Annotated in this window: 64 protein-coding genes, 3 tRNA genes and 2 pseudogenes (2 of these 69 running past the window's edge); 29 read left to right on the top strand and 40 right to left on the bottom strand. The window is 52.6% G+C overall.

Going from position 1 to position 56310, the window contains the following annotated elements:
- The 12 genes from O9K67_RS10040 to O9K67_RS09985 form a co-directional block, all read left to right on the top strand.
- Positions 1-261, top strand: the 3' portion of a protein-coding gene (locus O9K67_RS10040; RefSeq protein ID WP_000084225.1) for a phage tail assembly protein. 54 nt of this gene lie to the left of the window's left edge; only the last 261 of its 315 coding nucleotides appear in the window; its start codon lies off the left edge, out of view; the stop codon is at positions 259-261.
- Positions 227-364 carry a GpE family phage tail protein gene (locus O9K67_RS10035; protein ID WP_097760445.1) on the top strand — a complete coding sequence of 46 codons (138 nt, stop codon included), beginning with the start codon at positions 227-229 and terminating at the stop codon, positions 362-364. The genes O9K67_RS10040 and O9K67_RS10035 overlap by 35 nt, the downstream gene beginning before the upstream one ends.
- 92 nt (positions 365-456) lie before the next feature.
- Positions 457-2922 (top strand): phage tail tape measure protein, encoded by a 2466-nt coding sequence (locus O9K67_RS10030; protein WP_061494371.1) that lies wholly within the window; start codon positions 457-459, stop codon positions 2920-2922.
- Positions 2922-3806, top strand: a complete 885-nt coding sequence (locus tag O9K67_RS10025) for a phage tail protein (RefSeq protein ID WP_061494370.1) — start codon at positions 2922-2924, stop codon at positions 3804-3806. Before O9K67_RS10030 ends, O9K67_RS10025 begins: the two co-directional genes overlap by 1 nt.
- The gene (locus O9K67_RS10020; protein WP_021544461.1) at positions 3806-4018 is read left to right on the top strand and encodes a tail protein X; all 213 of its coding nucleotides are present in this window, start codon (positions 3806-3808) and stop codon (positions 4016-4018) included. Before O9K67_RS10025 ends, O9K67_RS10020 begins: the two co-directional genes overlap by 1 nt.
- Positions 4006-5175 carry a phage late control D family protein gene (locus O9K67_RS10015; RefSeq protein ID WP_061494369.1) on the top strand — a complete coding sequence of 390 codons (1170 nt, stop codon included), beginning with the start codon at positions 4006-4008 and terminating at the stop codon, positions 5173-5175. Before O9K67_RS10020 ends, O9K67_RS10015 begins: the two co-directional genes overlap by 13 nt.
- Positions 5175-5687 (top strand): phage baseplate assembly protein V, encoded by a 513-nt coding sequence (locus O9K67_RS10010; RefSeq protein WP_021544460.1) that lies wholly within the window; start codon positions 5175-5177, stop codon positions 5685-5687. The genes O9K67_RS10015 and O9K67_RS10010 overlap by 1 nt, the downstream gene beginning before the upstream one ends.
- Positions 5688-5741: 54 nt before the next feature.
- Positions 5742-6089 carry a GPW/gp25 family protein gene (locus tag O9K67_RS10005; RefSeq protein ID WP_000859115.1) on the top strand — a complete coding sequence of 116 codons (348 nt, stop codon included), beginning with the start codon at positions 5742-5744 and terminating at the stop codon, positions 6087-6089.
- Positions 6080-7183, top strand: coding sequence for a baseplate assembly protein (locus O9K67_RS10000; protein WP_061494368.1), 1104 nt, complete (start codon positions 6080-6082; stop codon positions 7181-7183). Before O9K67_RS10005 ends, O9K67_RS10000 begins: the two co-directional genes overlap by 10 nt.
- On the top strand, positions 7176-7754 hold the full coding sequence (locus tag O9K67_RS09995) for a phage tail protein I (RefSeq protein ID WP_061494367.1): 579 nt from the start codon (positions 7176-7178) through the stop codon (positions 7752-7754). The genes O9K67_RS10000 and O9K67_RS09995 overlap by 8 nt, the downstream gene beginning before the upstream one ends.
- Positions 7755-7756: 2 nt before the next feature.
- Positions 7757-8713 (top strand): phage tail protein, encoded by a 957-nt coding sequence (locus tag O9K67_RS09990; RefSeq protein ID WP_071889942.1) that lies wholly within the window; start codon positions 7757-7759, stop codon positions 8711-8713.
- On the top strand, positions 8713-9309 hold the full coding sequence (locus tag O9K67_RS09985) for a tail fiber assembly protein (protein WP_061494365.1): 597 nt from the start codon (positions 8713-8715) through the stop codon (positions 9307-9309). The genes O9K67_RS09990 and O9K67_RS09985 overlap by 1 nt, the downstream gene beginning before the upstream one ends.
- On the opposite strand, the gene O9K67_RS09980 is transcribed toward O9K67_RS09985, so the two are convergent.
- A complete protein-coding gene (locus tag O9K67_RS09980; RefSeq protein ID WP_271044611.1) occupies positions 9284-9892 on the bottom strand; it encodes a tail fiber assembly protein in 609 nt (202 codons plus the stop codon). The genes O9K67_RS09985 and O9K67_RS09980 overlap by 26 nt on opposite strands.
- Positions 9892-10347: pseudogene (locus O9K67_RS09975) on the bottom strand (phage tail protein); the annotation flags it as partial. The pseudogene O9K67_RS09975 and the gene O9K67_RS09980, both read right to left, overlap by 1 nt.
- A 67-nt stretch (positions 10348-10414) precedes the next feature.
- On the opposite strand from O9K67_RS09975, the gene O9K67_RS09970 reads away from it, so the two are divergent.
- The gene (locus tag O9K67_RS09970; RefSeq protein ID WP_045285358.1) at positions 10415-10996 is read left to right on the top strand and encodes a recombinase family protein; all 582 of its coding nucleotides are present in this window, start codon (positions 10415-10417) and stop codon (positions 10994-10996) included.
- A 79-nt stretch (positions 10997-11075) separates the two neighbouring features.
- Here O9K67_RS09970 and O9K67_RS09965 read toward each other — a convergent pair.
- Positions 11076-11672 (bottom strand): annotated as a pseudogene (locus O9K67_RS09965) (EscU/YscU/HrcU family type III secretion system export apparatus switch protein); the annotation flags it as partial.
- 313 nt (positions 11673-11985) lie between these two features.
- Between O9K67_RS09965 and O9K67_RS09960 the strand changes: the two are divergent.
- A complete protein-coding gene (locus tag O9K67_RS09960) occupies positions 11986-12597 on the top strand; it encodes a CPBP family intramembrane glutamic endopeptidase (RefSeq protein WP_082794203.1) in 612 nt (203 codons plus the stop codon).
- Between the two features lie 112 nt (positions 12598-12709).
- On the opposite strand, the gene cheZ is transcribed toward O9K67_RS09960, so the two are convergent.
- The 12 genes from cheZ to flhD form a co-directional block, all read right to left on the bottom strand.
- Positions 12710-13354: a protein phosphatase CheZ gene (cheZ, locus tag O9K67_RS09955; RefSeq protein WP_061494357.1), complete on the bottom strand. Its 645-nt coding sequence runs from the start codon at positions 13352-13354 to the stop codon at positions 12710-12712.
- An 11-nt stretch (positions 13355-13365) separates the two neighbouring features.
- On the bottom strand, positions 13366-13755 hold the full coding sequence (cheY, locus tag O9K67_RS09950; protein WP_023480048.1) for a chemotaxis response regulator CheY: 390 nt from the start codon (positions 13753-13755) through the stop codon (positions 13366-13368).
- Between the two features lie 17 nt (positions 13756-13772).
- Entirely contained in the window at positions 13773-14822 is a 1050-nt protein-coding gene (locus O9K67_RS09945; protein WP_061494356.1) for a protein-glutamate methylesterase/protein-glutamine glutaminase, read from the bottom strand.
- Positions 14819-15688, bottom strand: a complete 870-nt coding sequence (gene cheR / locus O9K67_RS09940) for a protein-glutamate O-methyltransferase CheR (RefSeq protein WP_061494354.1) — start codon at positions 15686-15688, stop codon at positions 14819-14821. Before cheR ends, O9K67_RS09945 begins: the two co-directional genes overlap by 4 nt.
- A gap of 241 nt (positions 15689-15929) precedes the next feature.
- Complete coding sequence (gene tar, locus O9K67_RS09935; RefSeq protein ID WP_061494353.1) at positions 15930-17585, bottom strand: methyl-accepting chemotaxis protein II; 1656 nt, start codon at positions 17583-17585, stop codon at positions 15930-15932.
- An 86-nt stretch (positions 17586-17671) separates the two neighbouring features.
- A complete protein-coding gene (locus O9K67_RS09930) occupies positions 17672-17932 on the bottom strand; it encodes a hypothetical protein (protein ID WP_061494352.1) in 261 nt (86 codons plus the stop codon).
- 168 nt (positions 17933-18100) lie between these two features.
- Positions 18101-18604, bottom strand: coding sequence for a chemotaxis protein CheW (cheW, locus tag O9K67_RS09925; RefSeq protein WP_061494351.1), 504 nt, complete (start codon positions 18602-18604; stop codon positions 18101-18103).
- A gap of 22 nt (positions 18605-18626) precedes the next feature.
- Positions 18627-20705, bottom strand: a complete 2079-nt coding sequence (gene cheA / locus O9K67_RS09920) for a chemotaxis protein CheA (protein WP_061494350.1) — start codon at positions 20703-20705, stop codon at positions 18627-18629.
- 4 nt (positions 20706-20709) lie between these two features.
- Entirely contained in the window at positions 20710-21657 is a 948-nt protein-coding gene (motB, locus tag O9K67_RS09915) for a flagellar motor protein MotB (RefSeq protein ID WP_061494349.1), read from the bottom strand.
- The gene (gene motA / locus O9K67_RS09910) at positions 21654-22541 is read right to left on the bottom strand and encodes a flagellar motor stator protein MotA (RefSeq protein WP_061494347.1); all 888 of its coding nucleotides are present in this window, start codon (positions 22539-22541) and stop codon (positions 21654-21656) included. The genes motB and motA overlap by 4 nt, the downstream gene beginning before the upstream one ends.
- Before the next feature lie 123 nt (positions 22542-22664).
- The gene (flhC, locus tag O9K67_RS09905) at positions 22665-23243 is read right to left on the bottom strand and encodes a flagellar transcriptional regulator FlhC (RefSeq protein WP_061494345.1); all 579 of its coding nucleotides are present in this window, start codon (positions 23241-23243) and stop codon (positions 22665-22667) included.
- A gap of 2 nt (positions 23244-23245) precedes the next feature.
- Entirely contained in the window at positions 23246-23596 is a 351-nt protein-coding gene (gene flhD, locus O9K67_RS09900; RefSeq protein ID WP_061494343.1) for a flagellar transcriptional regulator FlhD, read from the bottom strand.
- Positions 23597-24378: 782 nt separating this feature from the next.
- Between flhD and uspC the strand changes: the two genes are divergently transcribed.
- The gene (uspC, locus tag O9K67_RS09895) at positions 24379-24804 is read left to right on the top strand and encodes a universal stress protein UspC (RefSeq protein ID WP_061494342.1); all 426 of its coding nucleotides are present in this window, start codon (positions 24379-24381) and stop codon (positions 24802-24804) included.
- Positions 24805-24835: 31 nt separating this feature from the next.
- Here uspC and otsA read toward each other — a convergent pair whose 3' ends face one another.
- The 9 genes from otsA to O9K67_RS09850 form a co-directional block, all read right to left on the bottom strand.
- On the bottom strand, positions 24836-26260 hold the full coding sequence (gene otsA, locus O9K67_RS09890; RefSeq protein ID WP_061494340.1) for an alpha,alpha-trehalose-phosphate synthase: 1425 nt from the start codon (positions 26258-26260) through the stop codon (positions 24836-24838).
- Positions 26235-27041: a trehalose-phosphatase gene (gene otsB, locus O9K67_RS09885; RefSeq protein ID WP_061499890.1), complete on the bottom strand. Its 807-nt coding sequence runs from the start codon at positions 27039-27041 to the stop codon at positions 26235-26237. Before otsB ends, otsA begins: the two co-directional genes overlap by 26 nt.
- A 185-nt stretch (positions 27042-27226) precedes the next feature.
- Positions 27227-28207 (bottom strand): L-arabinose ABC transporter permease AraH, encoded by a 981-nt coding sequence (araH, locus tag O9K67_RS09880; protein WP_061494338.1) that lies wholly within the window; start codon positions 28205-28207, stop codon positions 27227-27229.
- A gap of 14 nt (positions 28208-28221) precedes the next feature.
- Positions 28222-29736, bottom strand: a complete 1515-nt coding sequence (gene araG, locus O9K67_RS09875) for an L-arabinose ABC transporter ATP-binding protein AraG (protein WP_061494337.1) — start codon at positions 29734-29736, stop codon at positions 28222-28224.
- Positions 29737-29806: 70 nt separating this feature from the next.
- The gene (locus tag O9K67_RS09870; RefSeq protein ID WP_061494336.1) at positions 29807-30787 is read right to left on the bottom strand and encodes an arabinose ABC transporter substrate-binding protein; all 981 of its coding nucleotides are present in this window, start codon (positions 30785-30787) and stop codon (positions 29807-29809) included.
- Between the two features lie 317 nt (positions 30788-31104).
- Positions 31105-31662, bottom strand: coding sequence for a DJ-1 family glyoxalase III (locus O9K67_RS09865; RefSeq protein ID WP_061494335.1), 558 nt, complete (start codon positions 31660-31662; stop codon positions 31105-31107).
- Between the two features lie 132 nt (positions 31663-31794).
- Positions 31795-32046 (bottom strand): DUF2766 family protein, encoded by a 252-nt coding sequence (locus O9K67_RS09860; protein ID WP_061494334.1) that lies wholly within the window; start codon positions 32044-32046, stop codon positions 31795-31797.
- Positions 32047-32166: 120 nt separating this feature from the next.
- Positions 32167-32250, bottom strand: coding sequence for a stress response protein AzuC (gene azuC / locus O9K67_RS09855; RefSeq protein ID WP_017458329.1), 84 nt, complete (start codon positions 32248-32250; stop codon positions 32167-32169).
- A 398-nt stretch (positions 32251-32648) separates the two neighbouring features.
- Complete coding sequence (locus O9K67_RS09850) at positions 32649-33287, bottom strand: RpiB/LacA/LacB family sugar-phosphate isomerase (RefSeq protein ID WP_061494333.1); 639 nt, start codon at positions 33285-33287, stop codon at positions 32649-32651.
- Positions 33288-33547: 260 nt separating this feature from the next.
- Between O9K67_RS09850 and yecR the strand changes: the two genes are divergently transcribed.
- Together yecR and ftnA are read left to right on the top strand one after the other, a co-directional pair.
- Complete coding sequence (gene yecR, locus O9K67_RS09845) at positions 33548-33880, top strand: YecR family lipoprotein (protein WP_061499888.1); 333 nt, start codon at positions 33548-33550, stop codon at positions 33878-33880.
- 203 nt (positions 33881-34083) lie between these two features.
- Positions 34084-34581, top strand: a complete 498-nt coding sequence (gene ftnA, locus O9K67_RS09840; RefSeq protein ID WP_061494332.1) for a non-heme ferritin — start codon at positions 34084-34086, stop codon at positions 34579-34581.
- Positions 34582-34620: 39 nt separating this feature from the next.
- On the opposite strand, the gene O9K67_RS09835 is transcribed toward ftnA, so the two are convergent.
- Both O9K67_RS09835 and O9K67_RS09830 read right to left on the bottom strand, forming a co-directional pair.
- Positions 34621-34860: a YecH family metal-binding protein gene (locus O9K67_RS09835; protein WP_061494331.1), complete on the bottom strand. Its 240-nt coding sequence runs from the start codon at positions 34858-34860 to the stop codon at positions 34621-34623.
- Positions 34861-34925: 65 nt separating this feature from the next.
- Complete coding sequence (locus O9K67_RS09830) at positions 34926-35267, bottom strand: hypothetical protein (RefSeq protein ID WP_061494330.1); 342 nt, start codon at positions 35265-35267, stop codon at positions 34926-34928.
- A 233-nt stretch (positions 35268-35500) separates the two neighbouring features.
- Here O9K67_RS09830 and tyrP point away from each other — a divergent pair, with 233 nt between their 5' ends.
- Complete coding sequence (gene tyrP, locus O9K67_RS09825; RefSeq protein WP_061499885.1) at positions 35501-36712, top strand: tyrosine transporter TyrP; 1212 nt, start codon at positions 35501-35503, stop codon at positions 36710-36712.
- Between the two features lie 140 nt (positions 36713-36852).
- Here the strand turns inward: tyrP and O9K67_RS09820 are convergent.
- The 6 genes from O9K67_RS09820 to uvrY all read right to left on the bottom strand — a co-directional run bounded on the left by O9K67_RS09820 (position 36853) and on the right by uvrY (position 40394).
- Positions 36853-36939: transfer RNA gene (locus O9K67_RS09820), tRNA-Leu, on the bottom strand.
- Positions 36940-36952: 13 nt separating this feature from the next.
- Positions 36953-37026: transfer RNA gene (locus O9K67_RS09815), tRNA-Cys, on the bottom strand.
- 52 nt (positions 37027-37078) lie between these two features.
- Positions 37079-37154 (bottom strand) — tRNA-Gly (locus O9K67_RS09810).
- 149 nt (positions 37155-37303) lie between these two features.
- On the bottom strand, positions 37304-37852 hold the full coding sequence (gene pgsA / locus O9K67_RS09805; RefSeq protein ID WP_061494329.1) for a CDP-diacylglycerol--glycerol-3-phosphate 3-phosphatidyltransferase: 549 nt from the start codon (positions 37850-37852) through the stop codon (positions 37304-37306).
- Between the two features lie 56 nt (positions 37853-37908).
- Positions 37909-39741, bottom strand: a complete 1833-nt coding sequence (gene uvrC, locus O9K67_RS09800) for an excinuclease ABC subunit UvrC (protein WP_061494328.1) — start codon at positions 39739-39741, stop codon at positions 37909-37911.
- Positions 39738-40394 (bottom strand): UvrY/SirA/GacA family response regulator transcription factor, encoded by a 657-nt coding sequence (gene uvrY / locus O9K67_RS09795; protein WP_061494327.1) that lies wholly within the window; start codon positions 40392-40394, stop codon positions 39738-39740. The genes uvrC and uvrY overlap by 4 nt, the downstream gene beginning before the upstream one ends.
- Positions 40395-40719: 325 nt before the next feature.
- Between uvrY and O9K67_RS24820 the strand changes: the two genes are divergently transcribed.
- Both O9K67_RS24820 and O9K67_RS09790 read left to right on the top strand, forming a co-directional pair.
- Positions 40720-40866, top strand: a complete 147-nt coding sequence (locus O9K67_RS24820; RefSeq protein WP_456298816.1) for a hypothetical protein — start codon at positions 40720-40722, stop codon at positions 40864-40866.
- Positions 40863-41087, top strand: coding sequence for a DUF2594 family protein (locus O9K67_RS09790; RefSeq protein WP_061494326.1), 225 nt, complete (start codon positions 40863-40865; stop codon positions 41085-41087). Before O9K67_RS24820 ends, O9K67_RS09790 begins: the two co-directional genes overlap by 4 nt.
- A gap of 53 nt (positions 41088-41140) precedes the next feature.
- On the opposite strand, the gene sdiA is transcribed toward O9K67_RS09790, so the two are convergent.
- The 7 genes from sdiA to O9K67_RS09755 all read right to left on the bottom strand — a co-directional run bounded on the left by sdiA (position 41141) and on the right by O9K67_RS09755 (position 46907).
- Positions 41141-41863, bottom strand: a complete 723-nt coding sequence (gene sdiA, locus O9K67_RS09785; RefSeq protein ID WP_061494325.1) for a transcriptional regulator SdiA — start codon at positions 41861-41863, stop codon at positions 41141-41143.
- 290 nt (positions 41864-42153) lie between these two features.
- Positions 42154-42906 (bottom strand): L-cystine ABC transporter ATP-binding protein TcyN, encoded by a 753-nt coding sequence (gene tcyN, locus O9K67_RS09780; RefSeq protein ID WP_061494324.1) that lies wholly within the window; start codon positions 42904-42906, stop codon positions 42154-42156.
- Positions 42903-43571: a cystine ABC transporter permease gene (tcyL, locus tag O9K67_RS09775; protein WP_061494323.1), complete on the bottom strand. Its 669-nt coding sequence runs from the start codon at positions 43569-43571 to the stop codon at positions 42903-42905. Before tcyL ends, tcyN begins: the two co-directional genes overlap by 4 nt.
- 21 nt (positions 43572-43592) lie before the next feature.
- Positions 43593-44579, bottom strand: a complete 987-nt coding sequence (gene dcyD / locus O9K67_RS09770; protein ID WP_061494322.1) for a D-cysteine desulfhydrase — start codon at positions 44577-44579, stop codon at positions 43593-43595.
- 108 nt (positions 44580-44687) lie between these two features.
- A complete protein-coding gene (gene tcyJ / locus O9K67_RS09765; protein WP_061494321.1) occupies positions 44688-45488 on the bottom strand; it encodes a cystine ABC transporter substrate-binding protein in 801 nt (266 codons plus the stop codon).
- 83 nt (positions 45489-45571) lie between these two features.
- Positions 45572-46123: a flagella biosynthesis regulatory protein FliZ gene (gene fliZ / locus O9K67_RS09760; RefSeq protein ID WP_061494320.1), complete on the bottom strand. Its 552-nt coding sequence runs from the start codon at positions 46121-46123 to the stop codon at positions 45572-45574.
- Positions 46124-46187: 64 nt separating this feature from the next.
- The gene (locus O9K67_RS09755) at positions 46188-46907 is read right to left on the bottom strand and encodes an RNA polymerase sigma factor FliA (protein WP_061494319.1); all 720 of its coding nucleotides are present in this window, start codon (positions 46905-46907) and stop codon (positions 46188-46190) included.
- Positions 46908-47397: 490 nt separating this feature from the next.
- Between O9K67_RS09755 and O9K67_RS09750 the strand changes: the two genes are divergently transcribed.
- The 9 genes from O9K67_RS09750 to O9K67_RS09710 all read left to right on the top strand — a co-directional run bounded on the left by O9K67_RS09750 (position 47398) and on the right by O9K67_RS09710 (position 55269).
- On the top strand, positions 47398-48042 hold the full coding sequence (locus tag O9K67_RS09750; RefSeq protein ID WP_061494318.1) for an acetyltransferase: 645 nt from the start codon (positions 47398-47400) through the stop codon (positions 48040-48042).
- 82 nt (positions 48043-48124) lie between these two features.
- Positions 48125-48367, top strand: a complete 243-nt coding sequence (locus O9K67_RS09745) for a hypothetical protein (protein WP_061494317.1) — start codon at positions 48125-48127, stop codon at positions 48365-48367.
- A gap of 3 nt (positions 48368-48370) precedes the next feature.
- Entirely contained in the window at positions 48371-49114 is a 744-nt protein-coding gene (locus tag O9K67_RS09740; protein WP_061494316.1) for an SDR family NAD(P)-dependent oxidoreductase, read from the top strand.
- Positions 49115-49124: 10 nt separating this feature from the next.
- The gene (locus O9K67_RS09735; RefSeq protein ID WP_061494315.1) at positions 49125-49868 is read left to right on the top strand and encodes an SDR family NAD(P)-dependent oxidoreductase; all 744 of its coding nucleotides are present in this window, start codon (positions 49125-49127) and stop codon (positions 49866-49868) included.
- Positions 49865-50683, top strand: a complete 819-nt coding sequence (locus O9K67_RS09730; RefSeq protein WP_061494314.1) for a transketolase — start codon at positions 49865-49867, stop codon at positions 50681-50683. The genes O9K67_RS09735 and O9K67_RS09730 overlap by 4 nt, the downstream gene beginning before the upstream one ends.
- Positions 50676-51641 (top strand): transketolase family protein, encoded by a 966-nt coding sequence (locus O9K67_RS09725; RefSeq protein ID WP_061499882.1) that lies wholly within the window; start codon positions 50676-50678, stop codon positions 51639-51641. The genes O9K67_RS09730 and O9K67_RS09725 overlap by 8 nt, the downstream gene beginning before the upstream one ends.
- Positions 51638-53020: an AMP-binding protein gene (locus O9K67_RS09720; protein WP_061494313.1), complete on the top strand. Its 1383-nt coding sequence runs from the start codon at positions 51638-51640 to the stop codon at positions 53018-53020. Before O9K67_RS09725 ends, O9K67_RS09720 begins: the two co-directional genes overlap by 4 nt.
- Positions 53004-54089: a LuxE/PaaK family acyltransferase gene (locus O9K67_RS09715; RefSeq protein ID WP_061494312.1), complete on the top strand. Its 1086-nt coding sequence runs from the start codon at positions 53004-53006 to the stop codon at positions 54087-54089. The genes O9K67_RS09720 and O9K67_RS09715 overlap by 17 nt, the downstream gene beginning before the upstream one ends.
- A complete protein-coding gene (locus O9K67_RS09710; RefSeq protein WP_061494311.1) occupies positions 54073-55269 on the top strand; it encodes an acyl-CoA reductase in 1197 nt (398 codons plus the stop codon). The genes O9K67_RS09715 and O9K67_RS09710 overlap by 17 nt, the downstream gene beginning before the upstream one ends.
- Before the next feature lie 42 nt (positions 55270-55311).
- Here O9K67_RS09710 and O9K67_RS09705 read toward each other — a convergent pair whose 3' ends face one another.
- On the bottom strand, positions 55312-56310 hold the 3' portion of the coding sequence (locus tag O9K67_RS09705; RefSeq protein WP_061494310.1) for a DegT/DnrJ/EryC1/StrS family aminotransferase. The gene runs 153 nt beyond the window's last position; only the last 999 of its 1152 coding nucleotides appear in the window; its start codon lies beyond the right edge, outside the window; the stop codon is at positions 55312-55314.

Raw genomic sequence — 56310 nt, 5'->3', positions numbered from 1 at the left:
GCTGGCACCAGAGTTGAGCAGGTTGAACTGAAACGCCTGACGGTCAAAGACCTGAAGCAGGTGCGCAAAATCAGTAAAGACCCGGCTGACTGGGACGAGCCGCTGATTGCCCGTAGCACCGGTATTCTTCCGGAAGACCTCGATAATATGGATCTTGCCGACTACATGGAGCTGCAGAAACGATTTCAGCAAGTCACTGGGCTGGGCAAGAGCGACGAAAACGCTGATGCAGGCGCAGGGGCTGCTGGCGAGGTGGTTTAGATTTCAGCCGGGGGAGATTGATGCCCTCGATACTGACGATCTGGAGATGTGGCTGGAGCAGGCTGAAGAGCAAATCAGAAGCGAGTTCGGCGATAATCATTAACTCCTCATCACTTAACAGCCGCTACTCGCGGCTGTTCTGCATGGCTCTCAGACATTTTCCTTCCGTTTTTCCGCTTTCAGAGGATAACCACCGTGGCCAGTGAATTTTCAGTCGGCGTCATTATTGGCGGCATTGTCGGGAGCAGCTTCCGCTCAGCCGTCAGCGGTACCCGACGCGCCCTTGATTCCCTGGGCGATACATCGCGCCGCCTGCAGGAACGCCAAAACGCCTTAACCCGTGCAACAGAACGCTATGGTCAGTTGGGTTCTTCCCGGATGCAGCGCCTCAACAGCGACCTGCTGCGGGTAAGCCGCACAATGGAGCAAATTGAGCGCCAGCAGCGCCGTTTGTCAGCAGTATCAGCCACCAGTGACGCGCTGAAAGCTAACCGCATGGCGCTCTATGGCCAGGGAGCAGAAACCTATGCCATCGGCAGAACACTGGGTGCACCGGTCATGGCCTCAGTCAAACAATATGCCTCGTTTGAATCGCAGTTGCGGGATATCAGTGTCACTGGTGATCTGGATTCAAGGCAGGAACAGGCCATCGGTACGGCCATTCGTCGGGCATCCCTTCAGGTCAATCAGCTCCAGGAGTCCCTGCTAGGGGGTGTTGGTCAGTTAGTTGCCGATGGTATGAACCCGGAGCAGGCAGCTAAATTTGCCGGGATGCTCGGTAAAGCGGCCACGGCCACCAAAGCGGATATGACTGACCTCGCAAAAATGACCTACGCCTTTAGCGATGCGCTGAAAATTACCGATGCGAAAGAGCTGGAGCAGGCGTTTGGGATTGCGGCAACCGGGGCTAAGCTAGGCTCGTTTGAACTGAAGGATATGGCGAAAGCGTTACCCGGTATGGCCAAAGCCTTCGCTGCACGTGGTATTTACGGCAAAGACGCCATAACCCAGATCGTCGCCAGTCTGGAAGTTGGTAAAGGCAGCGGCTCAGCGGAAGAGGCCGTCACCAATATGTCAAACTGGCTGGCGGCGATGGGGCGCGGAGATACTATCCAGAAATATGCTAAAGCCGGGGTGGATTACCAGGGGTCAATGCAGAATTACGTCGCTCAGGGCTTTTCACAGTACGAAGCCTCGCTGATGATTGCCAACCGTTTCATTGACGGTAAAGGTAAGGCGTTTTTACAGCAATGGAAAGCAGCAGGATCAAGAGGCGATCAGGAAGGCCAGCAGAAACTAATGGAGGCATTTGGTCTGGCAGAAGTCTTCACTGATATCCAGACCGTTAACCATTTACTGTCAATGCGTCAGGGCTGGAATAAATACCTTTCCAGCAAGCAGGAAATGAATACCCCGTCAGCAATGTCTACGCTGGATAAGGATGCTGCAAAACAAAATAATACGCTCGAAGGTCGTTGGCGCAGAACTCAGATTGGTTTTAACGAGGCAGCCATCAGCATTGGTGAGTCACTACGCCCGACCTTGATCCAACTGGGTGAGACTTTTATTCCTTTAATGGACAGTGTCGGCAAATGGATAGCGGCAAACCCGCAAATCGTCAGCGGCACCATAAAGGTTGTAGGAGCATTACTCGCTTTCAAGATGGCCACTATCGGTCTCAAGCTGGGGCTGAATCTCCTTATTTCCCCCTTTGTTAACGTCTGGAAAAATGCCGTTTTACTGCGGGCCAACTGGCTTCGACTGTCGCTTGCACTCGGTGAAGGCGGTAAGCTCCGCTGGCTGGTGACCGGCTTCAGCGCCGTCGCCAGAGGAGCCAGAACACTGGGTGGTGTGCTGTCAGGTGGGCTGGTTCGCGGCATTATGATCGCCGGGCGGGCCGTTCTCTGGATTGGCCGGGCGCTGCTGATGAATCCCATTGGTCTCGCCATCACCGCCGTCGCGGCAGCAGCTTACCTTATTTATCGCAACTGGGGCGCAGTCAGTAGCTGGTTTAAACAGCGCTGGGCTGACATTAAAGAGGCGTTTAATGGCGGTGTCGTGGGGATTGGTAAGCTGCTGATTAACTGGTCGCCGGTTGGTCTGCTCTATAAAGCCTTTGCGGCTGCGCTGAAATATCTCGGCGTTGAGCTGCCAGCGAAGTTCACCGACTTCGGTGGCCATCTTATCGACGGCCTGATTAACGGCATCAAAAACAAATGGGAGTCGCTCAAAACCACCGTCACAGACATGGGCGACAGCGTCGGTGGCTGGTTTAAAGAAAAGCTGGGTATCCATTCGCCAAGCCGGGTATTCATGGGCTTTGGTGACAACATCGCGCAGGGAGCGGCTATCGGCCTGCAACGCACGACACCACAGGCTGCGCTGGCCGGGCAGCGTCTGGCTACCGAAATGACACCGAATGTTCCCCGTATCCCGTCGCCGGAAATCATGGCTGCGGGATATTCAGGTCGTGGCGCAGTTGCAACTGGCGGTGGAACATCTGGCGGTATTCAGGTCAGCTTTAATCCTCAGTTTTTCCTCAATGGCAAAGAAACCGCAGCGCCTGACGGGTTGACCGGCGCACTGAATATGAGCCTGCATGAGCTGGAGAAAATGCTGGAGCGTCTGCTGGCTCAGCAACAACGCAGGAGGTACAGCTGATGTTTGCAGTACTGGGTGATATTGAGTTTGAACTGATTACCTACTGGGACGGCTTCGAGGTCACGTTCGGCGTCGATTATGCGGAGCATCCCCGTATCGAGGGTAAGCCCGGCCTGCAGTTCGTTGGCGATAAGCTGGACGAAATCCAGATAAGCCTGGTCTTCCATCAGCACTATTGTGTGCCCGACGTGGAGCTGGCGAGACTGCGAACGGCCATGAAGGCCCATCAGGCGCTAGCGCTGGTCTTCGGCAACGGTGACTATCGCGGCTGGTTCGTGATTACCGATGTTACTGCGACCAGCGAGCAGACCGACAGCACCGGCAACGTGCTGGCCGTCAATGCCACCGCGTCTCTCCGGGAGTACATCGGCGACCCGAAAAACCCGCTACAGCCACCCGCAATACGCACGCAGGTTCCCGGCGTCGGGGCGGTCTCCGGTGCCGTTCCTTCACCTTCCGGGGTAGCGCAGTACGTCCGCGACGGCGTCAACTACGCCAAACAGGCGCAGTCTGTTCTCCAGACCACCATCAGTGCCGTTCGGGTTGCGCAGAAAATGAAGGATAACCCCGCCGTTGCACTGACCCGCGTACCGGGGCTGATGAGCGGGCTGGGCAACGTGTCCGGGGCGTTGGGTCAAAGCGTTCCGGCATTTAATGCGCTTTCTGAATCCATGCCTGATGCCATCAGTCTGGCCAGAGCCACCAGTGATGCGGCCACGTATGTACAACAGGCACAGTCTTCACTGAGCGGCGTGGACGGCAGCAATATCGCAGCGGCGCTGGATGCCGTTTCCGGGCAGCTTAACTCCGCCAGCACCACCTTCACCCGTATGTCGGCGGGGTTAAGCACCATGGCAGCCAAAATTCTGGCGAGGAGTGTGTGATGTTTCTTGAACATGTCACCCGTGACGGAGAGCGCTGGGACTCTCTCGCATGGCAGTACTACGGCGACCCGCTGGGCTATCCCCGGATAATTGCCGCCAATCCACACGTGGCCATCACGCCGGTGCTGCCCTCCGGGCTGTTGTTACTGATTCCGGTTATCGAGGCTGAAGAAGCCAGTACAGAAGAGGATATTGCTCCATGGCTGAGATAAACAGCACTGCACAAGCCGCATCAGCGTTAACCGGCGTCAGCGATGTTCTGAGTCCGGTGTTCACGCTATGGTATCTGCAGAAGAACATCACCACCGATATCGCCCCCTATGTCACCCGCGTAACCTACAGCGATAACATCAAAAGCGAGTCCGATACCATTGAGGTGGAACTGGACGACACCGATGACCGCTGGCTGGATAAGTGGTATCCGGGCAAGGGTGACACGCTGACGCTGAAAATGGGTTATCAGGGCGAGAAGCTGCTGTCCTGCGGTACGTTCTCTATAGACGAGATCGAGGTGAGTTCGCCCGCGTCCGTTGTCGCTATCCGGGGCGTGGCCACGTCGGTCAACAACGCCCTGCGGACAAAATCCAGTCGTGGTTTCGAGAGCACCACGCTGGCGGCCATCGCCGGACGGATTGCCAAAAAGCATCAGCTGAAGCTGGTTGGCAGTATTGAGTCCATCAAAATTGACCGGGTGACCCAGTATGCTGAAACGGACGTGGGCTTCCTGCGCCGACTGGCCAGCGAGTATGGTTATGCCGTGAAAGTGGTCAGCGACCAGCTGGTTTTTTCTCATCTTGCCACGTTGCGCGGTCAGGAGCCGATCAGGCAGTTAAAGCCGCAGGATGTGGCCAGCTTTTCCCTGCGTGACACCATCAACCGCGTCTACAAATCCGCGAAGGTAAAACACCAGAAGAGCAGCGATAAAAAGCTGATCGTTTATGAAGCTGATGGCGGTACCAGCGAAAGCGACAAACAAACCAAAGGCGGTAAGGTCACCAGTGCCGACTCACTGAAGGTCAACAGCCGCGTCAGTGATCCGGACAGCGCCCGGATTAAAGCAGATTCGGCGCTGGCCAGGCATAACGAATACCAGCAGAACGGCTCGCTGACGCTGATGGGGACGCCTCAGTTGACTGCAGGCAACAAAATTGAACTGGTGGGTTTTGGTCAGTTATCCGGGCCATGGCTGATAACTACTGCCCGCCATGCGTTTGACCGTAACAGCGGCTACATCACCGAACTGGAAGTGGCACGAGGGCCGGTTACGCAGGGCAAAGCGAAGAAAGGTAAAAAGACCGGAAAAAACCAGACGCTGACCGTCTATAAACCGGACGGCAGCACGTCCACGGTAATAAAGGAGAAAAAATAATGACAGGCGTCACTCGTCAGGTCGGTACGGTCAGCGCCGTCGATGCCGACAAGGTTCAGGCCCGCGTTCGTCTGCCGGAATGCGATAACCTGCGCACTAACTGGCTTAACGTGCTGCAGCGCAATACCCAGGATAACAAGGATTACTGGCTCCCTGACGTGGGGGAGCAGGTTGAAGTGCTGCTCGATGCCAACGGCGAGGATGGTGTCATTCTGGGCGCGGTGTACTCAGAAGTCGATAAACCGCCGTTCAGCGACAAAAATGTCCGGGGCACGAAATACGCGGATGGCGCAGAGTTCAGCTATAACCGTGCGACCCATACGCTGACGGTCAAAGGTGGTATCGAGCATGTGGTGATCGAGGTTGCAGTGGGTATCAGCCTGAAGGGGAAAACCATTGATTTGACCGCTGACACCACCACGGTGAACGGCAACCTTGAAATCAACGGCAATGCCCACTCGACAGGCAGCATGCTCTCTGACGGCCCGAACTCTAATCACCATTCCCACTGACCTTCTTAAACGCCTTTAATATCGGCGTTCCCGCACAGGGGCAATACTGCCCCCATGAAAACAACCTCAGTATTCTGGCAACCGGCTCTGCAGGCCCCTGGCGAAATCGTCCGGGGGCTGGATGATATCTGGCAGGCCATTCAAATCATCCTGCGTACTCCTCGCGGCAGCGACCCGCATCGCCCGGAGTTCGGCAGCAATCTGCACCTTTATATCGACTGGCCTATTGACCGGGCCATTCCGCATGTGGTGCGCGAATCCGTCGATGCCATCCGCCGCTGGGAGCCTCGCTGCCAGCTTATGTCGGTTAAACCCGCCGTCGATGGCGAACATCTTACGCTCCGGGTGAGCTGGAAAGGCTCTGACGGACAGCCCCGGACTCAGGAGTTGCTATGGCGCTGACAGAACCCGATTTTATTGAACGTGATGCCGATAAAATCACGGCTGAAATGATTGCACAGTACGAAGCTGCAACCGGCAAAACGCTGTATCCCGCTCAGGCTGAGCGCCTGTTGATTGACCTGTGGGCATACCGCGAAATGCTGGTCAGGGTGGCGGCGCAGGAAGCGGCCAAACAGAATCTGGTCGCCTTTGCCCGTGAGCCGATGATTGATTACCTCGGTGAACTGGTCGGTGTATACCGTCTTGCCGCGCAGCCTGCCACGACCACGCTCCAGTTCTCCGTGGATGAGGAACTGGCCATTGATGTGCTGATTCCGGCAGGCACCCGCGTCAGCGCTTCCGACAGCATTATTTTTGCCACCGATACGGACGTGGTGCTGAAAGCCGGATTGCTGCTGGTCAATGCCACGGCCACCTGTACCGAACCGGGAGCCGCTGGCAACGGCTGGCAACCTGCGCAGGTTAGTCAGTTGCTCGATGAAATTGATAACGTCGACCTGCAGGTGACCAATCTGGCAGCCAGTTCTGGCGGTTCTGAGCAGGAAGACAATGACAGGCTCCGCGAGCGTATCAAACTTGCGCCGGAGTCATTCACTAACGCCGGAAGCCGTATGGCATACCATTTTCATGCCATGCAGGCCCATCCCAACATCGTCGATGTTGCCTTGCTTTCCCCGGTTCCCGGCACCGTAGAGCTGTATCCGCTGCTCAGCACCGGCCTGCCGGACGACAGCATCCTCACGCTGGTAGAGAGTTTCTGCTCGGACGAAAAAGTCAGGCCACTTACTGATACCGTGCGGGCTAAAACACCTGTTCAGGTGGATTACACCATTGAAGCCAATATCACGATCTATCGTGATCAGGATGCCAACTCGGTAAAGGACAACGCTAACAGCGCCATACAGAACTGGGTGGCATCACGTACCGCCACGCTGGGGCGCGATATTGTTCCCAGCCAGATTATCAGCGTGTTGTCCGTCTCCGGGGTGTACCAGATTGAACTGGTGACACCGGCGCTGAAGGTAGTGGCAGAAAACGAATGGGCAAACTGTACGGCGATCACACTTAACATGACCGGAGTGTCTGATGGCTGAGCCGCTGCAACTCCCGCCGCCGCTTGAGGGTGATATCAGCCTCAGAACGCTGGGAAGACTGGCCGGGCGGCTGGATAACCTCGACCTGAGCGTACTGATGGTCTATCTCGTCGATATCGTCGACAGTTCCGCGCTGCCATGGCTGGGCGAGCAGTTCTCACTGTTCGGCGATGGCTGGGAGCTGGCGGAATCGGACGATGTACGCCGCATGCTTATCAAATCCGCTATCGAGCTGCACCGCTATAAAGGGACGCCGTGGTCAATCCGGGAAATTATCCGCCGTTTTGGCTTCGGCGAAGTGGATCTGATTGAAGGCACTGGCCAGATCGGCTACGACGGCAAACACAGTTACAACGGACTTTTCGTGCATGGCGATGCGGAAGCCTGGGCGGTCTATCGCGTCATCCTTCAACAGCCCATTACTAACGACCAGGCGGCACTGCTACGTCAGACGCTCGCTGCCTTTGCTCCGGCCCGCTGCCATCTGGCGAGTCTGGAGTATCAGTCTGTCGCCATTCGCTACAACAACACCGTCAACTATGACGGTAGCTATAACCACGGGAGCAGTTAATTATGGCAAACCTACCTGAAACCCCGCAGTGGGAAGACGGCATCTATCAGATTGAGGTCTCCGACCCCGTTCTGGGCGGGCCTGACGGGATTTCTAACCGTCAGGGTAAACAACTGGCCAGCCGCACGCTGTACCTGAAACAACAGGTTGAAAAAGGTGGTTCTGACCTTGCGAAACACATCGCGGCGGCAGACCCGCATACCCAGTACGCGCCGAAGGCAAGCCCAACATTCACCGGCACGCCAACAGCGCCCACGCCTGAAAATAGCGACAACAGCAAGAAACTGGCGACGACGGAGTTTGTGGCTAAAGCACTTGCGGCGCTTGCAGGCAGCGCCCCTGAGACGCTGGATACACTCAAAGAGCTGGCTGACGCCCTCGGCAACGATCCGAATTTTGCGACCACGGTGCTGAACAAGCTGGCGGAGAAGCTGGCCAAAGACCAGAACGGCGCTGATATTCCTGACCCGGCGCTGTTTGTCAAAAACCTTGGTTTAGGGGAAGGCTCTGCTTTGCCAGTTGGCGTCCCCGTTCCGTGGCCGTCAGCAACGCCGCCAACGGGGTGGCTCAAATGCAATGGTGCCGCGTTCACAGCCTCACAGTACCCTAAGCTGGCACTGGCCTATCCGGCGCTGAAACTTCCAGATTTGCGTGGTGAGTTTATCCGAGGCTGGGATGACGGACGTGGTGTAGACAGTAATCGTGAATTACTGAGTCTTCAGGGGCACTTGTTCGCAAGTCATGCGCACAACGTACCCGCATGGGATGCATGGGACAGTAGTGTGCTGACGCCCAATGACAAGCAGGGGGATAGATTGCTGTCTACCGATAACTCGGTCAGTTCTAGCGTAGGTACGCCCAATGGAATGGCTAACAGTAAGTACGCAACTGTAGTTACAGGCGGCACTGAAACACGTCCGCGTAACGTGGCATTTAATTACATCGTGAGGGCCGAATGATGGCAGAAGCTGAACTGAACAATAATTTGATTGCCATAGCAGATGGAGACATCACCGTTTATAACTACGGCAGCGAAACCCGTGAATACATATCTTCTTCTGTTGAGTATCTTGCCATTGGTGTTGGCATTCCGGCCAATTCCTGTATTGACGTGCCAGGTGAAGCCCGCGCGGGGCACGCCATCTGCCGCACTAAGGATCTAACCGCATGGGAATATATTCCTGACCATCGGGGAAAAACTGTATATAGCATCCACTCCGGCGCGGCTATTGTGGTTTCCGATCTGGGTGATTATACGGCAGATACCACTCTGCTGGCCCCCGGTACACCATACGATATCTGGAATGGCACTGCATGGGTGACGGATGCCGATAAGAAACATTCTGCCGATGTTGACGCCGCTGAACAAAGAAAAGCAGCATTGGTAGAGGACGCCAGGGCAACCATCAGTTTCTGGCAGACAGAGTTACAGCTTGGTGTCATCAGTAATGAAGATAAAGCCAGCCTGATTAACTGGCTGGCCTATATCAGGGAGTTGCAGGCACTGGATACAAATTCGGTACCAGATATCAGCTGGCCTGTGCCCCCGGCTTGACTGGCCATGTGACGTTAGGAGCCGTCGAAATATCGACGGCTTTCACTTCTGATTTATAATCCATCCATGCTGAAAGTTTAGTTTTATCGCTCTCGCTGATATCACCCAGCATCAACGCCACTCTCCAGTCAGATGTTATGTCATCCACCTCAGAAAGCAGCCGCAGCCGTTGTTCCCCTGCGTATTCAATATCGACCTTGCGCTTAGCTACTGAGTCGGTCACCCATTTTTGTCCATCCCATATATCGTAGGGTGTCTCGGGTGCTTCAGGGGTTGAACCCGGAGGGTAATCCCCAAGGTCACTGATGATAAAGGGTTGCCCGGTTTCCTTGTTGTAGGCTGTTTCGCCCCGATGATCGGCAACATACTCCCAGTCGGTAAAATCTGCCGTCCGGCAGATGGCAAAGCCTTCTGTGCTTTCTCTTGGGGAGTCAATGCATGAATGTGCTGGTAGTCCAACCCCAACGGCAACATACTCGACGGATGAGGAACGATATTCACGAGTTGAACCATCAAAGTTATGAACGGTGATTTCACCGGCAACGATAGCGATCATATCGTTGTTAAATTGTGCTTCTGCCATTATGCGGCCCTCACGATGTAGTTAAATGCCACGTTATGCGGTCTGGTTTCACTGCCTCCCGTTTTCTCCATCGTGATGTAAGTCCATGCCCTTGAACCCTCGCGTAGGCCGCCGTCAACGCCTTCGCTGTTTTGGTCGGTGAAAGCAATGAAATTTGTAGAGGGTGTGCCGTATTCATTGATAAAACGGTGATTGTGAGAGCGCAGTTCATCGGCCTGAGCAGTGAGAAGTGTACGACCCGCATCTACACCACGTCCGTCATCCCAGCCTCGGATAAACTCACCACGCAAATCTGGAAGTTTCAGCGCCGGATAGGCCAGTGCCAGCTTAGGGTACTGTGAGGCTGTGAACGCGGCACCATTGCATTTGAGCCACCCCGTTGGCGGCGTTGCTGACGGCCACGGAACGGGGACGCCAACTGGCAAAGCAGAGCCTTCCCCTAAACCAAGGTTTTTGGAAAAGCAGTTACACATAGCGAAATCTGTAAAAATCCTCCCACCGCAACATACAGGAGGAGAATTGATGGCCGTTATTGGTTATATCCGCGTATCAACAATCGACCAGAACAGCGATTTACAGCGTAATGCACTCACAAGCGCAAACTGTGACCGTATTTTTGAAGACCGTATGAGCGGAAAAGTTGCCAGTCGTCCCGGTTTGAAACGTGCTTTAAAGTGCGTTAATAGCGGAGACACCCTGGTCGTGTGGAAACTGGACAGGCTGGGGCGCAGCGTTAAGAACCTGATCGCACTGATATCAGAGTTACATGAACGCGGTGCCCACTTCCGCTCTTTAACAGACAGTATTGATACCAGCACTGCCATGGGGCGCTTCTTTTTCCACGTGATGTCTGCACTGGCGGAGATGGAGCGCGAGCTAATCGTCGAACGAACGCTGGCCGGGCTAGCAGCAGCCAGAGCACAGGGGCGCATAGGTGGAAGGCCCAACGCATTAAAGCTGCATGAGCGGGAACAGATTGGGCGGCTATTGGCTAAGGGGCACACCCGCCAGCAACTTGCCATTATCTACGGTGTAGGGGTATCGACGCTGTACCGGTATTTTCCGGTAGATGGTCAGAGGGAGGATGACGCGGTAGGATTGTAATTCTTTTGCCAATATTGAAACGCCGCAGCGATGCCATTTATCTCACGGAAATGGGCGCATTTATCGCGCGGCGCATCATCAACGCCACCAGTAATGCGCACAATCCGGTCAGGTTAAGAGCGCTGGCCATCGCTTTAAACGGCGACTCGCTCATCAGGCGCATCATGTCCGGCCAGTGTTGCCAGAGAAACATGCCCGCCACGCCGCCCATAAACAGCGCCTTCATCAACGCTTTCACAAGCTCAGCCCCGACCTGCGCAGAGAACAAGCGCTTAATACCGCTTAACGGGTTCAGTTTAGAAAACTGAAACGCCAGTGATTTGGTGCTGAATACCAACCCCCCGAGCATTACCGGCGCAACTAACGCTATGATCACGACGCCGGTCAACAGCGGCAACAAGGCTATCAATGCGTTTTTCAGCATGATGATAATTTGCCCGAGGATCAGATTCTGGTCATTGACGATATGGTGATCAAAACGTAACCCGGTGGAGAGCATGATCGACAACCGACGACCAAATGCTTCCCCGCCAAACCACAGAATGCAGATACCGGCCAACATAATAAGCACGGATGTCAGCTCTTTGGATCGGGGGATCTGCCCTTCTTCGCGCGCCTTCTCTAGTCGGTGCGCTGTGGGGGCTTCTGTTTTGTCGTCGCTGTCTTCAGAGGCCACGGCGTACATCCAGGGGTTACAGGTTTGATGACATAATGCCAGAGTCAATACGGTCTAATGGGCAGAGTAAGGCATAAAAACGGGGGGTTTTCGCCATTTGAGACAAAAATAAGGAACACGCATTCCAAAACGAGGACCAAACCCGAACAGACAGCCTAAGATCCTGACTAAAAAAAATCTCCTCTCTGTATCTTCTGATTATTGCGCTCTTAACAGGAACGCTATCACTATCCTTTATACTGTCCCTCTTTTTATTTATCAGGGATGTACCGTACTTATGCACGGCCAGTTTGACAGAATTACGCACAGTTCCATGTGCATTGCAGCATTTGTTATTTATTACTGCCTGTTCTATTTCGCTATTTTTATTCCTGGCTACCCGGCGCTATATCGTGTGGGCATGGCTGACTCCTTTCTTCACTGCGCTCTGCTACTGCCATGTGCGTTGCTACTCTGGCGTTACTACCACCGTCAATATAAGTTACTGCCATTGGGTTCTGTCACGTTACGAAACGTTGCAGTCCCCCTATTGGGTCTGCTCACGTTATTCTTTCTGGAGACGTTCTTCTCGCAACCGGAACCGTGGCTCGAGTCACTTCACAGCTATTCGGGATTTGTTCGCTGGACATGGGTGGTAACGGCCTGTTTGGCTGCACCTGTGAGTGAAGAGATTATCTTTCGCGGTTTTTTACTCAATGCTTTTTTGGGATGGGGGAAAATACCGCAACAACTGGGTATTGTGTTGGTCTCGGCTCTGTTTGCCGCTATTCATATGCAATATCAGACACCCGTCAATTTTGTCTATCTGTTCAGTTTCTCTGCGGTAATGTGTGTGGTACGCATCGGTACCGGCGGACTGATTGTGCCCGTAATCCTACATGCGCTGGCTAATCTGGGTGCAACATTCGCGTTGTATCTTTCATAAAAAAGTGGGAAGGTTTCACCCTTCCCACCCAATAGAATTGCGCCATTTTCAGCTAATCGACAGAAAATCCTTTGCGCCACAACTCACGCACTCATGAAGGATTATGCGCGAATCAGAATCCGAGGCTGTCCAGCAAATCGTCCACCTGATCCTGACTCGCCACAACACCCGCTTTGGTGGCGTCGAGTTGCGGCCCGTTGAGCAGGCTGTCGTTTTCGCGTTTCGGACGCGCGCTCTGATCCGGGATGTTTTCCAGCAGAACCATCAGCAACTGACGTTCGATCTCCTGAACCACATCCATCATGCGTTTGATAACCTGACCGGTAAGGTCCTGGAAATCCTGCGCCATCATGATGTCCATCAACTGCGCGTTGGTGAAGCTGGTATGCCCGGGGACTTCACCGAGATACTTACGGGTATCGGTCACCAGTTCACGGGCGTCGGCCAGCTCGATGGGGTTTTCAAACCACGCGTCCCAACGTTTGCTCAGGTCTTTCGCGCCACGTTCCATCTCATCCTGATGCGGCTGAGAAGCTTCAACGCTGTTGAGCGCACGTTCTGCCGCTTGCGCGGTCATTTGTACTACGTAGTCCAAACGATCACGGGCATCGGGAATTGCTTCCGCTGCTTCAGCAATCGCCTGGTCCAGACCCAATTCGCGCAAGCTGTCGCGCAGCATGCGAGTCAGACTGCCGATCCGGGCAATAATATCGCTGGGTGAATGTTCTTCCACTGGTTTAATCGAAGGTTGAATCATTTATCCAGTCCTCACATGCCAAGTTTCTCGAAGATCTTGCCGAGCTTCTCTTCCAGGGTTGCTGCCGTAAACGGTTTCACCACGTATCCGCTGGCACCCGCCTGCGCTGCAGCGATAATGTTCTCTTTTTTCGCTTCGGCCGTAACCATCAGTACCGGCATGGAGGCCATGTTGCTGTCCGCACGGATGGTTTTCAGCAACTCCAGACCGTCCATGTTCGGCATGTTCCAGTCAGAGATGACAAATCCAAAGCCGCCGGCCTGGAGTTTATTCAGCGCGTCAACGCCGTCTTCGGCTTCTTCGACGTTGTTGAACCCCAGCTCTTTTAACAGGTTGCGTACGATTCGACGCATCGTGGAGAAGTCATCCACAACCAGAAATCTGAGCTCTTTATCCGCCATAAATTTTTACTCCTAGTTCAAATACGTATTGCCTGTCCGGCACTGATTTTCGCCAGCATCTGCTGGCTTACCTGGCTAAGATCGACCACTTCGCTGACGCCACCCATATTGATGGCCTCACGCGGCATGCCGAACACCACACAACTTGCTTCGTTTTGTGCGATGGTCCAGGCGCCTGCCTGGTGCATCGCTAACATTCCGGCTGCGCCATCGTTGCCCATCCCCGTGAGAATCACACCCACGGCGTTGCGCCCCGCATATTTCGCCACCGAATGAAACAGCACATCCACAGCCGGACGGTGCCGATTCACCGGCGGTCCGTCATGGATCTTAATTTGATAGTTTGCCCCACTGCGCGCCAGTTCCATATGCCGATCGCCGGGGGCGATGTAGGCATGCCCTGGCAATACGCGCTCACCATCTTCGGCTTCTTTTACGCTAATCTGGCACAGTTTATTCAAACGCTCAGCAAATGAGCGGGTAAAGCCCGGCGGCATGTGCTGAGTGATAAGAATACCAGGACTTGAGAGAGGCAATGGCTGGAGTACATGCCTAATTGCCTCTGTTCCTCCGGTTGACGCGCCAATTACCAACAGTTTTTCCGAACTGAGCAACGGTCCGGCTTTCAATGTGGCCGGCACCGCCATCGGTTTATGCGCCGACAGACGTGCGCGTGAAGCTGTCCGCACCTTCTCAGCGATCATTTCGCTGTAGGCCAGCATCCCTTCACGAATGCCAATCTGAGGTTTGGTAACGAAGTCAATCGCACCCAGTTCCAGCGCACGCAGCGTCACTTCTGATCCTTTTCCCGTCAGAGACGAGACCATCACAACAGGCATCGGGCGCAAGCGCATTAATTTCTCAAGGAAATCCAGTCCGTCCATACGCGGCATTTCCACATCCAGCGTTAAAACATCCGGGTTAAATTTTTTGATTAAATCCCGGGCGACTAACGGGTCTGGCGCCGTCGCAACCATTTCCATATCACTGTGGCTATTGATTATTTCTGTCATGATCTGGCGCATCAATGCGGAATCATCGACGGACAATACCCTGATTTTACTCATGCTTTATCCTTACTCAGCGCATAAACGGTTTGCCCACGCAGGGTAAACTCACGCACGAGGTTGCTGAAGTTCTCCGAATGCCCGGCAAACAATAATCCGTCCGGCTTAAGCAGCGGAGCGAAACGATGCAGAATGTCCTGTTGCGTCGTTTTATCAAAATAAATCATAACGTTACGGCAAAAAATAGCGTCAAACGGCCCCGGTACGTTGTATTGCTTATCCAGCAAATTCACCGTGGTGAAATCAACGTAGTTCGCCAGTTCCTGCCGGACACGCACCAACCCGGCATGGGGACCTGTGCCACGCATGAAATAGCGTTGCATTTGCTGGGGTGATAGCGTCTTCAGTTCATCCTGGCGATACACACCGGCACGCGCTTTTTGCAGCACTTCGGTATCGATATCGCTGGCAAACACTTTCCAGCGCCCGGGTGCCATACCCAAAGCATCAGCAAGCGTGATGGCCAGCGAGTAAGGCTCTTCTCCCGTTGACGCCGCCGCGCTCCAGACCCGGTATTCACCGGTACGCTTACGCGCATGTTCCGCCAACACAGGAAAGTGATGCCCTTCCCGGAAGAAGGCGGTGAGGTTAGTGGTGAGCGAATTAATAAATGCCTGCCACTCTGCGCTGTTCTGGTTCGCTTCCAGCATGCTCAGATAACGACCAAAATCATCTAATCCTAGCGAACGCAAACGACGGACAAGTCGGTTGTAAACCATGTCGCGTTTGTGATCTGCGAGAACAATCCCCGCACGCTGGTAAATCAATTGACATATCCGACGAAAGTGCGCGTCGGACAGCGCCAGGCGTTGTGTCATCTGCTGTAATATTGATGACGTCTGCCCGCTGGGCATAGATGATGTCATAGCGCCTTCTCAACTAGGTTCAGTATTCAACAGGCACAGCGTTGGGCGGTGCCGCTTGAGGTCTTTCGACCCACTCTTTAATCTTTAAAACCGCCGTCATTACAGTCATAAAATATGACGACAGGTTATTATCACGACAGATCAACTGATGCTCCTTGTCGTTACGCAGGCCAGATAACCGGCCCGCGTACTTCGCTGTGATGTTAAGTCTTCAAGCGGCAAACTATCCGCAAAAAAAGGGTTAAAAAGTCTCCCAATTTTCTTCTTGCCCGGCTGTTTGCGGGCGGTTTCTCGCCGGGGTCTGTGCCGCCGGTGTAGAAGCGCGTTGCGCCGGAGTGCCGGATACTGCTGAGAGGCGGAAGGCCGATACCGCCATCGTCAGTAAACTGGCTTGTTCTTCAAGGGCGGCGGCCGCAGCTGCCGATTGTTGCACCAGCGACGCGTTCTGCTGTGTGACGCGATCCATTTCGGATACCGCCAGTGCAACCTGGTCGATGCCACGGCTCTGTTCATCAGACGCCGATGCAATTTCACCCATGATGTCGTTCACCCGCGTAACCGCGTTAACAATGTCCGACATGGTTTCCCCTGCACTGCCAACCAGTACAGATCCGGTATCGACACGGGAGACAGAATCTTCAATCAAAGCTTTAATTTCTTTTGCCGCCTGGGCGCTACGGCTGGCGAGATTGCGTACTTCACCCGCCACCACCGCAAAACCACGCCCCTGTTCACCTGCACGCGCGGCTTCTACCGCTGCGTTTAACGCAAGGATATTGGTCTGGAACGCGATGCCGTCGATGACGCTAATAATATCGGCGATTTTCTGTGAACTGGCTGCGATGTCGTGCATTGTTTTCACAACACTGTCCACCACTTTGCCGCCACGTGCGGCCGTTTCCGAGGCGCTTTGCGCCAGTTGAGAAGCCTGACGCGCGTTGTCGGCGTTCTGTTTCACCGTGGCGGTTAACTCTTCCATACTGGCGGCGGTTTGTTCCAGGGCGGAGGCCTGCTCTTCAGTACGGGAGGAAAGATCGTTGTTCCCGGCGGCTATTTCGCTGGTGCCGGCATAAATCGCATCTGACCCCTGGCGAACGTTGGTGACCGTTTCGATCAACGCGTTTTGCATATGATCAACGCTTTGTGCCAGTTCGGTCATTTCACTACGACCGGCAATGGTCAGCGTATGCGTCAGGTTACCGCTGGCGATTTCACGAATATGGCGGATAACAGCCGATAACGGCGTAAGAAGAATGCGACGAATGCCATACCAGACTGCCGCCAGCACGACCACCAGCGCCAGCGCGAGGATCGCCATCTGCCATTTGGCAAAAGTATAGTCACTGACGCTCTGTTCCCAGGCGTTGCGATACAAGTTTTCACTCAACCCGGCATATTTGGTCATCGCATCGCCAAGGGCGTTTTGCATTCCCTGAGTGGGTTGCGCCATAAAGCCGTTGATATTGCCGCTTTCAAGGAACTGCACCAGCTCACTGAGGGCGGCGTTATAGGTGCGGTATTTTTCATCCAGATTCTGGCGCGCGGCATCCATTTCCGGCAGTGAAGGCAGTGCACGGAAGGCGTCGTAATGTTTTGCGGCGTCTGCCAGTGAGTTTTTTGCACTGTTCAGCAGATCGGTTTTCGCACTGCTCTGCTGGTTGCCCGGATCGAGCAGCATACGTGCAGAAGAGCGACTCAGGTTAATGCGGGTTTGCAGCATTAACTCCCAGGCTTTACCCAGCTCAGTTTGTTGCATACGCAGATCATTAGAGACTGCGAAGCTTTGCTGGTTTTGCTTAAGTGACGAGAAAAAAAGACCGCCAGAGACGAGCTGCAACAGTGCAAACACCACCAGCACGCTCATAAGCATTGTAACGACGCGGATACGGTTCAACATGCAACACCTTCTTGATAAGTTCTTAACGGTGTTATCGGCATGCAGCCAGGGAACTTTACATTTGCGAAAGGGAATTAAATTGCGACTTAAAACACAATATCCACAGTTAATGTATCACTATCGGATCCCGGCGGATGTGCCGCTTTATCGATCTCATAACTCCGGCAGTTGCTGCCACTGATCCTATTGCATACTCCCCCGCTGGCGTGACCTTCATCATTGATACCAACCGTATCGCTACTGCCTTTGCGGGTCACAGTAATAGAGTGAAAATGGTGTACCGGCGAAGCGCTGCCAACATTTATGTCCGCCGTATTGATGGTGGTGTAACCATTAATAACGGTCATGGATTATTGAAATACCATCCACAGGGCCTTATGCAAAGGACTTCTGCATTTAAAGCGTTCCGGGGAAATATTTATCCGGATTCCATTTTGGCTACAGGATATATTTAAGGAAAGACGTTAAGCGAAGACAAAATAAGGGCGGGTAACGGATGTTACCCGCCCGAATAATTACGCTACATGGGTCGCAGCGATGTCCAACAGCGCCATTTCATCGCTGTTGAGCAGTTTTTCGATGTTCACCAAAATCAGCATACGGTCGCCGAGCGCGCCCAGGCCCGTAAGGTATTCGGTAGACAGGGTAACGGCGAATTCCGGTGCCGGGCGAATCTGATCGGATGCCAGAGAGAGCACATCAGATACGCCATCGACCACAATCCCCACCACACGCTGGCCGAAATTCAGCACGATAACCACGGTGTTGTCATCATACTCAACGTCGCCCTGGCTAAACTTCACGCGCAAGTCGACAATCGGCACAATCACACCACGCAAGTTGGTGACACCTTTAATAAAGTCGGGGGTATTGGCGATACGCGTCACCTGATCATAGCCACGAATTTCCTGCACTTTGAGAATATCGATACCGTATTCTTCATCGCCCAGAGTGAATACCAGGAATTCCTGACCTGATGGCTCGCCCGCCAGTTTTGCTACATTACTCATACCGGTCATGTTTTATACCTTTTTAACGAAATCAGGCAGCTGTGTGCGCCATACGATGTTCACGATTTAATCCCTGCAGCGCCGATACGTCGACGATCAGCGCGACACTACCATCCCCAAGGATGGTGGCCGCAGAAATCCCCGGCACTTTGCGATAGTTACTTTCCAGGTTTTTAACCACCACCTGGTGCTGACCAATCAGTTGATCAACCAGCAGTGCATAACGACGACCAGCACTCTGCAGAATCACGACGATACCTTGCGTGGCTTCGGTTTTCGCGCCCATGACGTCAAACACTTTCCACAGTTCTACCAGCGGCAGATACTCACCGCGCACTTCCAGTACACGTTCCCCACCCGCGAGCGGATGCAGATCTTCTTCACGCGGCTGCAAAGATTCCATTACTGCGTTCAGCGGCAGAATGAAGACTTCGTCGTTCACTTTCACTGACATCCCGTCGAGGATCGCCAGCGTCAGCGGCAGCAGAATACGAATTGTTGTGCCAGAACCTTGTTTAGACTTGATCTCAACGTGACCACCCATTTCCTGGATGTTACGTTTCACCACGTCCATGCCGACACCGCGACCGGAAACGTCAGTCACCTGTTCTGCGGTAGAGAAGCCAGGTGCAAAAATCAGCATCCCCACCTCTTCATCGGTCATATTGTCATGAACTGCCATGCCCTGAGAAATTGCCTTCGCCAGGATACGTTCACGATTCAGACCTGCACCATCGTCCGTCACTTCAATGCAGATGTTCCCGCCCTGGTGTTCCGCCGAGAGGATCAGGTTGCCCACCGGAGATTTGCCAGCTTCAACGCGTTTCTGCGGAGACTCAATCCCGTGGTCGAGGCTGTTACGCACCAGGTGAGTTAACGGATCAATAATACGCTCGATCAGGCTCTTATCCAGTTCGGTTGAACTCCCCTGCAGGGTCAGCTCAACCTGTTTATCCAGCTTACTGGCGAGGTCGCGAACCAGGCGAGGGAAACGGCTGAAGACATACTCCATCGGCATCATACGGATGGACATTACCGATTCCTGCAGGTCGCGAGCGTTGCGCTGAAGCTGACTCATACTGGTGATCAGATCGCCATGGGTGACCGGATCCAGCTCGTTGGAACGCTGTGCCAACATTGACTGGGTAATAACCAGCTCACCCACCAGGTTAATCAGTTGGTCTACTTTCTCAACGGCAACACGAATACTGGTGGATTCGCTGGCGCGAGCAGCGGGTTTTTCACGACCAGCCGGTTGCTCTTTCGCCACCGCTTTCAACGCAGGCGCCGCAGCAGGTTTCACTACTGGCACAACTGCTTGCGACGTCGCTTCTGCAGCGTTGTCGGCAGCCGCAGTAGCAGTAGCAGCTGCCGCCGTTTCGGCTGCAGCAGGCGCAGATGCCGCCGCGGATTTTTCAAAGGCGATTTGGTCGGCTTCAATCACAAAGCACAGCACCGCAATGATATCGTCTTCGCCAACCCCGCTATCGAGCGTCACACTCAGGGTATCAGTGCCCTTCACGACATCGCTGAGCGTACCCAGATTGCTCAGTTCCTCTTCCAGCAATCCAATTTCGCTCTCTTTCAGGCGAGACAGAACAATACGCAGTTTACCGTCGCTTTCAGCGGCCGGCGCGGCTGTGGTTTCAGATTCCGGTGCAGCAGCATCAACAACGGAGAGTTTCGCGGCGCTCGCAGCGGCGGGAACAACCTCTCCTTTTGCTTCCAACGCCAGCTGGCGCAGAGCATTGCAGATGTATTCAAAGCTGGCGGCATCTGGCTCTTGCGAGCTTTTATAGGCGTCGAGCTGTTCCTGCATAATATCTTTGGTTTCCAAAAACAGGTTGATAATATCGGTGTTGAGCTGCATCTCTCCACGCCGCGCCTCATCAAGCAGGTTTTCCATTAAATGGGTGGTTTCCTGCAAGATGGTGAAGCCAAATGTGCCAGCACCACCTTTTATTGAGTGCGCAGCACGAAAGATGGCGTTGAGCTGTTCTGAATCCGGTGCTTCAGGCACCAAATCCAACAAGTGTTGTTCCATATCGGCCAACAACTCGTCAGCTTCATCAAAAAATGTCTGATAAAAATCGCTAATATCCATGCTCACGCTATCACCTCGGTTCGGCTTGTGGCGATGTGGAAACTGCTGCCGGAGACGCTGGCGCGGTTGCACCCGCTACCTCTGGCTGTGTAATCGCGCTTACTGGCGCATTCTGACTTTCGGCGTTTTCATGCAGAATGGCCTGTTCTGCTTGCTTATTAAGAACCAAAAGACTAATTCGGCGGTTGATTGCTTCATCCGGACCTGCGTCAGCCATGCGCATTGTTGCTGCCATGCCGACCACCCTGAGGATCTTGCCATTGTCCAGCCCTCCGGCAACCAGCTCACGGCGCGACGCGTTGGCGCGGTCGGCGGAAAGCTCCCAGTTGCTGTACCCTTTCTCGCCATTAGCGTAAGGGAAATCATCGGTATGGCCCGACAGGCTGATCCTGTTGGGGATCCCATTTAGTATTGGCGCAATCGCCCGTAAAATATCACGCATATAGGGCTCAACCTCCGCACTGCCGGTCTTAAACATCGGCCGGTTCTGGCTGTCGATAATCTGAATGCGTAGCCCTTCCTGTACCAGGTCGATTTTCAGATGCGGACGTAACGCACGCAGTTTGGGATCGGCTTCAATTAACTGGTCCAGATCACCGCGCAATTTACTCAGGCGCGATTGCTCCATGCGTTTTTTCAAATCATCAATGTTGGGCTGTTTTTGTATTTCGCCCTTTTGCTGTGTGTAGTCATCGCCACCGCCCGGAATCGGACTGTCGCTATTAGAAATTCTCGGCCCACCCGTGACCGCAGTTGCCAGCGGCGTGCGGAAATATTCCGCAATCTGGATGAGTTCTTTCGGGCTGGAGATGGAGATCAACCACATCACCAGGAAGAACGCCATCATCGCCGTCATAAAGTCGGCATAGGCTATCTTCCAGGAACCGTGACTGCCGCCGCCGTGGCCTTTATGTTTTTTTCGTTTTACAACAACGATTGGATGGGACTGATTTTTCATGCGTCCTCAGTCGTCGTCTGTTGGTTAGGGTTTCTCACCGCACGCACGTGTTCATCCAGTTCAACAAACGACGGACGTTCACTGGAGTACAGCGTTTTACGACCAAACTCAACCGCAATTGGCGGTGCGTAACCGTTAAGGTTCGACAGCAATGTGATCTTCACGCACTGCATCATCTTGGCAGTTTCAGCGCTCTTCTGGCGCAGTACACTGGCCAGCGGAGAGATAAAACCGTACGCCAGCAGAATACCGAGAAACGTCCCCACCATCGCGTGAGCAATCAACGCCCCCAGCTCAGCTGCCGGACGATCCGCCGACGCCAGTGCGTGTACCACGCCCATTACCGCCGCGACGATACCGAATGCCGGGAGAGAATCCCCTACCGCCGCCAGCGCATTCGCCGGAACTTCGGCTTCGCTTTCGTGTGTTTCGATCTCTTCATCCATCAGCGCTTCAATTTCGAAGGTGTTCATGTTGCCGCTGATGATGAGTCGCAGGTAATCCACGATAAATTCAAGCATGGTTGCGTCCGCGAGAATCCGTGGATAACTGGCAAAAATCTCGCTCTCTTTGGGGTTTTCAATATCACGCTCCAGAGAGAACATACCCTGTTGACGTGATTTCGCCATCAGGCGATAGAGCAGCGCCAGCAAGTCCATATACATGCTTTTGGTGTATTTCGAACGGCGAAATAACAAAGGCAATGCTTTCATCGTTCCTTTGATGGCTTTACCATTGTTACCAACGATAAACGCACCAACACCCGCACCACCGATGATGATCAGTTCCGACGGCTGATACAGTGCTCCAAGGTGCCCGCCGGTCATCATGTAACCGCCTAAGACTGCGCCAAGAACAACCAGGTAACCTAATACGATAAGCACGACATCATCCTTCTGCTAATGACTAAGGCTAGGGATAAACATTTCAGAGGGTTAACGAATCGGAGGCAAAAAAAAGCAGCGGCATTACTGCACCGCTGCTGGAGTGTTTTCCACCTGATTCGGTCAAACAGCCTGATCGATCTGTTCATCCAGCAGTTGTGGAATAATATCGGCAGCATCGCGGGAAAGTTTACGTCTTTTTACCGCGCGAGACGGCGGCTGGCATAAACTGCAGGCGAAACTACCAACCGGCTGGTGTGCATGCGTAATAAAATTACCACCGCAGCAATTACAGCGAGACAACTCCAGCATTCCGCTTTCCACGAAACGAACCAGCGTCCAGGCGCGGGTCAGCGCCAACAGTGGTCCTTCCTCAGCTTGAGGGCATTGTTCGAGATAGAGTCGGTATGCTTTGATGACCGCATCAACACCGCTGCACAAGCCTGTTTTCAGTAAAAATTGCCAGGCGTTACAGAACATGGATGCATGGATATTCTGCTCCCAGGTCATGAACCAGTCAGTGGAAAATGGCAGCATACCTTTTGGCGGCGGACTACCACGCAACTCTTTATAGAGTTTAATGAGACGCCCACGGCTCAGTTGCGTCTCACTTTCCAGCATTTGCAAACGTGCGCCCAGCGTGATCAGTTCCATTGCTAACTGGATGTCGCGGGCTTCCTGAACAATGCTTTTTTCGCTCATCTTTACGCCCTTTTCTTTCTGGCCGCGTCGCCGGTCTGAGAAGACTCATTAAGCAGGCGAGTGGAAAGTAAAATCCCGGTGTGGACTTGCTGTAAGTCATCCACGCGTGATTCCTGGGTCAGACGAGTAATAGTCTGGTGATTGTCAAAACGGAACTGGCAGATCAGCTGGTTAGTTTCAGCCAGTTTAACCATTTGCGGAAGGGTTAACTCACCCAGTGTGGTAGCCATTTCTTCGTTAATGCCAAGACGGAACATTGCGGACGCTTTGTCCTGGCTAATCAAACGCTGAGCAAGGAGTAAATACGACAGGTTGATGTCGTAAACATGTTTCAGCAACTCGGATGTATGCATTTTTCCCATCCCGAATAACCAACTTGTATCTTATGCGGCTGAGCCGCACCCCGTGATGTCGCCGGGAAAAAACCCGGTATAAAAAAAGAAAGGCTAAATGCATAACTGACTTAGGATCGCATGTGCATGGGCGCTTCGCTCAAATGTTTATGCCCTGCTAAGTTCTTAATCATTTCTTACAAAGAACTAAGATTTTTCCTAATTCGACGCAACTGTACTCGTAGGTGATGCCACATACAATCTGACTCGTGTGAAATTTTGAAATTTTTGTGATCCAGATCACATAATTTAAGTGATTCTGGGCAATAAATCTATCAGTCACGCTTCATATTTGATGTTTTTTTGGCCGATTGAGCACCTTTTCTATTCCTTTCTCACGAATACTCATGCAACCCTGAGCCTAAACATTGTTGACTGGTCGGAGGTTTACCCTGCTGCGTCATTTACATCCAGACAAATGTATCTACAAAAGACACAAAAACAAAAAGCAATAAAAAACAATAGATTACCTTTTAAGTGTGGCTACATAATACAGCTACGTTATCATTCAGAAACACTTAGTCATTGCTATCAATAATTTAACAATTTGATCTGAAATTCTCTTAATTTTAGATAAGATTTTAAATTCGATTAACCCGCTCAAACCGCGACCATGCCGTTACGTAAGAATAATTAATGAATATTTATGATAACCTTCACATCGCAGCAATATTTCCGGGTTGCACTGCCTGCAGAAAGGGAGTAATGGTGAGAAAAATTTGATTCAAATCGGGGAGAGAGACATGTCTTATGCTCATCTTCTGGTCGCGGTGGCGGTCACGCCAGAAAGCCGGCAATTGCTGGCAAAAGCTATCGATATCGCCCGTCCTTTCAACGCCCGCATCACCCTCATTACCCTTGCAGCCGATCCTGAACTGTATAATCAACTCGCGGCACCAATGATGGAAAACGTGCGCGAAGTCATACAGGAAGAGACACAACAATTTATGGATGAACTTGTTAGCAGCGCGGGTTATCCAATCGAACGCGTGATCATTGCCTCAGGTGAACTAAGCGAACATATTCTGCATACCTGCCGCAAGCAGGCTGTCGATTTAGTGTTGTGCGGGAACCATAACCAGACGTTTTTCTCGCGTGCCGCCTGTTCCGCGAAGAGCATTGTCAGCACCAGCGAGGTCGATGTGTTATTGGTGGCATTAACGAAGTAGCAGGCCCCCGCCCTTACGGGAGCCTTTGTCGTTACGCCAGCTTAGGAAAGGTCGCCACTTTATTTTGTAGCTGGCTTTGGGTGCTACGTGGCGTGACGCGCTTTAAATCGCTAATAAACCTCTGTTGCCAGTGGTCTATATCATTCTCTTTGATGATCTCCAGCATCTCCGCATGGCGTGAAATACGCTCAGCAAGCGGCATTCTGAGCGCTCTATCCATCGCTGCGGCCACATCATCCCTGTCATAGGGGTTTACTATCAACGCAGAGGTCAGCTCATTTGCCGCGCCGGCAAATTGCGACAGGATAAGTACCCCCGGATTGGCAGGATCCTGAGCCGCAACATACTCCTTCGCCACCAGATTCATGCCATCTCGCAGGGGGGTTACCAGTCCGACTTCCGCATATCGGAACACTTTCATCAGCACCTTACGGTCAAAATGCTGATTCAGGTAATAGAGCGGCGTCCAGCCAAGCTGCCCGTATTTGCCGTTAATGCGCCCGGCCTCGGTTTCCAGCTGATGACGAATATCCTGATACGCCTGCACTTCCCCCCGTGAGGTAGGTGCAATCTGCGTATAACGGATTTTGCCGTGATGCTGAGGATACTTCTCCAGCAGCGTTTCATAGGCAAGGAAACGCTCCGGCAGCCCTTTGGAGTAATCCAGACGTTCTACCGAAAAGATATTCTTCACATTTTTAAGTTCGTTCTTCAGTTGCGCCAGCTTTGTTGGCAATGGCCCGGCGGCCTGCTGTGCAATCTCTTTTGGCTCAATTCCAATCGGGTAAACTTCGGTACGGAAATTTTTCCCCCACGCTACATGGTTTTTACCACTGCGCGTAGTAAGACGGGTCTGAACCGACAGGCTGTCAAGAAACGCCAGTCTGTCGCTTTCGGTCTGGAAGCCAATAAGATCGTAATCACACATCTGCTCCAGCAATTCCGCATGCGGTGGCAAAGCGTTGAAGATTTCCGGCGTCGGGAATGGAATATGCAGGAAAAAACCAATCTGGTTATTAACCCCACGCTGCCGTAATTCGCTGGCGAAAGGCAACAGATGGTAGTCGTGGATCCACAGAATATCATCTGGCTTCAGCAATGGCAGAAGCTTGTCCGCTAACAGGGCGTTCACCTCCTGATACCCTTCCCAGGATTCGCGCTGGTAATTCACCAAATCCAGGCGGTAATGAAAAGCAGGCCACAATACGGCGTTGGAAAACTGCGAATAATATTGCTCGTAATGCGCTTCACTGAGGTTAAAAGAGGCCCAGGTAATATTGCCCTTGGTGACCTTATTTAACGGCTGGTCCTCATCACCAATCTCACCGCTCCAGCCAAACCACAATCCACCGGTTGCTTTTAATGCGCCCAGAATCCCTACAGCCAGCCCGCCAGCGCTGGCTTTTTTATTATCAGGCGGTGCAATACGATTAGATACTACGACTAAGCGACTCATAGTCATCTCTCCTGTTTGTTAGCGCCCGTTGTTCTTGTTGTTGATAGTCGGCAATACGTTCAAGCCACTGGTGCACGTCGCTGACGCTTCCCAGCCGCCATTTTGCCTGGGTTGCCCCGGCACCGACTTTAATCGACACGCCTCCCAGCCGGTTAACGACAATGAAACCATGCTCATCGGTAAGATCGTCCCCGACAAACACAGGTTTTCTGCCGCTAAACGGAGGAGTTTTTAAAAAAGCCTCAATCGCCGCGCCTTTATGAATACCGGACGGTTTCAGCTCCACTACGCATTTTCCCGGTTGCATAGCCAACTGCGGGAAGCGTGTGACCATTTTTTTTGCCAGAGCAAACACCGCATCCTCATGCTGCGGCGCCTGGCGGTAATGCAGAGCAAACGCCATCCCTTTGGCTTCCAATTCAACGCCACCCAGCGTTGATACCCCCTGCCGGAGCTCACGTTCCAGCGGCAGCAATACATTTTCTGGTAACGTCACCCGTTCGGTTTGACCATTGATATCGCGGCGTTCCGCCCCATGCACCCCGGCGAGGGGGAAGTTGTACGGTCTGGCGAGCCTTTCCAGCTCGGCAATTGAACGCCCTGAAATCAACGCCAGCGCACCGTCGTTCATCTCTGCAAGCAATGCAAGTCTCGCCAGCACATCATCCGGGACACAGACATCGTCCGGATGCGGTTTAATGCCCGCGAGGGTGCCATCCAAATCGAAAAAAAAGGCAAAATTACCGGAAAAGAGAGGCGGTACAGATAATGCGTCTTCCACCCTGGTTTCCTCCTTACAGTTATGATGAGCGTCTTTTTTCAAAAACATCTCATTTTCATTAGCCATGTAAGTATAGACAGTGTGACGCTGCTCGCCATTTTAAGCATGACTTACCAGCCGGATTAGCGGCTGGTAAGGAGTGGACGTAAACTAAAAGTTTGTGTCGGGAATTTCTGCGGGATGTATCAAACGGTACGTTTGGCTTTTTGTTTGTAGCGGTCGAAAATAACAGCCGCCAGCAGAATCAAACCACGCACCACATATTGCGAGAACGGCGAAATATTCAGCAGGTTCATGGCATTTTCCACGGTGCCGAGGATCAAAATCCCCGCTACCACGTAAGAAATTTTACCAATCCCCCCTTTCAGAGACACGCCCCCCAGCACGCAGGCTGAAATCACGATCAGTTCATAGCCTATTGAGGTCATTGGCTGGCCGCTGGTCATGCGCGAGGCAAGGATAATCCCCGCTGCTGCCGATACCAGACCAGACAGCACAAAGATGATAATTTTGGTTCTGACGACCGGCACCCCGGCCAGTCGTGCAGCCTCTTCATTACCGCCTATCGCCAGGGTATTACGACCAAAGGTGGTCTTGTTCAGCAGGAAACCAAAAATAATCAGGCATCCAACGGTCAACCAGATAGGCGCAGGCAATCCAAGCCAGTTGGCATAGCCCAGCGTGAAGAAGCGTTCGTCTTCAATGCCCACCGCTTTACCATCAGAGATAATATAGGCCAGCCCGCGCACAATTTGCATGGTGGCAAGCGTCGTGATCAGGGCGTTAATTTTTAAACGTGCAATCACAAATCCGTTGATTAACCCGCTGATGATGCCAAGCAGCAAACCCGCAAAGACGCCAATCCACAGGCTTTCTGTCATGTTAATGACCACTGCCGTGGTGACACCAGCACAGGCAATAACGGAGGCGACAGAGAGGTCAAAATCGCCGGAAGCCAGGCAAAATAACATACCGCAGGCGACCATGCCCGACATGGAAATGGCCAGCCCCAGCCCTTTCATATTGACGAAAGTGGCAAAGTTCGGCACAAAAACGGCGCAGCCAATAAACAGCACGGCGAAAACCACCAGCATGCCAAACTGATCCCAGATACGACCGAAACTGAAAGTCGACTTTGTTGCGCGGGACGTAGTTAAAGATGACATCATTTTCTCCTCACTCAGGCGACAGCCTGACTAACTTTAGGCATCGCGAGGCTCAGCGCCTGCTGTTCATCGCCCTGACCGTGTAACAGCTCACCGGCGATTTCGCCTTCCCGCATGACAACAATGCGGTCGGCAACGCCCAGCACCTCCGGCAGATCGCTTGAGGCGAACAACACCGCAACCCCCCGGGACGCCAGCGCATAAATCACGTTATAGATTTCATGTTTTGCCCCGACATCAATGCCGCGGGTTGGCTCATCCAGCAAAATCACTTTCATCTCTTCGGAGAGCCAACGGCCCAAAATGGCTTTCTGCTGGTTTCCGCCGGAAAGATTCATAATCAGCTGATTCGCACTCGGTGTTTTGATGTTGAGCGAACGAATATGGTGCTCGGCGTTCTGGCTTTCCCAGCCATTATCGATCAGGCAACCGGCGCGGATATATTTGCGGCGGGCACTGATATTGATGTTTTCCTGCACCGAATGAACCGGGATGATGCCCTCCGCTTTGCGATCTTCCGGGCACAGCATCATACCGGCATGGATGGCATGTGCCGGTTTCTGAATATTCACTGCCTCACCATCAATGAACACGCGCCCTTCCGTGATGCGTGTTCCGCCAAACAAGCCTTTCATCAGCTCGCTGCGCCCGGCACCTACCAGCCCGAACAGGCCGACGATTTCACCGCTGCGTACGCTCAGGCTAATCGGCGTCCGGACACCCGGCGCTTTGACCTGTTCGAGACGCAGGCGTTCCTCGCCATATTCTCGCGGCTGCCAGCCGTAAATATCCCCCAGATCGCGCCCGACCATCGCCTGCACCAGTTGGTCATGGTTGACCTGCTGCATATCGGTAAAGGTGCGCACATAGCGGCCATCTTTAAAGACGGTAATCGCGTCGCTCAGAGCGAAAATTTCTTCCATGCGGTGCGAAACATACAGGATCACTCGTCCTTCTTTGCGCAGTTCGCGGATCACGCGGAACAGGTTGTCGATTTCGCGCGCCGACAGCGAACTGGTGGGTTCGTCAAAAGCGATAATTTTGGCATTGCGCGCCAGCGCCTTGGCAATCTCCACCATTTGCCACTGCCCAATAGAGAGATATTTCAGCGGCGTTTGCGGGTCGATATCCAGACCCAGGTGTTGAAGCTGCAAACCCGCTTCGTAATTCAGCAGCGAACGATTTACGATGCCGCCTTTATGGGGTAGTTGTCCGAGATAGATATTCTCGGCAACGGTCATTTCAGGTACCAGGTGCAATTCCTGGTAAATAATCGCCACCCCGGCGTTCAGTGCTGCCGTAGTATCGGCAAAAGAGACCTCTTCACCTTTGATCACCAAGGTTCCGGTGGTCGGCGCATAGTTGCCGCTAAGAATTTTTAAAAGTGTCGATTTGCCTGCGCCGTTTTCACCCATCAGGGCATGGACTTGCCCGGCGTGGCAATCAAAACTGATCTCACTGAGCGCTTTCACACCGGGAAATGTCTTGCCGATGCCGCGAAAAGAGAGATAAGGGGTAGACTGTTGCATACCGTCTCCGTAAAGCAGTTCATTGTACGTCTGGCTCCCCGCCAACGCGGGGAGCACAACCAACAGAGAATTACAGTCCTTTTTTCGCCAGCTCTTCTTTGAAGTTATCGCGGGTGATCAGTACAACATCTGTCACCGCTGTAAATTTCGCAGGCTCAACGCCTTTGGTTACCCAGTTGTACAGCAGCTCACTGGTTTTATAACCGTGTACGTCCGGGCTGGGCAGCAGAGAACCAAAGAAGCCGGTGGCCTGCGCTTTCGACAGTTCGCTCACCGCATCGACACCGTTAATACCGATACCAATCACATCAGCTGCTTTAAAGCCCTGCCCTTCAGTTGCACGTACCCCGCCAAGAACGGTGTTATCGTTCATACCCAGTACCAGCCAGTGTTTAACTTCCGGGTGTTGAACTAACAGGGAGTTACCGGCATCGAATGCGCCCGGGATATCGTTAGATTTGGTGGGGACCTGGTAGATCTGCTTTTCCGGGAAACCGGCTTTTTTCAACGCATCCATAGAACCGGTCGTGCGACGGCGCGCGGTATCCAGCTCATTCGCGGTAATGGCCATAACGGCGGTATCTTTCACATTCCAGCCGCGTTTTTGCATCTCTTTGTAGAGTTCCTGACCCTGGCGGGCGCCAATTTCACTTGCTGCCATCATCACCAACGGAACGCTGGTCATCGGTTCGCCTTTGGCATTAACGAACTGGTCATCGACAGCGATGACTTTCATATCGTATCCGCGCGCTTTAGCGACAATGGCCGATCCCAGTTTTGGATCCGGCGTACAGATAACAAACCCTTTCGCACCGCTGGCTGCGAGGCTATCGATGGCGTTCAGCGTTTTTTCGCCGTCCGGCACTGCAATTTTAATCACTTCAAAGCCTAAATCTTTACCTGCCTTATCAGCGAATTTCCATTCTGTCTGGAACCAGGGTTCTTCCGGTTGTTTCACCAGAAAACCCAGCTTCATTGTTTCAGCGATAGCGGATTGTGACATAACGGCAGCCAGACCGATGGCCGCCAGCGCTTTAGTGAATTTGTGCATGGTAAACTCCAGCTTCAGCTTTCTTTTATGTAGGGAAAATAAAAAATCGGCATCTTTAAAAGTTCATAAAACAAGGCATTAGAATCCATGAATCCCTGGACCTCTTTGCTGGAAATAGTTTTAGCGGGAAATTGATTCTCCATAGGAGAGCGCCATCACACCGCTGAATTACAGTAATTCCGTACATAAATTCAGCGATATTGCACATAAAAACGGAGGTTATTGTCGGACAAATCGAAAAGGTAAAAGCAGAATTATCCATAAGGTCAGCCAGCTTATCCTTGTGCCCGAATGCAGGTCTCATCCGGGCAGGAACATTACCAGCTATAGTAGATATGATCGGCGTGATCTCGCGCCGGTGTTACGTCACCCAGTAAACGGGCGGCGACGGTAAAAGCAAAATCGAAAGCCAGCCCTAATCCTTTGCCACTGATCAGATTGCCGTCTTCGACCACGGATGCATCGACGTACACGCCATCCGCCACGGTTTCATACAGATCGCCTGAGCACACATAGCGTCGACCTTTCAGTAAACCATTGCCACCCAGCACGCGGGCAGCTGCAGAGCAGATAGGACAAATCAGTTTGCCTGCCGCATCATGGCGCTCAACAAAAAGCACCACCTCTTTACTGGCGGCAAGATTCACACTGCCCTGCGGACCACCTGGCAATACAACAGCGTCGTAAAGCGCGTCCATACGTTCACTGAGTGTGCTGTCTGCGACCATGGGGATCGCGTGATAACTTACAACCGCCCGGGATCCTGCACAGGCCAACGTTTCCACCTCAATATTCAGGCGGCGTAAGATATCAATGGTAATTATCGCTTCCGCTTCTTCAAAACCGGGCGCCAACAACACCGCCACTTTTTTCATCTCTGACTCCTCACGTTGAAGGTTAGTTAACCAGACGGAGGGTATTGTTGATCAAAACAGCGTTTCAAAATCTTTGTTTCGTCACAACCCAGGCAGTCAGCCACCAGGATGGCGATATTGTTGGGTGATAAATCAGTGGGCTTCGCCTTGTGGGGTGAACTTCAGCTCAATCAAAGCAATCGCTTTTTGGATTGCACGGCGCGTAACCGGGTCGGCAGCGGCGGCATTGTTGGTAAAATCAATCGTTTTTAGCTGGTTAGACATTTTTTCACGCACTTCAACCGGCGCGATAACGTCGATGACGTCAAGGATTTGTTTGATCACCAGTTGGCAGGCTACAACGTCCGATACCAATTCCTGGTCAACAGAGAGATTTTGCGACATAAGAAGCTCCTTTTATAAAGGGCCTCATAGTACCGGGAATTGCCCGCTAAAAGTAGTTTTGCCGGGCAAACGTAACGGATTGCGGGCATAAAAAAACCTGCCTCAGCAGGTTTTTTATCATCAGAACATCGCGCCTGGCGGGACGTCTTTGAAGGTTTTGCAATAGGTTTCGAACATGTGCTTCAGAATCTTACGCAGTTTCATTTGTTACTCCGGCGATGTGTTATGCAGGCGTTACGTTTCAATGCGTACATAATATGACCCCCATCACATAAATCAAGCCTTATGTGATGGAAATCACGCTTCAAAAAACAGAGATGCAGCAGTTTTGTTAAAAACAGAATCATAAATCAGCCAGTTAGCACTTTAAAAATTTGTTTGTCATTATCAAATATTTTTGCAGGCAGCAGGAAGATGAATGACTGAAAGCCCCTTCGCAGAAGGCAGGATGGAGCTTTCGACGGGTGTTCGTCTGTATCGCACTGATTGGCCGGGTCGGGATGGTGGACACGCTACGGCTGATAAAACATGCGCGCAGCGCAGTATTGCAGGAAAAAGCGACGTAAAACAGACCGCAATGGTGCATTGCGGCCTGCTGATCATCAGGCGAGAACGTTGCGAACGAACGCTTCGATCTCTTTGTTCTGGCAGTTTTCAAAGAAGCACTGCTGGAAGCGTTCACCCGAAACGGCGGTTTTCACCAGTTCACGGTCAATCGCGCGCAAGGTATCAAGATAATTCTCTTTTACCACAGCGGCCTTAACCTGATTCAGAATACCCGCGTTACGCACCTGCGGTTCTTTACGCTCCGGCGGATAGCCTTCACCTTTACGGCCAGTGAACGCTTTTTCAAAGATAAAGCGCACGTTGAGTTCGGCCCCCCAACCAAAGCCTTTAGCGAATGGCAGTGCCAACGCGTTACCATTGTTGATCTGCGCGAACAGGAAGGCATCAGCCGGATCGATACAGTAGCCACACACCACGCCCGGATGGATATTCAGCGACATCAGCGCCCCCTGCCCGGTGCCGCAACCGGTAACCACGAAGTCAACCGCTTTAGAATTAAGCAGAATGCTGGCCATAATCCCCAGATGGATGTAGGTCAGATGATGGTCATTTTCGTCACTCATTCCTACGTTGAATACCGGGAAGTCCTTCTCATCAGCAACGGTTTTCAACTCTTTGAGAATGATGGCGTTCTTCGCCGCCTGGCTGTTTTCCATCATCAGTGCAATTTTCATTTTTGATCTCCTGTAAGCATGCGTCAGATAGCAAAGGTTGAGTAAACCTTACTACCTGGCAAACATACTTTCAAATTTAATGAAAAATGGTTTTAAAAATCAAAATGCCGCTCACAGTTTTACCCGTCTGTAGAAGTCCTCCGCAATCGGATCGCCTGACCGTTTCAATGAATAGCGGCAGTTCCGCTGGCTATTCCACCGATTGCCTCCAAATCAACACGATAAGATGAGATCATGCCAAAATGAATCAGGGCGATTTCATGAAAACAATTGCTTTAGTTGCCTCGCTGGTGCTGCTTAGTGGCTGTACCATCACCAAAGAGGCAAAAATCAGTGAAGTGGACACTACCAGTGGGTTGGTGCGTCTGAGCTTTGACCAGCAGATGATGCAAAACGCAACCTATGATCAAAACGACGCGCAAAGGACGGCAAATAGACAGTGCCAGCAGATGGGGTACGCCACCGCCTTCTTTTATGGCAAACCGGTAGAAACCTGTAGCCTGATCAGCGGTTCTGCCTGCATGAACAAAACAGTGACGCTGCAATACCAGTGTCGCGGTATGGCTTTTAATCACACAACGCCCACCTGGTAATTCCCCGAGCCAGCGAAAATACGCTGGCTTTTTCTTTTATTAATAATCAAAACAATTCTCATTTATTTATTGCTGCGGCGCAATGCGTGTTATTCTCATTCTCTTTTTAAGAGATGTATTTTTTATTTTACCTTTTGCAAATAATTAAATAACAAATTATAGTGACCGCTCTTATATCAATGGTTTATTTCCTGGAGCGCACCATGTTAAAAGCAGAGATGATTGAAAAATTAAATGAACAAATGAATCTGGAACTGTTTTCTTCCCTGCTCTATCAACAAATGAGCGCATGGTGCAGTTTCCACAGTTTCGAAGGCGCGGCCGCATTTCTGCGCCGTCATGCGCAGGAAGAAATGACCCATATGCAACGCCTGTTCGACTATCTGACAGATACCGGAAGTCTCCCGCGTATCAACGCGATTGAATCGCCGGTTGCAGACTATGCTTCGCTGGATGTTCTGTTCCGTGCGACATATGAACACGAGCAGCTGATCACGCAAAAAATTAACGAACTGGCCCACGTTGCAATGACCATGCAAGATTATCCAACCTTTAATTTCCTGCAATGGTATGTGGCGGAGCAGCACGAAGAAGAGAAACTGTTTAAATCGGTGATCGATAAATTATCGCTGGTCGGTAAAAGTGGTGAAGGTCTCTATTTCGTCGATAAAGAGCTGGCTACACTCGACGCACAGAATTAATTAAACGGGCGGTAAGGTTTCTCTTTGCCGCCCGTATTATTAATGGTTACAGATTTTACTTTCGTGAGTGGAAAAGCCGTCTTCAACAGGAATAAATTTTCCTTTGGCTGCAAGAAACGCAACCAGTTCCACCGCTGTCATTCCCTCGGCTGAGCACGTATGAAAACGCGTATCCGCGCCAAAACGGGCGATAATTGCCGCCGCCAGACTCTCATTTGAATAGTGCTCGCCCGTTGCAATCATCATATTCAGTACTTCATGACCGTGAACCGATGCCATAAATCCTCCTCAAAAAGATGTATAATAAACGCAACATTAAGGGCTAATGTTGCGCTAAGACAGGTTTACATGCATCCGGCACAGCTGGTACATCGCCAGTCCTGCTTATTGACCGCCTGATAAAAATAACGGTAGTTTTCCGTTTCCAGCGCAATATCATGGGCATAGAACAGATCGGTTAGCCAGTCGACATTTTCGATAATCCACGCGTCTTCTTCCAGTCCCTGCGCAAATGTCTCATCATCGGGATCAATAACGGAATAGATGGCCCACGTGCCCATATCTTTCTCTCGCCGCGATTCGGGCAAATTGACTGGCTTATCCATCCAGCTAATGATCCAGTGACCGTGACACAGTAAATTTCCGTTGCGCGACCACCTTGCCATGCAGGGATTGACACTCTGCATCCGCTTCCTCTTTTTTTATACGTTATCGTTTTTTAAATTACTGCGAATTGTCGTGCAAACCTATTCCCCTGATGAAGTAGTCAAATCCCCGGATCTCCTTAGGCAGATGACCGACAACCGCATCCGTAAACATATAATTACACACCGTGTAACGGTCGTTTGACGAAATCACTGAATTCCCTTACTCTGCGCGGCATATTGAATTGGTTGTGCGTGTTATTACAGAGGAAAGCGTGAAAAATCGGACGCTTGGAAGTGTTTTTATCGTTGCCGGCACCACCATTGGTGCAGGAATGTTGGCAATGCCGCTGGCGGCAGCAGGTGTGGGGTTTGCCACTACGTTGGTTTTACTGTTTACGCTGTGGGGAGTGATGTGCTACACCGCGCTGTTGCTGCTGGAAGTTTACCAGCACGTTCCGGCGGACACCGGGCTTGGGTCGCTGGCACGGCGCTATCTGGGGCGCTACGGGCAGTGGGTTACCGGTTTTAGCATGATGTTTTTGATGTATGCTCTTACGGCGGCTTATATTAGCGGCGCGGGCGAATTACTGGCCTCAAGTCTCAATCAATGGTTCGATTTGCAGCTCTCCCCTACCGCGGGTGTACTGATGTTCACCGTTATTGCCGGAGGCGTTGTATGCATTGGCACTTCCCTGGTCGATCTGTTTAACCGTTTTCTGTTCAGCGCGAAGATCATTTTCCTGGTGGTTATGCTGGCGTTGTTGATGCCGCATGTGCATCAGGCCAATTTGTTAACCCTTCCACTGGAAAAAGGTCTGGCCTTGTCGGCAATGCCAGTGATTTTCACCTCGTTTGGTTTTCACGGCAGCGTGCCCAGTATCGTCAGTTATATGAGCGGCAAAATTCGGAAACTGCGCGGGATTTTCATCACTGGCAGCGCCATTCCACTGGTTGCTTATATCTTCTGGCAACTTGCCACGCTCGGTAGCATTGATTCGTCTACCTTCCTCGGACTGCTGGCCAGCCAGGCTGGTCTGAACGGTCTGTTGCAGGCGTTACGCGAAGTTGTCGCCTCTCCCCATGTTGAGCTGGCAGTGCATCTCTTTGCTGATCTGGCGCTGGCAACGTCGTTTCTGGGGGTCTCGCTTGGATTATTCGACTATCTCGCCGACCTTTTCCAGCGTCGAAATAATGCGCCCGGTCGCCTGCAAACAGGCCTGATCACCTTTCTGCCCCCGCTGGCATTTGCTCTGTTTTATCCCCGCGGGTTTGTAATGGCGCTGGGTTATGCTGGTGTCGCGCTCTCTGTGCTTGCGCTGCTGTTGCCGTCAATGCTGGCCTGGCAAAGCCGTAAACATCATCCGCAGGGAGAATACCGTGTGCTGGGCGGTAGACCAGCGCTGTGCCTGATTTTTGCCGCGGGTATCGCCATTATCGCTATTCAATTTTCTATCGTTGCCGGGATACTGCCGGAAGTGGGCTGACGGTAGCAATAAAGAAAACGTGCGAGCATAGTATGGCTCGCGCGTTTTTTATGGGGACAGCAAATTACAGGCACAAAAAAACCACCTTTCGGTGGTTTAACGACACTGCTTATTGCTTTGATTATTCTGCTATTTCCCAATGGTACCCGGAGCGGGACTTGAACCCGCACAGCGCGAACGCCGAGGGATTTTAAATCCCTTGTGTCTACCGATTCCACCATCCGGGCTTCGGGAAGAAATTGGAGGCGCGTTCCGGAGTCGAACCGGACTAGACGGATTTGCAATCCGCTACATAACCGCTTTGCTAACGCGCCAGATTCTTCAGCTTTTCAGCCTGCATCCGCTAAAATAGCCGATGCCTTAAACTGGAGCGGGAAACGAGACTCGAACTCGCGACCCCGACCTTGGCAAGGTCGTGCTCTACCAACTGAGCTATTCCCGCATTATCAAGTATTGTTCTAATCACTTGATTTTATTATCTTCTGACGAGCTACGCTGCCTTCCGATGCGTTGCATTCTACTTACCTGACGCACTGAGTCAACGATATTTTTCAAAAGGCAGATCGTTTGCTGAAAATTACGACGAAACGATCACTGATCAAGCAAATCGCCGCGCGCTGCATTCAGGTATTGCAGCATAGACCATAACGTCAGCACGGCCGCAACAAAGAACAACGCAACCCCGGCATATTCCACCCACACATTCGGGCGCCACAGTAGCCACACCAGTGCCACCATCTGTGATGTCGTTTTGACTTTCCCGATCCAGGATACCGCCACGCGGCTGCGTTTCCCCATCTCCGCCATCCATTCACGTAACGCGGAAATAATGATCTCGCGGGCGATCATCGTAGCGGCCGGCAATGTTACCCACCAGCTATGATAGTGTTCAGCCACCAGCACCATGGCGATCGCCACCAGAACTTTATCGGCAACCGGATCAAGAAAAGCGCCAAAACGTGTACTTTGGTTCCAGCGGCGTGCCAGAAAACCATCAAACCAGTCAGTCACCGCGGCGCAGCAGAAAATCAGCGCACAAACAAACGGAGCCCACTGGAAAGGCAGATAAAACGCCAGCACGAAAAACGGAATCAGGATGACGCGAAAAAGGGTGAGCAACGTAGGGATATTGAATCGCATAGCGGCGTTAACTGTCTGTTGTCCGTGGATATTCGCTCTATGTTGCTACAGAGCCCTTAATGTTTCAACGAGTAGAAGATCTTTTCTGCCAGTCCCTGGGAGATGCCCGGCACTTTTGCAATTTCTTCAATACTGGCGTTAAGTAACCCTTGCAAACCGCCCATATACTTCAGCAACATCTGGCGGCGTTTTGGGCCCACACCTTCTATGGTCTCCAGCGTACTGGTATTTTTCACTTTCGCACGTTTTTTCCGGTGCCCGCTGATCGCATGATCGTGTGATTCATCGCGAATATGCTGGATAACATGCAACGCAGGAGAATCCGGCGGCAGGCTGAAGCCCTCGCCTTCCGGTTCGAAGAACAGCGTCTCCAGCCCGGCTTTACGATCGGCCCCCTTCGCTACCCCTAACAGCAAGGGTTTATGCTTGTCCCAGGGAACGTCAAGCTCGGCAAAAACCGCTTTCGCCTGCCCCAGTTGCCCTTTGCCGCCATCGATTAAAATCACATCCGGGATTTTACTCTCCTCAATGGCCTTACCATAGCGGCGGCGCAGTACCTGGTTCATTGCAGCATAATCATCCCCAGGGGTGATCCCGGTAATGTTATAGCGGCGATACTCTGCACGTAGCGGGCCATTGGCATCAAACACCACGCAGGACGCAATCGTCTGTTCTCCCATGGTATGACTGATATCAAAGCACTCCATACGTTTAACCTCTGACAGCTCCAGTACGCTGGCCAGCGCAGCAAGACGTTGATGAACCGTGGACTGTTGCGAAAGTTTGGTGCTGAGCGCCGTTGCTGCGTTGGTGCGCGCCAGCTTCAGATAACGGGCACGATCGCCACGCGGTTTTGTCTGCACATTAATGCGTCGCCCGGCCAGCTCCGACAGCGAGTCGCTGAGCAGCGTTTTATCGCTCAGATTAAAATCCAGCAGGATCTCACCAGGCAACGTACGCATCTGGCTTCCCTGCAAATAGAACTGGCCGACAAAGGTTTCGACCACTTCACCCAGTTCCGTACCTCCAGGCACTTTCGGGAAGTAGCTGCGACTCCCCAGCACTTTTCCCTGCCGGATAAACAACACATGAACACAGGCCATACCTGCATCAAACGCGACGCCAATCACATCCAGGTCATCGCCCGTATTGGATACAAACTGTTTTTCTGTCACACGGCGTACCGCCTGGATCTGATCGCGAATACGAGCGGCTTCTTCAAACTCCAGCGCCTGGCTGGCTTTTTCCATACGCGCGATAAGCTGCGTCAGCACCTGGTCGTCTTTGCCCGCCAGGAACATGCGCACATAATCCACCTGTTGCGCATACTCCTCTTCACTCACTAACCCGGCAACGCATGGCCCAAGGCAACGGCCAATTTGATATTGCAAACACGGGCGTGAACGGTTGCGATAAACACTATTTTCACACTGGCGCACCGGGAAAATTTTCTGTAAGAGCGCCAGGGTTTCACGCACTGCATAACCGTTCGGGAAAGGGCCGAAATATTCTCCTTTGGCGTGTTTCGCCCCGCGGTGCATCGCCAGGCGTGGGTGCGTATCCGCGCTAAGAAAAATAAAGGGATAGGATTTGTCATCACGCAGCAGCACGTTATAACGAGGCTGGTACAACTTGATGTAGTTATGTTCAAGCAGCAGCGCTTCCGTTTCCGTGTGCGTAACGGTCACATCAATTTGCTGGATCTGCGCGACCAGCGCTTCAGTCTTGCGCGACGCCAGGTTGCTGCGAAAATAGCTGGAAAGCCGTTTTTTCAGGTCTTTCGCTTTACCTACATAGATAACGGTACCGCCGGTATCATACATACGATAGACACCGGGTTTACTGGTAACCGTTTTAAGAAATGATTTCGAATCAAAAACTTCAGTCACTGACTTGTTAACGTCTCCGCATTGCACAAACCATGGCGAATGGCAAGGTGCGTCAATTCGACGTCACCGTGAATGTTCAGTTTACTGAACATCCGGTAGCGATAGCTGTTCACCGTTTTCGGACTTAGATGTAACTGTTCCGAGATCTCATTGACCTTCTGGCCTCTTGTGATCATCAGCATAATCTGCAATTCGCGCTCAGACAAAGTGGAGAATGGCGAGTCTGTTTTTTCGGGTTCGATTTGGCTAAGCGCCATTTGCTGCGCGATATCAGAGGCGATGTAACGCTGACCGGAATGGACAGATCGGATAGCATTAACCACTTCCTGTGGTGCTGCGCCTTTACTGAGGTAGCCCGCTGCGCCAGCCTGCATCACTTTGGCAGGCAGAGGATTTTCGGTGTGGACCGTGAGCATAATGACTTTGGTGTCGACATTGCCGCGCGCGATTTTGCGCGTGGCTTCAAGACCGCCAATGCCGGGCATGTTCATATCCATCAATACAACATCAACGGAATTGGCGCGACACCATTTGATGGCGTCCTCACCACAACAGGCCTCGCCTGTGACTCTTATGCCCTTAATATCTTCGAGAATGCGTCGTATCCCTGCGCGCACCAGTTCATGGTCATCAACAAGTAGTACGTTGATCAAAGGAGTATCTCCGGAATTAGGGATAACGCTGCTGAAAACTAATTCACCGTATATTAGCTTTTTTTTACCTAACAGTGAACGACTAAAAACAGTGGCGACTGGATTTCGCTCTCGTTTCTGGAAATTAGAGTAGCAAAAAGCGGAAACTTTTCTTCCGCCCTCAAGCGCAGCGGGAAAAAACTTAAACACCAATTTTCATAAAGTTACCAAAAAATCGTTTTTCTGCTATCGATAATTATCCCGAATGATTTGTAACAACAATTAACTCTGACTAAACCTGTAGTAAACATATATTTTCGGACAAACCAAAAACTGTGTGTTTTTAATGCATCAGCAGTTTAATTTAATAAACCAGCCAACAACGATCAAAAAACAACCACTGCTATCTTTTGCCGGCCTTATGGTATACTCCGCCGCTTTGACAGTGATCGTCGCGCAGTTGCGCGGCAACGTAATGAGGAAAATAAATTGAGCACACCGGATTTTTCCACTGCTGATAATGCAAAGGAACTGGCACTGGAGGTTTCCTGCCTGAAATCATTGATGACACTGATGCTGCAGGCAATGGGTCAGGCTGACGCAGGCCGCGTCATCCTTAAAATGGAAAAGCAAATCGACCAGATGGAAGATGAAACGCAGGCGGCCGTGTTTTCCAGCACTGTTAAGCAGATTAAACAAGCTTATCGCCAGTAATAGAAACGGCTGCCCGGGTAACCTGGCAGCCGCTTATGTCTGGTGCGCAGAAATCAAATCATCCCGGTCGCCGCTGCATAGCAAGCTATCTGCGTTTTATTCGGTGCATTGAATTTCTTCTGCATGTTTTTCTGATGGAAATTGACCGTATTTTCGGAAATAGACAAGATCATCGCGATTTCCGCTGACGTTTTCCCTTCCGCCGTCCACTTCAGTATTTCTCTTTCTCGTTTACTGAATTTCATCTCAGGCGCCATCACCATCTCGTTTTCCAGACGGGTGAGCATGAGCAAACTCATCTGCACCAGCGTTTGCAGGCGCATCTCAATTTCGTCGTCTGCCATCATCTTGCCAAACACATTATTACGAGAAACAGACAGAAAGCCCATGGCGTGATTCGGTAACATCAGACATTGAGATATCCCTTTGCGCAAACCATGATCGCGCGCGGCATCCCATAGCGTCATCGCATCGTGAAAAAGCTTATCACTCCAGGGCAAATGACCCTGAATGAAATTCTCCGCTTTCAGCACCGGATCAATGGCGAAGTAATTCTCCGCCTGATAGTGCGACATCCACGCCTGCGGATACGTACTTTCAACGCTAATCTTTGGCCGTGTAAACGGCACCGGATGACGTACGCAAAGCGCAAAATAATCAAATTCCAGCTGCTGCGTCTGGCGCTGCAACTCCGAATAAATCTCTTCTGCCGTTGTCATCTCCTGAAAACGTGACATGACTTCACGCCGCCAGGTAAAAAAATCTTTCTCCTGCATACCGACCGGTAATACCCCTGAGTTTTAATAATCATTATTTTGTATACAACAAACTAACACATAAAACTTAATTATGAATATAAAATATCGGGATATCTGGAAATAAATTGGATTTATTGACGGGTTTTACGACATCATCAGGAAGGAAAAACCACCTGTTTTTTCAGGCACAATGCGGGGCGGCATTAATATGTCCTTATATTCTGTATGCGTTAATCCACCGCCAGCAAATTTAACTTAAGTAAACTCATTGCCATTCAATGAAATGCACGGGTGGAATCGCGCGCTTATTACCGTAACAGAAATTTTTCCAGAAACTGACGCGTACGTGGCTGCTGCGGTTCGCTGAATAGCGCTTTCGCGGCCCCCTCTTCCACAATCCGCCCTTGATCCATAAAAATGGCCCGGTCGGCCACATCGCGCGCAAAACTCATCTCATGGGTGACGATCACCATGGTACGTTTTTCCTGCGCCAGTTGGCGAATGGCGGTCAGAACCTCCCCAACCAGTTCTGGATCCAGCGCGGATGTAGGCTCATCAAACAGCAGGACATCCGGGCGCATCGCCAGCGCACGGGCAATCGCCACGCGCTGCTGTTGCCCACCGGATAACCGCCGTGGATAGCTCATCTCTTTACCGCTTAAACCCACCTTTGCCAATAGCTCACGGGCGCGCGCGGTCGCTTCCGCTTTTGGCTCACCCTTGACAATCACCGGCCCTTCAATGATGTTCTCCAGCACGGTACGGTGTGGAAACAGATTGAAGTTCTGAAAGACAAAACCCACATGCTGGCGCAACTGGCGTATCGCCGTCTTTTGGTGGCTGATGGCGTGAGCGGTATCAATGGTAATGTTCCCCACGCGGATCGTGCCGTTATCGGGTTGCTCCAGCAAATTAATACTGCGCAACAAGGTCGTTTTACCGGAGCCGCTCGGGCCGATAATCACCACCACCTCCCCCTCTTGCACCTCAAGATTGATGCCGTGCAGCACCGTCTGACCATGAAACGTTTTCACCAGATTTCTGATTTCGATCGTACTCATTTTGTCTCGCGCTCCGGCCGATTGAGCTGATGTTCAAAATAGTTTTGCAGCGTGGAAAGGAGCGTCGCCATCACCCAATAGATCAGTGAGGCGGCAAGATACATCGTAAACACTTCCAGCGTACGAGAGGTGATAAGTTGCGCCTGACGAAACAGTTCCGGCACCTGAATGGTCGCCGCCAGAGAGGTGTCTTTCACCAGACTAATAAAACTGTTACTCAGGGGCGGTAATGCAACACGCGCGGCTTGAGGAAGAATGGCCCGACGTAGTCTCTGCCAGCGCGTCATGCCAATACTGGCCGCGGCCTCCCACTGCCCTTTATCGATAGCCGTGATCGCCGCACGCAGGGTCTCGGCGGCATAGGCAGCGGTGTTGAGCGACAGGCCAATCATCGCCGAGGGAACCGGATCCAGTTCAATACCAAACTGAGGTAGCCCGTAGTAAATCATAAACAACTGGGCAATAAGCGGCGTGCCACGAAAAATGGAGATATAGAAGCGGGCGAGCCAACGTACGGCTAACAGTGGCGACATGCGCATCAACGCCAGCACAAATCCCAGTAACAACCCAAAAAACATCCCGCCGATGCTCAGTTGCAGCGTAAACACCGCCCCCTTTAACAGATACGGGGCGGAATCGATGACCAGTTGCAGACTCTCTTGCATTATGCGCACTCTGCCCGTGAGTTAAACATGTGGATGGTAGGCAAATAGCGCGGGCGCCCCGCCGGTATGCACAAAAAGAATGGGGCCGTTATCCTTAAAGCGCTTCTGCTCTATGCCGTCCAGCAACCCGGCCATCGCCTTCCCGGTGTACACCGGATCGAGCAAAATACCTTCCAGACGCGCCAGCAGTTTTACTGCCTCCATGCCGTCGTCATTTGGCATGCCGTAGCCCGGCGCAAAGTAGTCATCCCACAGCAAAATATCGGCCGTGGCCTGAACCTCCAGTTCACGTGCAATCGCCTGCTGTAATGTCACTACCTTTGGCTTTTGATCGGCAACGCTTCGGGAAATCGTCACACCAATCAGCTCAACCTCTGGCATCAGCTGTTCCAGGCCGACAGCCAGTCCGGCATGCGTCCCCGCGCTGCCAGACGCCACCACTACAGAGGAAAGACCCACCGCCCCTTCGCACTGTTGGGCAATCTCCAGCGCACTTTCCACATACCCCATGGCACCCAGCGCATTAGAGCCGCCAACGGGGATGACATAGGGACGGAACCCCTGGGCTTCAAGACGTGTCGCTAGCTCATCCAGTTGCGCGACGGGATCGTTCAGCGCCTCGCACATTTCGATTTGCGCAGAAAACAGATCCAGCAATAAGCGGTTACCGTTGCTCAGGTAATTCTCCGCCATCGTCCCAATCGGGTTTTCCAGTAACGCCACACAGTGCAGCCCCAATTTTGCCGCCACCGCCGCTGTCTGGCGCACATGGTTGGACTGGATCGCACCCGCCGTCACCAGCGTATCCGCCCCTTCACGTAATGCATCGGCAGCCAGAAACTCCAGTTTGCGCAGCTTATTCCCGCCCATGGCGACAGGTGTCACATCATCACGTTTGATAAAAATCTCGCGCCCAACGTAGTCGGAAAGACGTGGCAGGTACTCCAGTGGCGTGGGTGCGCCAATCAATTCCAGGCGCGGAAAGCGGGTCAAATTGTGCAGTGGCATAAAACCTCCGGATACCGGAAAACGATGAATGTTAATTTTTATTATGCACCCTAAAACTGATGAAATAAAAAAGGCGCTTGATTAAGCGCCTTTTTTTGCGGGCAACGGTTACTTCGTCACATCCGCGCCAAACCATTTTTCCGACAGTGCTTTTAAGGAGCCGTCTTTTTGCATTTCTGCGATAGCCGTATCAATTGCCTTTACCAGGTCATCATTGTCTTTGCGCACCGCAACGCCAGCTTCCTGACGGGAGAACGCATCCCCCGCCACGGCGAGCGTGTCTTTCGTTTTTTTCACCAGATCGAGTGCCGCCAGGCGATCGACCAGAATGGCGTCGATGCGGCCAACGCGCAGATCCTGATATTTTGTCGGGTCATCATCATAGGTGCGAATATCAACACCCTGAACATTCTGACGCAGCCACTCTTCATAGTTAGTGCCCAGACCGACGCCCACTTTCTTACCTTTCAGGTCAGCGGCTGAGTGAATATCCGCTTCGTGACCTTTTTTTACCAGCGCCTGAATGCCGGAGACCGTATAGGGCGTGGAGAAGTCATATTTTTTCTTACGCTCATCGGTGATGGTCACCTGGTTAATGACCACGTCGATGCGTTTAGAATCCAGCGACGCCAGCATGCCGTCCCATTTGGTAGGTTTCAGCGTGGCTTTCACGCCCAGGTGTTGCGCCAGCGCGTCGGCGAACTCCACTTCAAACCCCGTCAGTTTGCCATCATCACCCTGGAAACTGAACGGCGGGTAGGTGCCTTCCAGACCGACTAACAATGTACCGCGCTCTTTAACTTTGCTGAGCAAGTTTTCTGACGCGAAGGTTTTCGCGCTCATCCCGGCCACCAGCGCGACAGCCATCATGCCCATCAGTGCCTGACGTCCCAAAAGTGCTAGTTTCATAGTCACCCCGATTAAGAATTTGACTGTAGTGTGCTGTGCCTGACGGTAAGCTCAAGCACGGCCCGGCTACATGTTATTCTTTTTCAATATATATCAGTTACTGCGCCGACAGCGACTTTTTGCACTGCCGTGAAGCGCATCTGCGCCTTAAATTGCGCGTATTTGCGCAACGCAATCCGATAATTGTTGGTGCTGGTCGCGGGTAACCAGGGCTCCAGATTTTCGTCGAGGAAGCCTTCTTCAAGTAATTGACGGGAAATATTAAGTTCGCTGAGGTGATTCCCCAGCCGGCGCAGGCGAACAACGTACTCGCGCACGGTACCGTGGCTCATTTCCGTTTGTTCGAAAAGATATTGTTTAAAACCGATGATATCAAAGAAATCGCTCTGCTCTTTGCAATGCAAATCGCCGCAGAAACGACACAACGCAACCCACTCTTTCTGCTCCTGTTGCCAGGCCGCTTCATCCAACAACGTATCGAGGCGCGAAATCGCGATTTTATTGACGATTTCGCCCCGACGTACCAGTGTGATGCGATCAAGCAACTTGTGACAATGAGCGCAATGCGTCTGGCTGTGTTTAAAGTCTTTTAGGTAGCGGCTTAAAGGCCGTCTTTTAGGTTGCTGCACCGTCATGATAACTCCTGGTTGTCAATGCGTTGTACGGCATTTCTCCAGGAGGCGATGCAGGATCACCAACCTATAACTTACCCAGCTTGGTACGTAAGCGCTTAATGGCCTGACTATGGAGCTGACTGACCCGAGATTCCCCTACTTCCAGAACAGCGCCAATCTCTTTGAGATTGAGCTCTTCCTGATAGTAAAGCGTTAATACCAGTTGTTCACGTTCCGGGAGCGATTCGATTGCTTCCATCACCCGGTGACGCAAATTACTTTCCATTAACTGGAATAACGGGTTTTCCTGTTGATGATCATCCGTCACCAGCTCGATACTGTCGCCATGCTCTTCCCGCCACTCATCGTAGGAAAAAAGCTGACTATTGTTCGTATCGAGCAACATTTGACGGTATTCCTCTACAGGAATGCCAAGACGCTGCGACACTTCTGTTTCCGACGCGTTACGCCCCAGTTCTTGCTCAAGTTGCCCCATCGCCTGCGCCACTTCGCGGGCATTACGCCGGACGCTTCGCGGCACCCAGTCACGGCTGCGCAATTCGTCCAGCATCGCCCCACGAATACGCTGCACTGCGTAAGTGGTAAATGCCGTTCCTTGCAGGGCGTCATAGCGGTCTACTGCATTCAGTAGCCCGATTCCGCCCGCCTGTAGCAGGTCGTCCAGTTCCACGCTCGCCGGCAAACGCACCTGCAGGCGCAATGCTTCGTGACGCACCAGCGGAACATAACGCTGCCATAGCGAGTGTTTATCCATTACACCTTCAGCGGTATAGAGTGAATTCACGATAAACAGCCCTGCGTTAATTGAGTTATCGGCATGATTATCCGATTCTGGAGTGGTTTTAATCGGATGAATAATGGGTGAAATGGGGGGTTATTTGCATTAATAAAAGAATCGCAGTGAACTCAATGGATCTAAAAATGAAGAAACATCGAATAATCAATGCGGTAAATGAACAATGCTAAAAAGCTTCATTTTTCACATTTACATTGAAAATGTCGCTCCGGCATTGTCGCTGTTATTAACGAACCGCCCCAAACCTCTTTACCCTAATTGAAATTTTAGCTGCTGACCAACGTTTCTGCACGTTTCTATCCGCTAATAAGCGAGAGAAAATGATGGTTATTCGCACCCTGACAGCCCCCCCAGGTCATTTACATTAAGGCATTGATCCCGACTGTCTCTTTTGCACCCGCGCGAGACTCGCCGACGCAAGCAGGATGGTCAGGCATACGGGCGGTCATGCCCTGAAATATCGCACTTCGAGGATACGATGAAACTGGCAATCTATGGTGCAGGCGGGCTGGGTAGAGAAGTTCTCGAACTGGCAAAACAGATCAACGCCGCCCACCCGCGCTGGGACGCATTCTGCTTTGTCGATGACTTACATGCTGACAGGCAGCTCAAAGGCCACCCGGTTGTCACGCTGGAGAGTCTGACCGCGAATGACTATGAAGTGGTGATCGCCGTGGGCGAACCGGCTTTACGCCGGAAGCTGGCAGATAAAGCCCGCACCGCCGGTTTTACCTTGCCAGTGTTGGTGCATCCGGGAGCGCAAGTGAGCACAGATGTGACCTTTCATGAAGGTTGTGTGGTCTGTTACGGCACCTTTATCTCTTGCGACACGGTGATTGGGCGTAATGTGCACCTGCAACCCAACGCCAGCCTCGGCCATGACTGCCAGATCGGAGACGACTGCGTCATTTCTTCTTATGCCAATCTGGCGGGTCAGTGCCAGGTGGGGCCGCGCACATTTATTGGTATGAACGCGGTCGTTCGCGAATGCACCGTCATCGGAGAAGACGCCATCATCAGTATGGGCGCGGCGGTATTTGCCAATATCGCCGCCGGTGTCATTGCCATGGGTAACCCGGCAAGAGCGATTCGCGCAAACGATGACAAAAAAGTCTTTCGTTGAGCAACCTATTCCACCGCGCGGTCATCAGCGATAGCGCGGCACAGATATTACTGAAATTTCCACGCGATTCTGGAGAAACACGATGTCAAATTTAGCAACCTATAACCGTATCTTTGTCGAAACCTTTGAAGTGGATGAGGCGATCCTTGCCGGGTATAAATACCAGGATACGCCGTCCTGGGACTCCGTTGGTCACATGACGATGATTGCCTCTCTGGAAGACGCTTTCGACATCATGATGGATACCGATGACATCATCGAATTTTCTTCCTGGGAAAAAGGCAAAGAGATCCTGAAGAAATACGACGTTGAACTTCAGGACTAAGCCATGTTGCTGAAAGCGAAAACCGCCGTTATCACCGGTTGCCTGCAGGGTATCGGCAAGGCAACGCTGGAAACCTTCGCCAGAGCGGGCGCGAATGTTTTCGCCTGTTGTCAGGCGGAAACCCCGGAATTTACCCAGTTTATCGCGCAGCTTAGCGCCGACTATCAGGTCGAGATCGTCCCGGTTTACTTCGATCTGAGCGACAACGACGCAATAAAACAGGCGGCGATGACGATCCAGAAAGCGAAAAAACCGGTGGATATTCTGGTGAATATCGCCGGTGCAAATTTTGATGCCAACTTCCAGATGGTGACACTGGAGCAGTTGCAAAAAACCTTCACCATCAACTTCTTCTCGCAAATCGCCTTTACCCAGTACATCGCCCGTCTGATGCTGCGCCAGAAAAAAGGCAGCATCATTAATATCTCCAGCATTTCGGCGCTGGACGGTAATCCAGGCCAACTGGCCTACGCCAGTGCTAAAGCGGCGTGGATTGCGGCGACCAAGACCATGTCTGCTGAATTAGGGCCACAAGGCGTTCGCGTCAATGCCGTAGCGCCTGGCGTCATCAGCACGGCGATGACGGCCTCCCTTTCTGAAGAGGTGATGGCGCGACAAATGTCACGCTGCGAGCTGAAGCGTCCTGGACTCGCTGAAGAAGTCGCCAACACGCTGTTGTGGCTGGCGTCAGACGCATCCAGTTACACCACAGGCCAGGTCATCCGCGTTGATGGCGGCATGGGTTGAGGAAATAAACATGTTGATGCAAGGAAAAACAGTACTGATCACCGGCTGTCGTCGCGGTATGGGACGCGCCATGGTGGAGGTGTTTGCTGCCAGTGGGGCGAACATATACGCCCACGCGCGTGAAGCCGATGAGGCATTTACGCAGGAAATGGAACAGATCGCCGCACAGCATGATGTGCAAATCTGGCCGCTCGGCTTTGACATGACCGACTACGACGCCATGAAACTGGCGGTCAAGCGCATTATGTCCGACAAGCGCCCGTTGGATGCCGTGGTGAATAACGCAGGCATCACGCTGAACAGCCTGTTCCAGATGACCAGCGAAGCGCAGCTGCGCGCCCAGTTTGAAGTGAACTTCTTCTCGGTCTACCTCTTTACCCAGTACATCGCCAAACTGATGACCCGCCATCAACATGGCAGCATCATCAATATTGCTTCCACTGCCGGTGAAGACGGTAATCCGGGCAAATCAGCGTACGGCGCATCAAAGGCCGCGCTGATTGCCATGACCAAATCCATTGCCGCTGAACTGGGTGAGAAAGGTATTCGCGCCAACTGCATCGCGCCAGGGATCACCGATACCGAGATGCTGCTCACCATGCCGGCGCAAGTGGTTGAAGATGCCAAAAACGGCGCAGACTTACGCCGTGCCGGCGAACCGGCGGAAATCGCACAGGCGGCGTTGTTCCTCGCCAGCGATCTCTCCAGCTATATCACAGGCCAGACAATTCGCGTGGATGGTGGTCTCAAATGACGCAAAAAATTCAGGATGCGGCCCGACGCATTCGTACCCGTATCGTCAATGTGGCGCACCACGCGCCGAGCGATGGAGTACACGTCTCCCCTGCTCTGTCGATGACCGACATTCTGAGTACGCTGTATGGCAGCGTCATGCGTTATGACCCACAGAACATCACCCGCCGCGAACGCGACCAGTTTATTCTGAGCAAAGGTCATGCCGCACTGGGGCTGTACGCCACATTGTGCGAGTACGGCATTATCAGCGAAGCGCAGCTCAACGAGTTTGAGATCAACGGATCAGTGTTGCAGGTGCATCCGACCAAACACCCGGAGTACGGCATCGACTTCTCCGGTGGCAGCCTGGCGCAAGGGCTCTCCTTCGCCACCGGGCTGGCGCTGGGGCGCCGTCTGAAAGGCGAAACATGGCAGACCTATGTGCTGGTCGGCGATGGGGAGTGCAACGAAGGGGCCATCTGGGAGTGTGCCTTTATGGCCGCACACCACAACATTGACAACCTGACGTTAATTGTCGATCGCAACGGCCTGCAATCCGATGGTTTTACCCGTGACGTAATGTCAATGGATCTCGAAGCACTGTGGCGCGCCTGTCATTGGGAAACCGTCGTTTGCGATGGCCACGATATTGCCGCGTTGCAGACTGCTTTCAACGCTCCGCATCAGGGGAAACCGAAGGTGATCATCGCCAATACGGTGAAAGGCAAAGGCGTATCGTTTATGGAAAACAATAAAGAGTTCCACCGCAATCGCATCTCTGCTCAGCAGTTAACCGATGCGCTGGGGGAACTGAATGGGGGCCAGCATGATTGAGTTCAAACCCGCCGCAATTCGCTCCTGGGCAATGCTCGGCTCACGCGGCACCTTTGGCATGACGCTGCTGGAACTCGCACACGATAACGATCGTATTGTCGCCCTGTCCGGCGACCTGTGTAAATCGTCCGGCCTCGATCGCTTTAGCACCACGTACCCGGAACGTTTTTTCAACACGGGCATTGCCGAACAGAACATGATCGGCGTTGCAGCCGGGCTGGCGGCAAGCGGCTATGTGCCTTTCGCCACCTCGTTTCCTAACTTTCTGACGCTGCGCGCCGCAGAGCAGGTACGCCTGAATCTTGGCTATATGCAGGAAAACGTCAAACTGGTTGGCCTGGCGTCCGGTCTGGCGACCGGAATGTTTGGTGCCACGCATCACGGTATTGAAGAGCTGGCAATGCTCCGATCCGTCTCCAATATTGCCATTTTTTCCCCGGCGGACTGCACTGCAACCGTCAAAATGACCCAGGCTGCACTCGAGTATGATGGCCCGGTCTATCTGCGTCTCACTGGCGGTATGCGTGCGCCCATTGTTTACAAAGAGGATTTTGAACTGATCCCCGGCAAAGCCATCACCTTACGTGAAGGCAACGATATTGCCATTATTGCCACCGGCAGTATGGTGCATGTTGCCCTGACCAGCGCCGGGCAACTGGCCGATCGGGGGATTGATGCCGCCGTTATTGATATGCACACCCTAAAACCCCTTGATGAAGCCGCTATTGCAGCACATCTGGGGAAAAAGCTGCTGGTGACCATTGAAGAGCACAGCATAATTGGCGGTCTCGGCAGCGCCGTAGCGGAATACGTTAGCGCACAATCACAACGCCCCAGACAATTAACCCTTGGTATTCCACAAGGTTATCCGCACGCCGGTGACTATGGCTGGATGCTGGAACAAAGTGGTCTGACGGTGGAAAACCTTACAGCACAGGTCATGGACGCACTGCAATGAATGCTTTTTGGCACACACACCAGCACCCGGCTTCACAGCTGGCGCTGAAAGACGATCGCGGCATAAGCCTCAGCTACGGTGAACTGACCGCCCGCGTTGACGAACTGGCGCAGCGTATTCCTTCTCGCGCGCTGGTTTTTATTTTTTGCCATAACCAGGTGGAGACCGTTATTGGTTATCTTGCCTGCCTGAAACAGGACGCCGTCGCGTTATTGCTGGACAACGCACTGGATACCACCCTCGCGCAGCAGTTGATCGATACCTATCGCCCGTCGTTTCTCTGGCAGCCGCAAGACGGCTGTTATCAGTTGCACGCCACCGGGTTAACGCCATGGGCACTCCATGATTCTCTGGCCCTGCTGATGACGACGTCCGGCTCAACCGGTAGCCCGAAACTGGTGCGCCTGAGCAAACGCAACCTGCAAAGTAACGCCGCCAGCATTGCGCAATATCTGCAAATTGATCGCCATGAGCGTGGACTGGTGAGTCTGCCAGTGAACTATGTTTACGGCCTCTCCATCATCAACAGCCACCTTTATGCCGGGGGCAGTCTGCTGTTGACCGGGCACAGCGTGATGCAGCGTGAGTTGTGGGATTTTGTCCGTACGGAACGCGCCAGCTCCTTCGCCGGGGTGCCTTATACCTGGGAGATGCTGCGTAAACTGCGGTTTATGCGCATGGATCTGCCGGATTTACGCACCCTCACCCAGGCAGGGGGTAAACTTGCCCCCGCATTGCAGCAGGAATACACCGAATTCGCCGCCCAACAGGGTAAACGCTTTATCGTGATGTACGGCGCAGCGGAAGCCACCTCGCGCATGGCCTGGTTGCCGCCGGAAGATGCCGCCACTCGTTACGGTTTTATCGGCAAACCGATCCCTGGCGGCGAATTCCTGCTGCTGGGGGATGATAACCAGCCGGTGACCACGCCTGGAACGCACGGCGAGCTGATCTATCATGGCGAAAACGTGGCTCTGGGCTATGCCGAACGCGGCGAAGATCTTGCCCTGGGCGATGACTTTGCTGGTCGGTTGCATACCGGAGATATCGCCACGGTCGACAGCGACGGGTTCTACCGTATTGTCGGGCGTAAAAAACGTTTCCTGAAAATTTTCGGTAACCGCGTGGGGCTGGACGAAATGGAAGCGCTACTCAAAACGGCGTTCCCGGATACGACCATCGCCTGCGATGGCCGCGATGACTTGCTGTGCATCTTTATTACCGATGCGTCGCTCGCAACAGCAGCCAAACAATATGCGGCAGACATCAGCAAACTTCACGCGTCGGCATTTCGCGTTATTCCCCTCGCCGAGATCCCCAAAAACCCGGCAGGTAAGACGCTCTATCATAAGCTGAAAGATTATGTCCCTGCCGTTTAACGAGATCCTCAATATTGCGCCCTACTCGCTGGCCCGGGAGGAAAAGCGAGCGATGTTGCTGGCGCGTTTGCAAGCGTTAACCGCGCACCACTACGACCGCTGCGACGCCTACCGCGGCATGCTCGATGCACAGTCCGTGAATCCGGCATCGATTGTTGCGCTGGAGGATGTCCCTTTTCTGCCTGTCTCACTGTTTAAATCGCTGGCGCTGAAAAGTATTCCCGATGAGGACGTGGTCAAAACTATGACCTCGTCCGGCACCACTGGTCAGCAGGTGTCGCGTATTTTTCTCGATAAAACCACCGCCTCTTACCAGCAAAAAGTGCTGGTGAAGATTGTCAGCCAGTTCACGGGCGCCAGCCGCTTGCCGATGCTGGTTATCGACTCCCCGGATGTGCTGAAAGACCGGCTGCAATTTTCCGCTCGCGGCGCGGGCATTCTTGGCTTCTCACTGTTTGGTGCCGATCGCGCCTGGGCACTGGATGAAAATATGGCGTTGAATATTCCGGTGATTGAAGCCTTCCTGGAAAAACACCAGGGTAAACGCATCCTGCTGTTCGGCTTCACCTTTATGGTCTGGCAGCATTTTTATAAAGCGCAGGCGGCCAGTGGTAAAAAGCTGGCGCTGGACAATGCGCTGCTGATCCACGGCGGCGGCTGGAAAAAGTTGCAGCATGAAGCGGTTTCACCAGCGGACTTCGCCCGCCGGTTGCAGGATGTCTGCGGCTTACCCGCTGTGCATGATTATTACGGCATGGTTGAACAAACCGGCTGTATCTATATGCAGTGCGAGCAGGGCCACCTGCACGCGTCGATCTTCTCGGATGTGATTATTCGCAACCCACAGAATTTCGCCTGCGCGCCCGTCGGCCAGCCGGGGATTATTCAGGTGCTGTCGTTGTTACCCGAATCTTATCCAGGCCACGCCTTGCTGACCGAAGATGAGGGGGTATTACTGGGCGAAGATGATTGCCCATGTGGGCGCAAAGGCAAATATTTCCGGATCCTTGGTCGGCTTAAAAAAGCCGAATTACGCGGGTGTAGCGACACATATGCAGCTGAGTTTTAACGATCTGACCTTCATTCTGGGCAACGAAGCACAGTTACGGGCGATGCCGGAACAGGCAACGTATCCTGCCTTTGCCCCGGAAATTCTGGCGCTGTTGCACACGTTTTCCCGACTGACATTACAAGACGCAGAGGCGAAAGCCTGGCCGGATGTGGTAAGTCTGGGTTTCTGGTGCCGGGAAGCCTCGCTGGCGCAAATGCAGGCAACCTACGGCGATCTGCCCAACCGCTATGGCCGCGGTGTGGTTTTTCATATCGCACCGGGGAATGTTGCGGCTAACTTCGCTTATTCGTTATTGACTGGCCTGCTGACCGGCAATGCCAATATTGTCCGTTTACCGGGGCGCGACCACCCGCAAGTGGCGATCATTGTGCGCCTGCTGGCTGCCGCATTAGCGCAACATCCGGCACTGGCGCCGTATATCTGCCTGCTGCGTTATGAACGACAGCAGTCGATCAATGACGCTCTTTCGGCGCTGTGCGATACCCGCATTATCTGGGGTGGCGATGAAACCATCGCGCAGATCCGTCGCTCGCCGCTAAAACCGCGCGCGCGGGAGATCGCCTTTGCCGACCGCTATTCCATTGCCGCCATTGATGCGGACAGCTATCTGGCGCACGTGGATAAAGATAAGCTGGCGCGGGCGTTCTTTAATGACACCCTGCTCAATGACCAGAACGCCTGTTCTTCTCCCTCGCTGGTGGTCTGGCTGGGAAAAGAGACGCAGGCCGCACGGGAATGCTTCTGGCAACACTTTCATGCCTTTGCTGCGCGCTTTTACACGCTGGAGCCGGTTGCGGCAGTCAATAAATTGACGCGGCTTTGTCTGCTGGGCGCAACGTGGCCCGGTGTGAAAAAGGTTTCCGCAGATGACAACCTGCTGGTGCGTATTGAACTGCCTGAGGTGAATAGCGCAGTGATGGATTTACGCGGTAACTGTGGCTTTTTCCTCGAGTATGTCGCCGAATCGCTGGATGACATCGTGCCGGTATGCGGTGAGCGCTGCCAGACGCTGGCGACATTTGGCATTGAGAATGCCGTGGTGACTGAATGGCTGGCGGCGCGCCGACCACAGGGCATTGACCGCGTGGTGCCGTTTGGTCGCACACTGGATTTTACCCTGCAATGGGATGGTTATGATCTGGTTGCCATGCTGACGCGTACCGTCGCCATCGGTTAATCGCTGGTGGGCAAAAAAAACGCCGGATGACCGGCGTTTTTTTCAGGCAACGTGGCGAACGGGTTTACCGGACTTTTTTGTTTTTTGCGCATGCCGACGGATGATATCAATCACCCGCAGCTGATCGGCTTGCGTCAAATCCGGGTAGATTGGCAGGCAAAGGATTTGCTCAGCAATCGCGTTGGCGACCGGTAAATGATCCACTGAAGCGGTCGCTAAATGGCGGTACATGGCAAAGGAGCTGATGAGCGGGTAAAAATAGCGGCGCGAGTAGATCCCTTCCGCTTTCAGCGCATCGTACAACCCATCACGCGTGAGCGGATAGTCACTGTCCACCAGCACCGGATAATAGGCATGGTTCCAGTCAAACCGCCCGGCGGCGTCAAACCAGCTAATGCCCGGAATACCCTGCAACCCTTCACAGTAACGTTGATAAATCGTCGAACGGGCAGCCAATGCGCCGTCGATATATTTCAGTTGTAACAGCCCAAACGCCGCTTCCATCTCGTTCATTTTGGCGTTGATCCCCGGCGCGACGACGCGGGTCTCCCCGGCAAAACCAAAGTTTTTCAGATAATCAATACGCTGCTTGGTGCGGGCATCGTGGCAAATGATCGCGCCCCCCTCGAAGGTGTTGAACACTTTCGTGGCATGGAAACTGAGCACCGACAAATCGCCATGGTTGAGAATGCTGACGCCATCTTTACGCACGCCAAATGCATGCGCCGCGTCGTAAATCACTTTCAGCCCGTAAACATCGGCAATCTGCTGAATGCGCTCGACATCGCAAGGAATGCCATAGCAATGGACCGGCATGATGGCAGTAGTCTGCGGAGTGATCAGCTCTTCAATGCGTTCCGGACTAATATTAAATGTCTGCGGGTCGATATCGGCGAAGACGGGTGTCAGGCCATTCCACAACAGGGTATGGGAGGTGGCGACAAACGAATAAGGCGTGGTGATCACCTCGCCGGTGACGCGCAACGCTTGCAGCGCGGTCAATAACGCCAGCGTACCGTTGGAAAAGAGGCACACGTGTTT

Origin of the sequence: Kosakonia oryzendophytica, from assembly GCF_027886705.1 — a bacterium.
Taxonomy (GTDB): domain Bacteria; phylum Pseudomonadota; class Gammaproteobacteria; order Enterobacterales; family Enterobacteriaceae; genus Kosakonia; species Kosakonia oryzendophytica.
This window is presented reverse-complemented; position numbering and strand designations above follow the sequence as displayed.

Coding starts and splice junctions, on each gene's coding strand:
- O9K67_RS09860 (WP_061494334.1), bottom strand. CDS start 32,046: ATGTCGCAAAATCTCTCTGTTGACCAGGAATTGGTATCGGACGTTGTA.
- O9K67_RS09990 (WP_071889942.1), top strand. CDS start 7,757: ATGGCAAACCTACCTGAAACCCCGCAGTGGGAAGACGGCATCTATCAG.
- O9K67_RS10035 (WP_097760445.1), top strand. CDS start 227: ATGCAGGCGCAGGGGCTGCTGGCGAGGTGGTTTAGATTTCAGCCGGGG.
- flhC (WP_061494345.1), bottom strand. CDS start 23,243: ATGAGCGAAAAAAGCATTGTTCAGGAAGCCCGCGACATCCAGTTAGCA.
- tar (WP_061494353.1), bottom strand. CDS start 17,585: ATGTTGAACCGTATCCGCGTCGTTACAATGCTTATGAGCGTGCTGGTG.
- O9K67_RS09740 (WP_061494316.1), top strand. CDS start 48,371: ATGTTGCTGAAAGCGAAAACCGCCGTTATCACCGGTTGCCTGCAGGGT.
- O9K67_RS09995 (WP_061494367.1), top strand. CDS start 7,176: ATGGCTGAGCCGCTGCAACTCCCGCCGCCGCTTGAGGGTGATATCAGC.
- O9K67_RS09945 (WP_061494356.1), bottom strand. CDS start 14,822: ATGAGTAAAATCAGGGTATTGTCCGTCGATGATTCCGCATTGATGCGC.
- O9K67_RS09720 (WP_061494313.1), top strand. CDS start 51,638: ATGAATGCTTTTTGGCACACACACCAGCACCCGGCTTCACAGCTGGCG.
- fliZ (WP_061494320.1), bottom strand. CDS start 46,123: ATGACGGTGCAGCAACCTAAAAGACGGCCTTTAAGCCGCTACCTAAAA.
- cheR (WP_061494354.1), bottom strand. CDS start 15,688: ATGACATCATCTATGCCCAGCGGGCAGACGTCATCAATATTACAGCAG.
- yecR (WP_061499888.1), top strand. CDS start 33,548: ATGAAAACAATTGCTTTAGTTGCCTCGCTGGTGCTGCTTAGTGGCTGT.
- cheW (WP_061494351.1), bottom strand. CDS start 18,604: ATGACCGGTATGAGTAATGTAGCAAAACTGGCGGGCGAGCCATCAGGT.
- O9K67_RS10000 (WP_061494368.1), top strand. CDS start 6,080: ATGGCGCTGACAGAACCCGATTTTATTGAACGTGATGCCGATAAAATC.
- O9K67_RS09960 (WP_082794203.1), top strand. CDS start 11,986: ATGTGCATTGCAGCATTTGTTATTTATTACTGCCTGTTCTATTTCGCT.
- motB (WP_061494349.1), bottom strand. CDS start 21,657: ATGAAAAATCAGTCCCATCCAATCGTTGTTGTAAAACGAAAAAAACAT.
- O9K67_RS10010 (WP_021544460.1), top strand. CDS start 5,175: ATGACAGGCGTCACTCGTCAGGTCGGTACGGTCAGCGCCGTCGATGCC.
- azuC (WP_017458329.1), bottom strand. CDS start 32,250: ATGAAACTGCGTAAGATTCTGAAGCACATGTTCGAAACCTATTGCAAA.
- O9K67_RS09850 (WP_061494333.1), bottom strand. CDS start 33,287: ATGAAAATTGCACTGATGATGGAAAACAGCCAGGCGGCGAAGAACGCC.
- O9K67_RS09870 (WP_061494336.1), bottom strand. CDS start 30,787: ATGCACAAATTCACTAAAGCGCTGGCGGCCATCGGTCTGGCTGCCGTT.
- tcyJ (WP_061494321.1), bottom strand. CDS start 45,488: ATGAAACTAGCACTTTTGGGACGTCAGGCACTGATGGGCATGATGGCT.
- O9K67_RS10025 (WP_061494370.1), top strand. CDS start 2,922: ATGTTTGCAGTACTGGGTGATATTGAGTTTGAACTGATTACCTACTGG.
- ftnA (WP_061494332.1), top strand. CDS start 34,084: ATGTTAAAAGCAGAGATGATTGAAAAATTAAATGAACAAATGAATCTG.
- cheZ (WP_061494357.1), bottom strand. CDS start 13,354: ATGATTCAACCTTCGATTAAACCAGTGGAAGAACATTCACCCAGCGAT.
- O9K67_RS09835 (WP_061494331.1), bottom strand. CDS start 34,860: ATGGCATCGGTTCACGGTCATGAAGTACTGAATATGATGATTGCAACG.
- dcyD (WP_061494322.1), bottom strand. CDS start 44,579: ATGCCACTGCACAATTTGACCCGCTTTCCGCGCCTGGAATTGATTGGC.
- O9K67_RS09930 (WP_061494352.1), bottom strand. CDS start 17,932: ATGACCGTTATTAATGGTTACACCACCATCAATACGGCGGACATAAAT.
- O9K67_RS09985 (WP_061494365.1), top strand. CDS start 8,713: ATGGCAGAAGCTGAACTGAACAATAATTTGATTGCCATAGCAGATGGA.
- flhD (WP_061494343.1), bottom strand. CDS start 23,596: ATGCATACATCCGAGTTGCTGAAACATGTTTACGACATCAACCTGTCG.
- O9K67_RS09980 (WP_271044611.1), bottom strand. CDS start 9,892: ATGGCAGAAGCACAATTTAACAACGATATGATCGCTATCGTTGCCGGT.
- O9K67_RS09970 (WP_045285358.1), top strand. CDS start 10,415: ATGGCCGTTATTGGTTATATCCGCGTATCAACAATCGACCAGAACAGC.
- tcyN (WP_061494324.1), bottom strand. CDS start 42,906: ATGAGTACGATCGAAATCAGAAATCTGGTGAAAACGTTTCATGGTCAG.
- O9K67_RS09865 (WP_061494335.1), bottom strand. CDS start 31,662: ATGAAAAAAGTGGCGGTGTTGTTGGCGCCCGGTTTTGAAGAAGCGGAA.
- O9K67_RS10015 (WP_061494369.1), top strand. CDS start 4,006: ATGGCTGAGATAAACAGCACTGCACAAGCCGCATCAGCGTTAACCGGC.
- O9K67_RS09730 (WP_061494314.1), top strand. CDS start 49,865: ATGACGCAAAAAATTCAGGATGCGGCCCGACGCATTCGTACCCGTATC.
- O9K67_RS09715 (WP_061494312.1), top strand. CDS start 53,004: ATGTCCCTGCCGTTTAACGAGATCCTCAATATTGCGCCCTACTCGCTG.
- cheY (WP_023480048.1), bottom strand. CDS start 13,755: ATGGCGGATAAAGAGCTCAGATTTCTGGTTGTGGATGACTTCTCCACG.
- O9K67_RS09750 (WP_061494318.1), top strand. CDS start 47,398: ATGAAACTGGCAATCTATGGTGCAGGCGGGCTGGGTAGAGAAGTTCTC.
- araG (WP_061494337.1), bottom strand. CDS start 29,736: ATGCAACAGTCTACCCCTTATCTCTCTTTTCGCGGCATCGGCAAGACA.
- O9K67_RS24820 (WP_456298816.1), top strand. CDS start 40,720: ATGCATCAGCAGTTTAATTTAATAAACCAGCCAACAACGATCAAAAAA.
- O9K67_RS10005 (WP_000859115.1), top strand. CDS start 5,742: ATGAAAACAACCTCAGTATTCTGGCAACCGGCTCTGCAGGCCCCTGGC.
- tcyL (WP_061494323.1), bottom strand. CDS start 43,571: ATGCAAGAGAGTCTGCAACTGGTCATCGATTCCGCCCCGTATCTGTTA.
- pgsA (WP_061494329.1), bottom strand. CDS start 37,852: ATGCGATTCAATATCCCTACGTTGCTCACCCTTTTTCGCGTCATCCTG.
- O9K67_RS09735 (WP_061494315.1), top strand. CDS start 49,125: ATGTTGATGCAAGGAAAAACAGTACTGATCACCGGCTGTCGTCGCGGT.
- O9K67_RS10020 (WP_021544461.1), top strand. CDS start 3,806: ATGTTTCTTGAACATGTCACCCGTGACGGAGAGCGCTGGGACTCTCTC.
- sdiA (WP_061494325.1), bottom strand. CDS start 41,863: ATGCAGGAGAAAGATTTTTTTACCTGGCGGCGTGAAGTCATGTCACGT.
- O9K67_RS09710 (WP_061494311.1), top strand. CDS start 54,073: ATGCAGCTGAGTTTTAACGATCTGACCTTCATTCTGGGCAACGAAGCA.
- O9K67_RS09745 (WP_061494317.1), top strand. CDS start 48,125: ATGTCAAATTTAGCAACCTATAACCGTATCTTTGTCGAAACCTTTGAA.
- O9K67_RS09725 (WP_061499882.1), top strand. CDS start 50,676: ATGATTGAGTTCAAACCCGCCGCAATTCGCTCCTGGGCAATGCTCGGC.
- araH (WP_061494338.1), bottom strand. CDS start 28,207: ATGTCATCTTTAACTACGTCCCGCGCAACAAAGTCGACTTTCAGTTTC.
- otsA (WP_061494340.1), bottom strand. CDS start 26,260: ATGAGTCGCTTAGTCGTAGTATCTAATCGTATTGCACCGCCTGATAAT.
- O9K67_RS09830 (WP_061494330.1), bottom strand. CDS start 35,267: ATGCAGAGTGTCAATCCCTGCATGGCAAGGTGGTCGCGCAACGGAAAT.
- uspC (WP_061494342.1), top strand. CDS start 24,379: ATGTCTTATGCTCATCTTCTGGTCGCGGTGGCGGTCACGCCAGAAAGC.